Annotated in this window: 53 protein-coding genes (1 of these 53 cut by a window edge); 27 read left to right on the top strand and 26 right to left on the bottom strand. The window is 68.6% G+C overall.

All coding sequences use genetic code 11. The features are described 5' to 3' along the window. Positions 1–529: the end of a tRNA adenosine(34) deaminase TadA gene (gene tadA, locus AC1DMS_RS22555; RefSeq protein WP_012747899.1), read on the top strand. It extends 581 nt beyond the left edge of the window; the window shows 529 of its 1,110 coding nt (coding positions 582–1,110); its start codon lies beyond the left edge, outside the window; it ends in the stop codon at positions 527–529. Continuing rightward, positions 526–1,491, top strand: a complete 966-nt coding sequence (locus tag AC1DMS_RS22550; protein ID WP_012747900.1) for an LD-carboxypeptidase — start codon at positions 526–528, stop codon at positions 1,489–1,491. Before tadA ends, AC1DMS_RS22550 begins: the two co-directional genes overlap by 4 nt. 22 nt (positions 1,492–1,513) lie before the next feature. Here AC1DMS_RS22550 and AC1DMS_RS22545 read toward each other — a convergent pair whose 3' ends face one another. After that, positions 1,514–1,750, bottom strand: coding sequence for a hypothetical protein (locus AC1DMS_RS22545; RefSeq protein WP_012747901.1), 237 nt, complete (start codon positions 1,748–1,750; stop codon positions 1,514–1,516). Between the two features lie 272 nt (positions 1,751–2,022). Here AC1DMS_RS22545 and AC1DMS_RS22540 point away from each other — a divergent pair, with 272 nt between their 5' ends. Further along, positions 2,023–2,970 (top strand): adenylate/guanylate cyclase domain-containing protein, encoded by a 948-nt coding sequence (locus tag AC1DMS_RS22540; protein ID WP_012747902.1) that lies wholly within the window; start codon positions 2,023–2,025, stop codon positions 2,968–2,970. Between the two features lie 120 nt (positions 2,971–3,090). Continuing rightward, entirely contained in the window at positions 3,091–3,450 is a 360-nt protein-coding gene (locus tag AC1DMS_RS22535) for a hypothetical protein (protein WP_012747903.1), read from the top strand. Between the two features lie 19 nt (positions 3,451–3,469). On the opposite strand, the gene AC1DMS_RS22530 is transcribed toward AC1DMS_RS22535, so the two are convergent. From AC1DMS_RS22530 to AC1DMS_RS22510, 5 genes are all read right to left on the bottom strand, one after another. After that, the gene (locus tag AC1DMS_RS22530; protein ID WP_230537826.1) at positions 3,470–3,832 is read right to left on the bottom strand and encodes a response regulator; all 363 of its coding nucleotides are present in this window, start codon (positions 3,830–3,832) and stop codon (positions 3,470–3,472) included. Between the two features lie 74 nt (positions 3,833–3,906). After that, complete coding sequence (locus AC1DMS_RS22525) at positions 3,907–5,127, bottom strand: hybrid sensor histidine kinase/response regulator (protein ID WP_012747905.1); 1,221 nt, start codon at positions 5,125–5,127, stop codon at positions 3,907–3,909. Continuing rightward, positions 5,117–5,722 carry a chemotaxis protein CheB gene (locus AC1DMS_RS22520; RefSeq protein WP_012747906.1) on the bottom strand — a complete coding sequence of 202 codons (606 nt, stop codon included), beginning with the start codon at positions 5,720–5,722 and terminating at the stop codon, positions 5,117–5,119. The genes AC1DMS_RS22525 and AC1DMS_RS22520 overlap by 11 nt, the downstream gene beginning before the upstream one ends. Next, positions 5,719–6,573, bottom strand: coding sequence for a CheR family methyltransferase (locus AC1DMS_RS22515; RefSeq protein WP_478181837.1), 855 nt, complete (start codon positions 6,571–6,573; stop codon positions 5,719–5,721). Before AC1DMS_RS22515 ends, AC1DMS_RS22520 begins: the two co-directional genes overlap by 4 nt. Further along, positions 6,570–10,079, bottom strand: a complete 3,510-nt coding sequence (locus AC1DMS_RS22510) for a response regulator (RefSeq protein ID WP_018904978.1) — start codon at positions 10,077–10,079, stop codon at positions 6,570–6,572. Before AC1DMS_RS22510 ends, AC1DMS_RS22515 begins: the two co-directional genes overlap by 4 nt. Positions 10,080–10,214: 135 nt before the next feature. Between AC1DMS_RS22510 and AC1DMS_RS22505 the strand changes: the two genes are divergently transcribed. Together AC1DMS_RS22505 and AC1DMS_RS22500 are read left to right on the top strand one after the other, a co-directional pair. After that, positions 10,215–12,572 carry a helicase C-terminal domain-containing protein gene (locus tag AC1DMS_RS22505; RefSeq protein WP_012747908.1) on the top strand — a complete coding sequence of 786 codons (2,358 nt, stop codon included), beginning with the start codon at positions 10,215–10,217 and terminating at the stop codon, positions 12,570–12,572. After that, positions 12,541–13,149 (top strand): alpha-ketoglutarate-dependent dioxygenase AlkB, encoded by a 609-nt coding sequence (locus tag AC1DMS_RS22500; RefSeq protein ID WP_012747909.1) that lies wholly within the window; start codon positions 12,541–12,543, stop codon positions 13,147–13,149. The genes AC1DMS_RS22505 and AC1DMS_RS22500 overlap by 32 nt, the downstream gene beginning before the upstream one ends. Here the strand turns inward: AC1DMS_RS22500 and AC1DMS_RS22495 are convergent. Together AC1DMS_RS22495 and AC1DMS_RS22490 are read right to left on the bottom strand one after the other, a co-directional pair. Beyond that, on the bottom strand, positions 13,113–13,826 hold the full coding sequence (locus AC1DMS_RS22495; RefSeq protein ID WP_012747910.1) for a UdgX family uracil-DNA binding protein: 714 nt from the start codon (positions 13,824–13,826) through the stop codon (positions 13,113–13,115). The genes AC1DMS_RS22500 and AC1DMS_RS22495 overlap by 37 nt on opposite strands. A 42-nt stretch (positions 13,827–13,868) precedes the next feature. Then, entirely contained in the window at positions 13,869–14,066 is a 198-nt protein-coding gene (locus AC1DMS_RS22490) for a hypothetical protein (RefSeq protein WP_012747911.1), read from the bottom strand. A 427-nt stretch (positions 14,067–14,493) separates the two neighbouring features. Between AC1DMS_RS22490 and bioA the strand changes: the two genes are divergently transcribed. Genes bioA through bioD form a run of 3 tightly spaced genes read left to right on the top strand, consistent with a single transcriptional unit; the run spans position 14,494 to position 17,904 of the window. Further along, complete coding sequence (gene bioA / locus AC1DMS_RS22485) at positions 14,494–15,891, top strand: adenosylmethionine--8-amino-7-oxononanoate transaminase (protein ID WP_012747912.1); 1,398 nt, start codon at positions 14,494–14,496, stop codon at positions 15,889–15,891. After that, complete coding sequence (gene bioF / locus AC1DMS_RS22480) at positions 15,875–17,107, top strand: 8-amino-7-oxononanoate synthase (protein WP_012747913.1); 1,233 nt, start codon at positions 15,875–15,877, stop codon at positions 17,105–17,107. Before bioA ends, bioF begins: the two co-directional genes overlap by 17 nt. Further along, positions 17,104–17,904 carry a dethiobiotin synthase gene (gene bioD / locus AC1DMS_RS22475; protein WP_012747914.1) on the top strand — a complete coding sequence of 267 codons (801 nt, stop codon included), beginning with the start codon at positions 17,104–17,106 and terminating at the stop codon, positions 17,902–17,904. Before bioF ends, bioD begins: the two co-directional genes overlap by 4 nt. On the opposite strand, the gene AC1DMS_RS22470 is transcribed toward bioD, so the two are convergent. Further along, positions 17,887–18,936 (bottom strand): aldo/keto reductase, encoded by a 1,050-nt coding sequence (locus tag AC1DMS_RS22470; RefSeq protein ID WP_012747915.1) that lies wholly within the window; start codon positions 18,934–18,936, stop codon positions 17,887–17,889. The two genes, bioD and AC1DMS_RS22470, sit on opposite strands and share 18 nt — an antisense overlap. Positions 18,937–19,174: 238 nt before the next feature. Here AC1DMS_RS22470 and AC1DMS_RS22465 point away from each other — a divergent pair, with 238 nt between their 5' ends. Further along, complete coding sequence (locus AC1DMS_RS22465; protein ID WP_012747916.1) at positions 19,175–20,167, top strand: AraC family transcriptional regulator; 993 nt, start codon at positions 19,175–19,177, stop codon at positions 20,165–20,167. Positions 20,168–20,187: 20 nt separating this feature from the next. Here AC1DMS_RS22465 and AC1DMS_RS22460 read toward each other — a convergent pair whose 3' ends face one another. Then, positions 20,188–20,631, bottom strand: a complete 444-nt coding sequence (locus tag AC1DMS_RS22460) for a universal stress protein (protein WP_012747917.1) — start codon at positions 20,629–20,631, stop codon at positions 20,188–20,190. A 105-nt stretch (positions 20,632–20,736) separates the two neighbouring features. Between AC1DMS_RS22460 and AC1DMS_RS22455 the strand changes: the two genes are divergently transcribed. From AC1DMS_RS22455 to AC1DMS_RS22410, 10 genes are all read left to right on the top strand, one after another. Then, positions 20,737–23,070 carry a heavy metal translocating P-type ATPase gene (locus AC1DMS_RS22455; RefSeq protein ID WP_012747918.1) on the top strand — a complete coding sequence of 778 codons (2,334 nt, stop codon included), beginning with the start codon at positions 20,737–20,739 and terminating at the stop codon, positions 23,068–23,070. Beyond that, a complete protein-coding gene (gene ccoS, locus AC1DMS_RS22450; protein ID WP_012747919.1) occupies positions 23,070–23,207 on the top strand; it encodes a cbb3-type cytochrome oxidase assembly protein CcoS in 138 nt (45 codons plus the stop codon). Before AC1DMS_RS22455 ends, ccoS begins: the two co-directional genes overlap by 1 nt. Positions 23,208–23,272: 65 nt before the next feature. Then, positions 23,273–24,712 (top strand): cytochrome-c oxidase, cbb3-type subunit I, encoded by a 1,440-nt coding sequence (gene ccoN / locus AC1DMS_RS22445; RefSeq protein WP_012747920.1) that lies wholly within the window; start codon positions 23,273–23,275, stop codon positions 24,710–24,712. A gap of 9 nt (positions 24,713–24,721) precedes the next feature. Further along, positions 24,722–25,351, top strand: a complete 630-nt coding sequence (gene ccoO / locus AC1DMS_RS22440) for a cytochrome-c oxidase, cbb3-type subunit II (protein WP_012747921.1) — start codon at positions 24,722–24,724, stop codon at positions 25,349–25,351. A gap of 13 nt (positions 25,352–25,364) precedes the next feature. Next, complete coding sequence (locus tag AC1DMS_RS22435; RefSeq protein WP_012747922.1) at positions 25,365–25,505, top strand: CcoQ/FixQ family Cbb3-type cytochrome c oxidase assembly chaperone; 141 nt, start codon at positions 25,365–25,367, stop codon at positions 25,503–25,505. 19 nt (positions 25,506–25,524) lie between these two features. After that, a complete protein-coding gene (gene ccoP / locus AC1DMS_RS22430) occupies positions 25,525–26,436 on the top strand; it encodes a cytochrome-c oxidase, cbb3-type subunit III (RefSeq protein WP_012747923.1) in 912 nt (303 codons plus the stop codon). Positions 26,437–26,454: 18 nt separating this feature from the next. Then, positions 26,455–27,915 (top strand): cytochrome c oxidase accessory protein CcoG, encoded by a 1,461-nt coding sequence (gene ccoG, locus AC1DMS_RS22425; protein WP_012747924.1) that lies wholly within the window; start codon positions 26,455–26,457, stop codon positions 27,913–27,915. Positions 27,916–27,927: 12 nt separating this feature from the next. Further along, the gene (locus AC1DMS_RS22420; protein WP_012747925.1) at positions 27,928–28,224 is read left to right on the top strand and encodes a FixH family protein; all 297 of its coding nucleotides are present in this window, start codon (positions 27,928–27,930) and stop codon (positions 28,222–28,224) included. Next, complete coding sequence (gene hemN, locus AC1DMS_RS22415; protein WP_012747926.1) at positions 28,221–29,633, top strand: oxygen-independent coproporphyrinogen III oxidase; 1,413 nt, start codon at positions 28,221–28,223, stop codon at positions 29,631–29,633. Before AC1DMS_RS22420 ends, hemN begins: the two co-directional genes overlap by 4 nt. 2 nt (positions 29,634–29,635) lie before the next feature. Beyond that, on the top strand, positions 29,636–30,328 hold the full coding sequence (locus tag AC1DMS_RS22410; RefSeq protein ID WP_012747927.1) for a sulfite exporter TauE/SafE family protein: 693 nt from the start codon (positions 29,636–29,638) through the stop codon (positions 30,326–30,328). Between the two features lie 13 nt (positions 30,329–30,341). Here AC1DMS_RS22410 and AC1DMS_RS22405 read toward each other — a convergent pair whose 3' ends face one another. Together AC1DMS_RS22405 and AC1DMS_RS22400 are read right to left on the bottom strand one after the other, a co-directional pair. Then, positions 30,342–32,693, bottom strand: coding sequence for a phosphoketolase family protein (locus AC1DMS_RS22405; RefSeq protein WP_012747928.1), 2,352 nt, complete (start codon positions 32,691–32,693; stop codon positions 30,342–30,344). Beyond that, positions 32,686–32,916: a BON domain-containing protein gene (locus AC1DMS_RS22400; RefSeq protein WP_012747929.1), complete on the bottom strand. Its 231-nt coding sequence runs from the start codon at positions 32,914–32,916 to the stop codon at positions 32,686–32,688. The genes AC1DMS_RS22405 and AC1DMS_RS22400 overlap by 8 nt, the downstream gene beginning before the upstream one ends. A 247-nt stretch (positions 32,917–33,163) precedes the next feature. On the opposite strand from AC1DMS_RS22400, the gene AC1DMS_RS22395 reads away from it, so the two are divergent. After that, complete coding sequence (locus AC1DMS_RS22395) at positions 33,164–33,385, top strand: hypothetical protein (protein WP_012747930.1); 222 nt, start codon at positions 33,164–33,166, stop codon at positions 33,383–33,385. A gap of 17 nt (positions 33,386–33,402) precedes the next feature. Here the strand turns inward: AC1DMS_RS22395 and AC1DMS_RS22390 are convergent, their stop codons facing one another. Then, complete coding sequence (locus AC1DMS_RS22390; protein ID WP_012747931.1) at positions 33,403–33,912, bottom strand: universal stress protein; 510 nt, start codon at positions 33,910–33,912, stop codon at positions 33,403–33,405. 189 nt (positions 33,913–34,101) lie between these two features. Here AC1DMS_RS22390 and AC1DMS_RS22385 point away from each other — a divergent pair, with 189 nt between their 5' ends. Then, positions 34,102–34,686: a hemerythrin domain-containing protein gene (locus AC1DMS_RS22385; RefSeq protein WP_012747932.1), complete on the top strand. Its 585-nt coding sequence runs from the start codon at positions 34,102–34,104 to the stop codon at positions 34,684–34,686. On the opposite strand, the gene AC1DMS_RS22380 is transcribed toward AC1DMS_RS22385, so the two are convergent. From AC1DMS_RS22380 to AC1DMS_RS22340, 9 genes are all read right to left on the bottom strand, one after another. Next, on the bottom strand, positions 34,683–35,552 hold the full coding sequence (locus AC1DMS_RS22380) for a L,D-transpeptidase (RefSeq protein ID WP_012747933.1): 870 nt from the start codon (positions 35,550–35,552) through the stop codon (positions 34,683–34,685). The two genes, AC1DMS_RS22385 and AC1DMS_RS22380, sit on opposite strands and share 4 nt — an antisense overlap. A gap of 90 nt (positions 35,553–35,642) precedes the next feature. Further along, entirely contained in the window at positions 35,643–37,040 is a 1,398-nt protein-coding gene (locus AC1DMS_RS22375) for a DUF5666 domain-containing protein (RefSeq protein ID WP_012747934.1), read from the bottom strand. Next, the gene (locus tag AC1DMS_RS22370) at positions 37,037–37,879 is read right to left on the bottom strand and encodes a DUF6502 family protein (RefSeq protein ID WP_012747935.1); all 843 of its coding nucleotides are present in this window, start codon (positions 37,877–37,879) and stop codon (positions 37,037–37,039) included. Before AC1DMS_RS22370 ends, AC1DMS_RS22375 begins: the two co-directional genes overlap by 4 nt. Positions 37,880–37,998: 119 nt before the next feature. Further along, positions 37,999–38,508, bottom strand: coding sequence for a GspH/FimT family pseudopilin (locus AC1DMS_RS22365; protein ID WP_244883794.1), 510 nt, complete (start codon positions 38,506–38,508; stop codon positions 37,999–38,001). A gap of 19 nt (positions 38,509–38,527) precedes the next feature. After that, positions 38,528–41,653 carry a pilus assembly protein gene (locus AC1DMS_RS22360; RefSeq protein WP_012747937.1) on the bottom strand — a complete coding sequence of 1,042 codons (3,126 nt, stop codon included), beginning with the start codon at positions 41,651–41,653 and terminating at the stop codon, positions 38,528–38,530. Positions 41,654–41,699: 46 nt separating this feature from the next. Next, a complete protein-coding gene (locus AC1DMS_RS22355) occupies positions 41,700–42,239 on the bottom strand; it encodes a membrane protein (RefSeq protein ID WP_012747938.1) in 540 nt (179 codons plus the stop codon). 23 nt (positions 42,240–42,262) lie between these two features. Continuing rightward, complete coding sequence (locus AC1DMS_RS22350; RefSeq protein ID WP_012747939.1) at positions 42,263–43,435, bottom strand: PilW family protein; 1,173 nt, start codon at positions 43,433–43,435, stop codon at positions 42,263–42,265. Continuing rightward, entirely contained in the window at positions 43,432–44,031 is a 600-nt protein-coding gene (locus tag AC1DMS_RS22345) for a prepilin-type N-terminal cleavage/methylation domain-containing protein (RefSeq protein ID WP_012747940.1), read from the bottom strand. The genes AC1DMS_RS22350 and AC1DMS_RS22345 overlap by 4 nt, the downstream gene beginning before the upstream one ends. Then, positions 44,025–44,435, bottom strand: a complete 411-nt coding sequence (locus AC1DMS_RS22340; protein WP_012747941.1) for a type IV pilin protein — start codon at positions 44,433–44,435, stop codon at positions 44,025–44,027. Before AC1DMS_RS22340 ends, AC1DMS_RS22345 begins: the two co-directional genes overlap by 7 nt. Before the next feature lie 303 nt (positions 44,436–44,738). Here AC1DMS_RS22340 and AC1DMS_RS22335 point away from each other — a divergent pair, with 303 nt between their 5' ends. The 5 genes from AC1DMS_RS22335 to AC1DMS_RS22315 all read left to right on the top strand — a co-directional run bounded on the left by AC1DMS_RS22335 (position 44,739) and on the right by AC1DMS_RS22315 (position 50,718). Further along, positions 44,739–44,999 (top strand): hypothetical protein, encoded by a 261-nt coding sequence (locus tag AC1DMS_RS22335; RefSeq protein ID WP_012747942.1) that lies wholly within the window; start codon positions 44,739–44,741, stop codon positions 44,997–44,999. Between the two features lie 27 nt (positions 45,000–45,026). Further along, the gene (locus tag AC1DMS_RS22330; RefSeq protein WP_012747943.1) at positions 45,027–45,269 is read left to right on the top strand and encodes a hypothetical protein; all 243 of its coding nucleotides are present in this window, start codon (positions 45,027–45,029) and stop codon (positions 45,267–45,269) included. A gap of 134 nt (positions 45,270–45,403) precedes the next feature. Further along, positions 45,404–45,712, top strand: coding sequence for a hypothetical protein (locus AC1DMS_RS22325; protein WP_012747944.1), 309 nt, complete (start codon positions 45,404–45,406; stop codon positions 45,710–45,712). A 38-nt stretch (positions 45,713–45,750) separates the two neighbouring features. Further along, positions 45,751–46,392, top strand: coding sequence for a hypothetical protein (locus tag AC1DMS_RS22320; protein WP_012747945.1), 642 nt, complete (start codon positions 45,751–45,753; stop codon positions 46,390–46,392). A 252-nt stretch (positions 46,393–46,644) separates the two neighbouring features. Then, positions 46,645–50,718, top strand: a complete 4,074-nt coding sequence (locus tag AC1DMS_RS22315) for an autotransporter outer membrane beta-barrel domain-containing protein (protein ID WP_012747946.1) — start codon at positions 46,645–46,647, stop codon at positions 50,716–50,718. A gap of 24 nt (positions 50,719–50,742) precedes the next feature. On the opposite strand, the gene AC1DMS_RS22310 is transcribed toward AC1DMS_RS22315, so the two are convergent. From AC1DMS_RS22310 to AC1DMS_RS22295, 4 genes are all read right to left on the bottom strand, one after another. After that, positions 50,743–52,476, bottom strand: a complete 1,734-nt coding sequence (locus AC1DMS_RS22310) for a bifunctional protein-serine/threonine kinase/phosphatase (protein ID WP_012747947.1) — start codon at positions 52,474–52,476, stop codon at positions 50,743–50,745. Positions 52,477–52,500: 24 nt separating this feature from the next. Then, the gene (locus AC1DMS_RS22305) at positions 52,501–53,313 is read right to left on the bottom strand and encodes a formate/nitrite transporter family protein (RefSeq protein ID WP_012747948.1); all 813 of its coding nucleotides are present in this window, start codon (positions 53,311–53,313) and stop codon (positions 52,501–52,503) included. A gap of 62 nt (positions 53,314–53,375) precedes the next feature. Continuing rightward, a complete protein-coding gene (gene cobA, locus AC1DMS_RS22300) occupies positions 53,376–54,200 on the bottom strand; it encodes a uroporphyrinogen-III C-methyltransferase (protein ID WP_012747949.1) in 825 nt (274 codons plus the stop codon). Between the two features lie 14 nt (positions 54,201–54,214). After that, on the bottom strand, positions 54,215–54,568 hold a 354-nt coding region (locus tag AC1DMS_RS22295), incomplete at its 5' end, for a nitrite reductase (NAD(P)H) small subunit (protein WP_478181836.1).

Raw genomic sequence — 54,568 nt, 5'->3', positions numbered from 1 at the left:
CCTTCCCAGCCTGCAGGGCTGGCGCATGCACTACCTCGACGAAGGGCCGCAAGACGGCTCGGCCGCCGCGTGCCTCTGCCTTCATGGTCCGGGCGAATGGGGCTACTTCTTTCGCCGCCTCGTCGGCGCACCCGGGCTGCGCACGCTGGTGCCCGACCTGATCGGCTTCGGCAAGAGCGACAAGCCCAAGCGCGAGGCGGCGCACCGCATCGAATGGCACTGCCAGGTCCTGGACGAATGGCTCGACCGCCTGCAGCCACCGCCGATGGTGCTGGTGCACAGCGCCGCGGCCACCGGCCTGGCCACGCGGCTGCATGCCGAAAAGGGCGGCCTGTTTGCAGCCGTGCTGCTCGCGCCCGAAGGCGGCGAGCCGGTGAGCGATGCATGGCGCGCGCCGTTCCCCGACCGCGGCTACCAGGCCGCGCTGCGTGCGCTCGGCCCCATCGCGTCGTCGTCCGGCCCGAATGCGCAACAGGCTGCGCTGCTCGCCCAGGCGGTGCGCAACGCAATGGGATACTCGACGCCGTGAGCAAACACATCTACATCTATTCCCCCTCCAGCGCGATTCGCGACAAGGCCGCCTTCCGGCGCGGCGTGGCAAGACTCAAGGCCCTGGGCTACGAGGTCGAAATCGACGAAGCCGCGCTGGCCGTGCACCAGCGCTTTGCGGGCGACGACGCGACGCGCCTCGCTGCCATCGGCCGCGCTGCCGCGAGCGGCGCCGACATAGCGCTGATCGCACGCGGCGGCTACGGGCTCACGCGCATCCTCGACGCGATTCCGTACAAGGCCGTGGCCAAGGCGATCGGGCGCGGCACCGAATTCGTCGGCCTCAGCGATTTCACCGCGCTGCAGTGCGCACTCTTCGCCAAGACCGGCGCCGTGACCTGGGCCGGCCCCGCGGTCGGCGAAGACTTCGGTGCCGAAGGCGGCGCGGACGACATCATGGAAGCCTGCTTCGACGACCTGGCGAGCGGGCAGGGCGAAGGCACCGGCTGGCGCATGCCGGTGCGCGATGCCGGCCTCAAGGTGAAGCCCGTGCACGACGCCACCTTGTGGGGCGGCAACCTGTGCGTGCTCGCGAGCCTGCTCGGAACGCCCTATTTCCCGGTAGTGGAGAAGGGCGTGCTGTTCATCGAAGACACCAACGAGCATCCCTACCGCATCGAGCGCATGCTCGACCAGCTGCGCATGGCCGGCGTGCTGGCCAGGCAGCGCGCCATCGTCTTCGGCCAGTTCACGGGCATGCGCAAGGTGCCGGGCTACGACCGCGGCTTCGGCTTCGATGCGGTGGTCGACCGGCTGCGCGCCACGCTCAAGGTGCCCGTGCTCACGGGCTTGCCTTTCGGTCACGTGCCGACCAAGGTGCTGCTGCCTGTGGGCGCGAAGGTCGAACTGGCGGCCGAAGGGCGCGACGTCTTCATGGTGTGGGGCCACCGGCATGGCGGCCACGACCATGACCATGACCACAGCCACGGCCATGCGCATTGAACGCGCGGCGCCGCGCTATCCTTCAGTGGGTGAAGCGCTGATGGGCGCGCGGGCCCATCGAGCCGGGCAGGCCGCCCTTGAACATGCTGTTGATGGCTTTCATCTGGCGGCGGGCAGCGGCTTCGCCGTCGATGGCACTCAGGGCAACCATCACGTCCTGGCGCAGGTACCAGAGCGCTTCCACGTCGGACGCAAAGCGCACGCGCTGCGCCACGCGCTGGACCGAGTGCCCGCCGTGCGCCTGCAGCACCGACAGCATGGCGGCCCGGATGCGTCCCAGCTGGTTCTCTCCTACCCGGGGAGCCCCGATACCGGGAATTCCGAGAAGGCGGAAAAAACGACGAAGAGGCAGCATGTGGACTAAAGGCGTATTGCCGGGAGCCGGGACGGTCGCTACCTTAAGCCTCGGACGGCCGATTCACAAGTTCTGAAACACTGTTTCTTGTTTGTAAACAACACACTTTACGTTGCACTTAAAGCCTCTGTAGTGATTTGAGTACAAAAGCAATATAAGCAGGCCGCTGTCACAGCATGGACGTCAATTCCACAGTCGTATTCGCAGACCTCACCGGAAGCTCCAGGGTTTTCGAAGCCATGGGAAATGCGCGCGCCACCGACACGGTGACGCGGCTGACCCAATGGATCGGCGGCGTCTGCCAGGCACACGGCGGCAGGGTCGTGAAGTCGCTCGGCGATGGCGTGTTCGCCCTTTTTTCGAACGCGGCCACCGCCATGCAGGCCGTGATCGAACTGCAGCGCTATCACCAGAAGCGCCTCATGACCTGGCCCGTGCCGCTGCGCATGGCGCTGCAGATCGGCGTGGCAAGCGGCGAGGTGGTCGAGGTCGAGGGCGACTGCTTCGGCGATGCGGTCAACCTGGCGTCGCGCCTGAGCGACCTGGCGGGGCCGGGCCAGATCTGGGCCACCGATGCAACCATTGCGCAGTTGGGCGAGACGGCTGTGCGGCACCGCGACCTGGGGCTCATCACCATTCGCGGGCGCAGCGAGATGTCGGCCGTCCACCGCATCGACTGGCAGGAGGAGATGACCTCGTTCCTCACGCTGCCGGCCGCGCTGACGCCGCTGCGGCTGCCCGATTCATCGCTGGGGCAGATCGAACTGGCGTGGCTGGACGTGCGGTCCACCTTCCGCACCGAAGAGCTGCCGATCCACCTCGGGCGCGTGAGCGATGCGCAGTTCGTGGTCAACGATCCGCGGGTCTCCCGGCTGCATGCGCGCATCGAGCTGCGGCATGGCAGCTGCGTGCTGACCGACCTGAGCACCTACGGCACCTGGGTCCGGTTTCATGGCAACGGCGGACCGAGCCAGGAAGTGGCGCTCAGGCGCGAGGAATGCGTGCTGCACGGACGCGGCGAAATCGGCCTGGGCGCGCCGCTGAGCGATTTCACCGCGCCGACCATCGCCTTCAACACCACCGGCGCCGAGGTTCAGCTTTCGCGCCGCGAAATCACGGGCTGAGCGCACACGCCGGGCAGTGACGTTTGGCAACGATCCGGCAAGGCGGCAGGTGCACTCGCGCAGGGCCTCGGGCGTTGCAACATCGGTGCTGGCCGTCGGCACCTTCTCAAGGGAGCTGCAGTGAAACTCGAAAACAAGCGTTCTTCCGTCTTCAAATGGATGGCCCTTGGCGCGATGGCGGCCAGTGCGCTGCTCGCCGCGGGCGCGGCCAGCGCGCGCGGAAGCTGGTCGGTACAGATCGGGGCGGGCGGCTATCCGGCGCCGTACTACGCGCCTCCGCCGCCTGCCTACTATCCGGCGCCGATCTACTACGCGCCGGCCCCGCCGGTCTATTACCGTCCGCCGCCGCCCGTGTATTACCGTCCCGCACCCGTCTATGCGCCGCCGCCCGGACGGATCTACTACGGGCCGGGCTACCCGTATCGCCCGCCGAACGGCGACGAATGGGACAACGACCGGGAATACGAAGACCGGGACTGACGGCCCGCCAAGACCCCGCTCAGCGCGGCTTGGACAGGATGGCGGACAGTTCGCCCATGTCGATGGGCTTCTGAAGATGGTGGTCGAACAGGTTCTGCGCTGCGGCGCCGCCGGCCGCTTCTTCCTCCGAAAAGCCCGAAATGGCGACCAGCAGCCGGGGGCCGCGGTCCGCGGCGGCCGAACGCAGCCGCCGCGCCACCTCGGTGCCGGGAAAGTCGGGCAGCGTGAGGTCGATGAGCGCGGCATCGAAGCGCTCATCGGCCGCCGCATCCATGGCCTGTTGCGCCGTGTAGGTGCAGCGGGCGGTATGGTCCTGCAGCGTCAGGAGTTCCTGCAGCAGGTCTGCCGCGGCTTCGTTGTCGTCGACGATCAGCACGTTCACTGGGAGGAGGCTTTCAAGCAAGTTGTATCCACCCAGTATCCCGGCCAATCGCCTCCCGTGCAGTAGGAAGGCGCCTACGCCCGCACTTGCGTCGCAGTTTTGGCGGCAGCCTGCAGCGGCAGCTCGACATGGAACAGCGCGCCTTCGCCGGGCCGGCTCTCCACCTCGATGCGCCCGCCGTGCAGGCCTACGATCTTGCGCGTGATGTAGAGCCCGAGGCCCAGGCCGGGCGCGTGCTTGCGGCTGTCGTCGGTGCGTTCGAACTGCTCGAAGATGCGCTCCTGGTCTTCGGGCGCAATGCCGATGCCCTGGTCGCGCACAGTGATGTGCGCGGTGCCGTCACGCTCCCACAGCATCATCTCCACGGACTTGCCGCCGCCGTAGCGCAGTGCATTGGTCAGCAGGTTGGTCAGCACCTGCTCGATGCGGAACTCGTCCCACACGCCGCGCAGCTCGCCCGGCGCTTCCAATGCAATGACAGAGCCCGCGGCCTCGGCCTGCTGCTTCAGGCCTTCCACCACGGCCCGTGCGAGCGCGGCCAGGTCGACCGGCTTGGGCTGGATCGACAGCGCGTCCCTTCGCATGCGCGTGACGTCGAGCATGTCGTCGATCAGCCGCACCATGTTGCGGATCTGCCGCTGGTCGCGTTCGATCATGGCGGGCAGGCGATCCGCGGCAAAGGACTCCAGCTTGCCCCTGGACACCTGGACCTGGCGCAGTTGCGTTTCGAGGTACAGGGTGTTGAGCGGCGTGCGCAGCTCGTGCGAGACCATCGACATGAAGTCGTCGCGCATGCGCACCGCGCGTTCGAGTTCGCCCTGCGTGTGGCGCAGCTGCTGGACCAGTTCTTCCTGCTTCTGGTTGGCCACCGCGAGCGCGTTCATCTCGTGCCGCAGCGCCTTGCGGTGGCAATGCAGGTCGACGAACACGTTGACCTTGCCAGTGACGGCATGCGGATCGAGCGGCTTGTAGAGGAAGTCGACCGCGCCGCTTTCGTAGCCCTGGAAGGCGTAGTTCGAATCGCGGCCCGCCGCCGTCACGAAGATGATCGGGATGTGCCGCGTGCGCTCCGTGCCGCGCATCAGCTCGGCCAGCTCGAAGCCGTTCATGCCGGGCATCTGCACGTCGAGGATGGCCAGCGCGAATTCGTGGTCCAGGAGCAGCGCAAGCGCCTCCTCGGCCGAGGAGGCGCGGTACACCGCACGGCCCGGGCCGCGGATCAGGGCCTCGAGCGCAAGAAGGTTTTCGGGCAGGTCATCGACGATCAGCAGCTTGCTTTCGACGTCAATGGGCATGGGCGGACTCCAGTTGCAGCAGCAATGTGCGAAGCTCGCGCAGGGCAAGCACGTGATCGGGGGAATGGCGGGCAATGGCTGCCCTGGGCATGGTGGGAATCTGGGCTTCCTCCGGGTCCTGGACGGCAGTGAGGCCGCCGGCCATGTGAATGCGCAACAGGCCTTCGGCGCCGTCGTCGTTCGCGCCCGTGAGCAGGAACCCGGCGAGCGCGGGGCCGTAGGCATCGGCGGCCGAGGCCATCAGCACGTCGATCGACGGCCGCGAAAAGTGCACGGGCGGTTCGCAGCTGAGCGAAAAGCACCGATCGCGCTCGATCGACAGGTGATAGCCGGGCGGCGCGAAGTACAGGCTGTCGGGCGCGACCGGCATCTTGTCGGCGGCCTCGTGCACCGGCATGTGCAGCCGCTCGGCAAAGATCTCGGCCAGGTGGCTCTGGTGGCCTTCGGGCAAGTGCAGGACCACCACCACCGGAAGCCGCCACGGCGGTGGAATGCCGTGCAGGAGCGCCAGCAGCGCCTCGATGCCGCCCGCGGACGCGCCGACCACCACGGCCTCGACGCGCCGCGCAGGGAAGGGGCGGGCATCCGGCTTCATGTGGCCTTCCGGTAGATGCGCTCCGGCTGCGAATGGGCGTCGAAGCGCCCGGCATAGCTCGAGAAGTCGATGCTCTCCTTCGCGCCCAGGCCCAGGAAGCCGCGGTGGCAGAGCGACTCGTGGAACAGGCCGAGCGCGCGGTCCTGCAGCTCGCGGTTGAAATAGATGAGCACGTTGCGGCACGAGACGAGCTGCGTCTCGGCAAAGACGCTGTCGGTGGCCAGGCTGTGGTCGGCAAAGATGACGTCGGCGCACAGCGCCGGGTCGAAGCGCGCGGCGTCGTAGGCCGCGGTGTAGTAGTCGGAGAACGAGCTGCGCCCGCCGGCGCGCTGGTAGTTGGCCGTGTAGCCGCGGATCGATTCGATCGGGAAGATGCCCTGGCGCGCCTTCTCGAGCGAAGCGGGGTTGATGTCGGTGGCATAGATCTGCGTGCGGGAGAGCAGGCCTTCCTCGCGCAGCAGGATGGCCAGCGAAAAGACCTCCTCGCCGGTGCTGCAGCCCGCCACCCACACCTTCAGGGACGCATAGGTGTKCAGGATCGGCACCACGTGCCGGCGCAGCGCGAGAAAGTAGGCCGGGTCGCGGAACATCTCGCTCACGGGAATCGTCAGGTACTCGAGCAGCCGGCCGAACAGCAGCGGATCGCGCAGCACCTTCTCCTGCAATGCCGAGATGCTCGGCAGCTCGAGCTGCGCGAGCGCGTGCAGCACGCGGCGCTTCTGCGAAGCCACGGTGTAGTTGCGGAAGTCGTAGCTGTAGCGCAGGTAGATGGCTTCCATCAGCAGCCGCAGCTCGATCTCCGTGTTGCTCAGCGCGGATGGCAGGGGCAGGGATGCGGCATTGGGGTTCACAGCCGCTCCATTTTGGGCATCCACACGCGCAGAAGCGAGAACAGGCGTTCCAAATCCACAGGCTTGGCCAGGTAGTCGCTGGCGCCCGCGGCCAGGCACTGCTCGCGGTCGTCCTTCATGGCCTTGGCGGTGATGGCGATCACGGGCAGCTTCTCGAAGCGCGGGTCCGCGCGCAGCCGGCGCGTGGCCTCCAGGCCGTCCATCTCCGGCATCATCACGTCCATCAGCACCAGGTCGATCTCGCGCGCCTGGTCGAGCTTCTGGAGCGCCTCGCGGCCGTTGCGGCCGATCTCGACCGCGGCGCCGCGCTGCTCCAGCGCGCTCGTGAGCGCGAAGAGGTTGCGCACGTCGTCGTCCACCAAAAGGATGGTGCGGCCCTCGAAGATGCGGTCGCGCCCGCGCGCCGCCTTCAGCATGCCCTGGCGCTCGCTGGACAGCTCGGCCTCGACCTTGTGCAGGAACAGCGTGACCTCGTCGAGCAGGCGTTCCGGCGAGCGCGCGCCCTTGATGATGATGGAGCGCGAATAGCGCTGCAGCTCGGCTTCCTCGCCCCGCGTGAGGTTGCGCCCGGTGTAGACGATCACCGGCGGGAAGGAAACGATCTCTTCCGACGCCATGCGCTTGAGCAGCTCGCTGCCCTGCATGTCGGGCAGGTGCAGGTCGGTGATCATGCAGTCGAAGACGCGCCTGCGCAGCAGTTCGAGCGCCTCTTCGCCGGAGCCCACGGCGGCGATCTCGATGTCTTCGTCGCCGATCAGCCGGATCACGCTTTCGCGCTGCAGCGCATCGTCCTCGACCAGCAGCACGGCCTTGACCTTCTGCGTGAGCTTTTCCTCGAGCCGGGCGAACACCTGCGTCAGCTCGGCGCGCGTGGCCGGCTTCTGCGCATAGCCGATGGCGCCCATGTGCAGGGCGGCGGCCTGCGCGTCGTCGGCGGCCGAGACCACGTGGATCGGGATGTGGCGCGTCTGCGGCGAATCCTTCAGGCGCTGCAGCAGGCCGAGCCCGGTGCTGTCGGGAAGGCGCATGTCGAGCAGGATGGCATCGGGCAGGAACTGGTGCGCCAGCTCGAAGCCGTCGGCCGCGCCATGGGCCACCAGGCAGCGGTAGCCCAGCTCGTGCGCCAGGTCGTAGAGGATGTGCGCGAACTGCGGCTCGTCCTCGATCACGAGCACCCGGCGCACTTGGTCGGGCGGCAGCGTGCGGTCGTCGGCAAAGGAGGGCGGCGGCACGGCAGCCGGCGGCGAGGGTGCCGCGGGCGTGGCGTGCGCGGTAGGGAAGGGCGCGCGCGCCGCCGTTGCGGGCTTTGCGGGCGCAGCAGCAGGGGGCCGACCTGCTTGCTGCGAAGCCTGTGGCAAGGCCTGCGGCGCCGCGGCCGGCAGCTGCAGCGTGAAGGTGCTGCCCTGTCCGGGCTGGCTTTGCAGCGTGAGCGTGCCGCCCAGGAGGCGCGTGAGGTCGCGCGAAATGGAAAGCCCCAGGCCGGTGCCGCCATAGCGGCGGCTGGTGGTGCCGTCGGCTTGCTGGAAGGCTTCGAAGATCAGCTCCTGCTGCTCGGGGGCAATGCCGATGCCCGAATCGCTCACCGCGAAGACCGCGCCGCCGTTGGCAGCCGCCGACACGGTGAGCGCCACCTCGCCGCTGTTGGTGAACTTGATCGCATTGGAAAGCAGGTTCTTCAGGATCTGCTCGACGCGGTGGCGGTCGGTGGCCAGCGTGGCGGGCGTGCCGGGCTGCATTTCCAGGCGGAAGGCCAGCTGCTTCTCGGCAGCCAGCGGCCTGAAGGCGCTCTCCAGGCTCTGCGCGAGCTTGCCCGGCGCCACCTCCTCGACCACCACTTCGAGCTTGCCGGCCTCGACCTTGGAGATGTCGAGGATGTCGTTGATCAGCACCAGCAGGTCGTTGCCCGACGCGTAGATCGATTCCGCGAACTTCACCTGCTCGGGGCTCAGGTTGCCCTGCGGGTTGTCGGCGAGCAGCTTGGCCAGGATCAGCGCGCTGTTGAGCGGCGTGCGCAGCTCGTGCGACATGTTGGCCAGGAACTCCGACTTGTAGCGGCTGGCGCGCTGCAGCTCGTCGGCGCGGTCTTCCAGGTCGCGCTGCACGCGGCGCAGGGCGGCGTTGCGCTGGTCGAGCGCCTCGGTGCGCTCGGAGAGCTGGCTGTTGGTCTGCTCCAGCTCGGCCTGCTGGTTCTCCAGCATGGCCTGCGAAGCCCGCAGCGCACGCGACTGCTCCTCGAGCTCCTCGTTGGCGGTGCGCAGCTCTTCCTGCTGCACCTGCAGTTCCTCGTTCAATTGCTGCGTTTCGGCCAAGGCGTCCTGCAGCTGCTCGCGGTAGCGCGCCGCCGCGAGCGAGTCGCCGATGTCCTCCGCCACCAGGTCGAGCAGTTCGTTGGTCCGCGCATCGGGCACGGCCGGCAGTCCGAGTTCGACCACGCCGTTCACGATGCCGTCGCTCGACACGGGCACCAGCAGCACCGCCGCGGGCGCCATTTCTCCCATGCCCGAATTGACCTTCAGGTAGTCGGCCTGGATCGGCTCCACGAGCATGCGGCGCCGTTCGGCGGCCGCCTGGCCGACCAGGCTCTGGGTCGGCGAGAACACCTGCGGCGAGGCCTCGGCTTCCATCGAGAAACCGTAGCTCGCGGCGCGGCGCAGCGTGCCTTGCCGCTCTCGCACGTACAGCGCGCCGACCGCGCTGCCCAGGTGCCGCGAGAAGAAGGCCAGGACCTTGCGGCCCAGGTCGTTGGCATTGAGTTCGCCCACCAGTTCGCCCACCAGTTCGGTCTGCGCACTGCGCAGCCAAGCCTGCTGCGCCAGCCGCTCGGCATGCGCGGCCTGGTCCCGCAGCACCGCGTCGTAGCTGTTCGAAAGCCGCACGAGTTGCCGGCGCCCGAAGTAGGCCACCATGCCGGTGAACACCAGCGTGAACAGCAGGAACACGGCCACCACCAGCCAGGCCGTGCGGTTGACCTCTTCGTTGCGCTGGTAGCGCAGGCCCTCCTCGGTGTCCATGAAGGCCGTGAATTCGGCGCGCATGTCCTCGCGCAGCTGCTTGCCCCGGCCCTGGCGCACCGCCTGCGGGTAGTTGCCGCCGGCGCGGCGCAGCGCGATCAGGTCTTCTGCGAACCCGTTCCAGGCCTCCTGCAGCGCCGCGATGCGCTCGACCCGCTGCGCCTGCTGCCGGTTGTCCAGCACCAGCTCGCGAAGCGCGGCGGTGTCGCTCTTGATCCTTGGCAGCGCGCGGTGGTAGGGCTCGAGAGAGCTTTCATCGCCGGTGATCAGGAAGCCGCGCAGGCCGGTTTCCATGTCGATGCTGCGGCCTTGCAGCTCGCTGGCGCTGCGCGTCACGCGGTCGCTCTGCTCGACCCGGCTGATGGTGAACAGCAGGAACACGATCAGGCTGACGAACACCAGCGCGCCGATCACCCCGCCAAGCAGCGGCCACTTGAGATTGCGGCTCAGCTGGCGGTCGAAGTCGTCGGGGTCGATCGCGGTCGGCGTTTTCATTCGAACAAGATTTGTAAGCAAAACTTTTGAAGTTTTGCCGAATTCTGGAGCGCCGGGTGTCGGAGAAAGGCCCGATAGCGCCTTTGCCCCTGGTGCGGTGGTCTCGTTATACTGTTGTTTTATACAGCATCAGCCGTGACCACGGACCTTTCCACCCCGCCGACCGAAGACGCGCCCGATGCCCGCGCTGTCTCCGTCAAGGCCCTGTGCGCCTTCGGTGCCAAGGCCGGCGACCTCGACCTGCGCTTCGTGCCTGCACCCAGCGCGCTCGAAGGCATGGCCGGCCATGCGCTGGTGCAGGGCCGGCGCGGCGACGGCTATGAAAGCGAGGTGCCGCTGGTCTCCCGCTGCGGCGCGCTCCAGGTGCGCGGCCGTGCCGACGGGCACGACCCGCGCGAACCCCGCGTCGAGGAGATCAAGACCTTCCGCGGCGACTTCGACGCCATCCGCGGCAACCACCGGGCGCTGCACTGGGCCCAGGCCCGCTGCTACGGCTGGATGCTTTGCGAAATGCACGGCTACGAGCACATCACCGTGGCGCTGGTCTACCTGGACCTCGGCACCGGCGACGAAACCGTGCTGGAAGAGCCCCACACGCGGGCCGCGCTGCAGGCGCATTTCGAACTGCTGTGCGAGCGCTACAGCGCCTGGGCGCAGAGCGAGGCTGCGCACCATGCGGCGCTCGGCCATGCGCTCGGCCGGCTTGAATTTCCGCACGGCTCGTTCCGGCCCGGCCAGCGCGAACTGGCCGAAGCCGTCTACCGCGCCGCCGTGAACGCGCGCTGCCTGATGGCGCAGGCACCCACCGGCATCGGCAAGACGCTGGCCACCATCTTTCCGCTGCTGAAGGCGCGGGCCGCGCGCAAGATCGACAAGATCTTCTTTCTCACCGCCAAGACCTCGGGCCGGGCCGTGGCGCTGGAGGCCGTCGGCGTGCTGGGCAAGAACTGCGCGCAGCTGCGGGTGCTCGAACTCACCGCGCGCGAAAAGGTCTGCGAATACCCCGACCGCGCCTGCAACGGCGATGCCTGCCCGCTGGCCAAGGGCTTCTACGACCGCCTGCCCGCCGCGCGCGAGGAAGCCGCGCAGGCCGCCCGGCTCGACCGGCCGGCGCTGCGAAGAATTGCGTTGGCGCACAGCGTGTGCCCCTATTTCCTCGCGCAGGAAATGGCGCACTGGTGCGACCTGATCGTGGGCGACTACAACTACTACTTCGACGGCAGCGCCTTTCTCTACGCCACCATGAAGGACGCCGAATGGCGCGCCGCGGTGCTGGTGGACGAGGCGCACAACCTGCTGGAGCGCGCGCGCGGCATGTACACGGCGCGGCTCGACGGCCTCGCGCTCGAAGAGGCCCACCGCGTGGCTCCCGCCTCGGTGCGCGGCGCGCTGGGCCGGCTGTACCGCGAATGGGACACGGTGCAGCAGGCGCAGGCCGAGCCCTACGACACCGCCGACGAGATTCCCGAGCGCTTCGCGCGCACGCTGCAGGCCGCCAACACGGCCATGGGCGAGTACTTTGCGGCCACGCCCGATGCGGCCCAGGGCCCGCTGCAGCGCTTCTTCTTCGATGCGCTGCAGTTCGCCCGGCTGGCCGACGCCTTCGACGACCATTCGGTCTTCGAGCGCACGCTGGGTCCCGCGCACGCCCAGCAGCAGCGCAGCCTCGCGATCCGCAACCTGGTGCCGGCGCCGTTCCTCGAGCCGCGCTTCGCGGACGCCGCATCGGTCACCTGCTTCTCGGGCACCTTGTCGCCGTTCGAGTTCTACCGCGACGCGCTCGGCTTGCCGCCGGAAACGATGCTGCTCGACGTGGCCTCGCCATTCCGCAGCCAGCAGCTGCGCGTGGAGGTGGCCATGAACGTGTCGACCCGCTTTCGCGACCGCGCGGGCTCGCTCGCTCGCGTGGCCGGGATCATCGGCGAGCAGTTCGAGCGCATGCCGGGCAACTACCTCGCGTTCTTCAGCAGCTTCGACTACCTCGAAAAGGCCTGTGCGGCCTTCCTGGCCAGGCACCCCGGCGTGCCCGTGTGGGCCCAGACGCGCGGCATGGCCGAGGCCGATCGCCACGGCTTTCTCGCGCGCTTCGAGGAAGGCGGCCAGGGCATCGGCTTTGCCGTGCTCGGCGGTGCGTTCGGCGAAGGCATCGACCTGCCCGGCAGCCGGCTGATCGGCGCCTTCGTGGCGAGCCTGGGCCTGCCGCAGCACAACGCGCTCAACGAGATCACGCGCGAGCGCATGCAGGCGCGCTTCGGCAAGGGCTACGAATACACCTACCTCTATCCCGGCCTGCAAAAGGTGGTGCAGGCGGCCGGCCGCGTCATCCGCACCGAGCAGGACAGCGGCGTGCTGCACCTGCTGGACGACCGCTTTGCGCGCGCCGAGATCCGGCAGCTGCTGCCGCCCTGGTGGGAGCTGCGGCTGGGCGGGCCGGCACACGCGGGCGAAGGAGAGATCATCGATGCGCTCAGCCAGGCACATCCAGTTCGCTGACCAGCCCGACCTGTTCGGCGAGGCGCCCGCGGCCGCCATCGAGGGCCTGCGCTACGAGCGCGAATTCCTCACGCGCGCCGAGGAAGCCGAGCTGCTGCGGCTCGTGCAGGGCTTCGAGCTGCGCGAGATGCGCTACAAGGAATACACCGCGCGCCGCCGCGGCATCAGCTTTGGCGGCAGCTACGACTTCGACAAGCACCGGCTGCGTCCCGGCGCGGCCATGCCGCCCGCGCTTCACCCGCTGCGTGCGCGGGTGGCCGCGTGGATGGGCATGGCGCCCGAGGATTTCGCCCACATGCTGATCTCCGAATACCGGCCCGGCACGCCGCTCGGCTGGCACCGCGACGTGCCGGACTTCGAGGACATCGTGGGCGTTTCGCTGCAGGGCGACGCGGTGATGCAGCTGCGGCCCTATCCGCCGGCCAGCGCCAGCGCACCTGCGAGCCTGCAGCTGCTGATCGAGCCGCGCTCCATCTACATGCTGCGCGGCGAAGCGCGCTGGGCCTGGCAGCACAGCATCGCGCCGACCGAGGCGCTGCGCTATTCCATCACCATGCGCACGCGGCGGCGCGCGTGACTTGCGGCGGGCCTTGCGGCCGGCTTTTTTGCGGCGGGCTGTTTTTCGGCCGGGCGCCTGGCCCCGGCTTTCTTCATCAGCTCCGAAGCCATCGACAGGTCCTTGAGCCAGGCTTCCCAAGCCGCTTCGCGCTGCAGCGGATCGCCGCGCAGCAGGGCGGAGGGATGCAGCGTGACCAGCACGCGGCGGCCCGTTGCGGCATCCTCGACCCACTGGCCGCGCTCCTTCATCACCGCGACCGGCCGGCCGAGCAGTGAGCGCGCGGCCGTGCCGCCGAGCGCGATGCAGGCGCGCGGCTGCACGAGCTCCATCTCGCTTTCGAGCCAGTGGTGGCAGGCATCCACTTCGCGCTGGCCCGGGGTCTTGTGCATGCGGCGCTTGCCGCGCGGCTCGTACTTGAAATGCTTCACCGCATTGGTCACGTAGAGCTTCTCGCGCGACCAGCCGAGTTCGGCCACTGCGCGGTCGAACAGCTTGCCGGCCGGGCCCACGAAGGGGCGGCCGACCAGGTCTTCCTTGTCGCCGGGCTGCTCGCCCACCACCATCAGCGCCGCACCGACCGGGCCTTCGCCGAACACCGACTGGGTCGCATGCGCGCCCAGCGGGCATTCGCGGCAGGCGTCGGTCGCCACGCTGAGCGCCTTCAGCGCGGCCGTGGCTTCGTTGCGATGGGACATGTTGCCGGCTCCGGCAGTTCGGCGGCCTTCAGGCCGCTCCCGTCAATGCGTGGAACCGCCGGCGCCGCCGCGCCGGGACTGGCTCTGGTTGCTGCCGCCGACGTGGCTTTCGCGGTCGTGGCGGCTCTCGGTGGTGCGGCGCGGCTCGTTGCGCGGTGTCGGGCTCTGGTGGCCGGCCTTGTTGTGCTGGGGAGGCAACGAACCACGCTCGTCGGGCGTGTTGGGGTTCGTCTTGGACATGGGCTGCTCCTTCGAATGAATGATGAATGGATGGACATTCATTTGTCCGCGCGGTGCCTGCTCGGCGGTGTCGGAATTGGCCCACCGCGGGCGTCGTCCAAGCCTCATGCGCAGGCACGGCGGGGCGCGGAATCTGCCGATAGCCGATATCTGCCACCAGGCTGCCCGATCACGCCAACCACCCCCCGATCAAGGTAAGAACTCGATACTCCGCAAAAATCTTTGTCGCCGCCAAGACAACTTGCATTGGCCTTGCGGACCCGCCTCCGTACACGATGCCGTCCTGTTGCGCGGCCTTGGTCCGAACGGGCGTGCTACCCCGGCCAACGTCGTTCAAGTGCCCGCATTCCGATGCCCGCACCGGCGGTTTGCCGCGCCGCATGGGCGCCGATACGATCCCGCGCCTTGCCCCCAAAGGAATGCGCGGATGCCGCCAACGATTGCTTCTTCCTCGATGCCCGCAGCATCGAAAAACGCCGGCTGGCAGCAGCGCAGCCGGCGCCATGTCTGGCATCCGTGCACGCAGAGCATCCGGCTCGAAGCGGTGCCGCCGCTGCCGATCGCGCGGGGCGAGGGCGTCTGGCTGTTCGACCACGACGGCCGCCGCTACCTCGACGCAACGAGCTCGTGGTGGGTCAATCTCTTCGGCCATGCGCACCCGGCCATCAACGCCGCGCTCAAGGACCAGCTCGACACGCTCTCGCACGTGATGCTCGCGGGCTGCACGCACGCGCCGGCCGTCGAGCTGGCCGAGCGGCTCGCCGCGCTGACCGGCGATGCGCTGGGCCACTGCTTCTATGCCTCGGACGGCGCCTCGGCCGTGGAGATCGCGTTGAAGATGAGCTTTCATACGTGGCGCAACGCGGGCCGCAGCGGCAAGCAGGACTTCGTCGCGCTGCGGCAGGGCTACCACGGCGAAACGCTGGGCGCGCTGCATGTGACCGACGTGCCGGTGTTCCGCGACGCGTACGCGCCGCTGCTCGCGAATGCGCACCTCGTGGCATCGCCCGACGCCCGGGCCGCGCGGTCGGGCGAAGACGCCGCTGCCGTGGCGCGCCGTGCCGCGGCCGAGCTCGAAGCGCTGCTGGCCGAACGGCATGCATCGATCGCCGCCGTGATCGTCGAGCCGCTGGTGCAATGCGCCACCGGCATGGCGATGCACGACCCCGACTACCTGCGCCTCGTGCGGGCACTGTGCGACCGCTACGGCGTGCACCTCATCGCCGACGAGATTGCGGTGGGCTGCGGGCGCACCGGCAGCTTCTTCGCCTGCGAGCAGGCCGGCATCTGGCCCGACTTCCTGTGCCTGTCCAAGGGCATCAGCGGCGGCTACCTGCCGCTGGCGCTGGTGATGACGCGCGATGCGATCTACCAGGGCTTCGTGGACGACGACGTGGCGCGCAGCTTCCTGCATTCCCATTCCTACACCGGCAACGCGCTGGCTTGCCGCGCGGCGCTGGCCACGCTCGACCTGTTCGAGCACGAGGACGCGCTGCGCCGCAACCGCGCCCGCGCCGAGCGGCTGATCGGCCGCTTGCGCGAGGGGCTGCACGGCATGCCCGTCGATCACCTGCGCCAGCGCGGAATGATCACGGCCTTCGACGTGCGCGAGCCCGGCGCCCGGTTCGCGGAACGCTTTCACCTGGCCGCACGCGCGAACGGACTGCTGATGCGCCCGATCGGCGCGACCGTCTATCTCATGCCGCCCTATGCGATCGGCGACGACGACATCGACCGGCTGGTCGACGGCACCCTCGCCACGCTGGAAGCGGTGGCCGCTTCCGCCCATGCAGAGGAAGGAGGCCGCGATGCCGCGCTTGCTTGAACGCCTGCAGGACGAGATCACGGCGCTCGACGCGCAATCGCTGCGGCGCCGCCGGCAGATCGCCGAAACCGCCTGCGCACCCGGGCAATCGCTGACGCTGGCCGGCGCGAGCGCGCCGCGCACCATGCTCGGCTTCAGCAGCAACGACTACCTCGGCCTGGCCGCGCATCCGGCGCTGGCCGCCGCACTGGCCGAAGGCGCGGCGCGCTACGGCACGGGCAGCGGCGGGTCGCACCTGATCCTCGGCCACTCGCGCGCGCACGTCGAGCTGGAGGAGCGGCTGGCCGGCTGGATGGCGCCGTTCATCCCGGAGGCGCAAAGCCTGTTCTTCTGCACGGGCTACATGGCCAACCTCGCGGTGCTGTCGGCGCTCGGCGGCGCGGAGGCGGTGATCTTTTCGGAGTCGCTCAACCACGCATCGCTGATCGACGGGGCGCGGCTGGCCAAGGCGCGGGTCGAACGCTATCCGCATTGCGGCGTGGCCGCGCTCGACGCGCAGCTCGGCGCCTGCGATGCGCCGGTCAAGCTGATCGTGAGCGATGCGGTCTTCAGCATGGACGGCAACATCGCGCCCGTGGCCGAGCTGCTCGCGCTGGCCGAACGCCACGACGCCTGGCTGGTGCTGGACGATGCGCACGGCTTTGGCGTGCTCGGCGCCACGGGCCGGGGCGTGCTGCAGGCCATGGGGCTGCGCTCGGAGCGGCTGGTGCTCGTCGGCACGCTGGGCAAGGCGGCCGGGGTGTCGGGCGCGTTCGTGGCGGCGCATCGCACGGTCATCGACTACCTGGTGCAGCGCGCGCGGCCGTACATCTTCACCACGGCCGCGCCGCCGGCCATTGCGCATGCGCTGCTCGCGAGCCTTGCGCTGATCGAAGGCGAAGAAGGCGACCTGCGCCGCGCCCGCTTGCAGGCGCGCATCGCCCAGCTTCGCCGCGGACTCGAGGCGATCCTGCCGGCGGACGGCAGTGCCTGGCTGCCCGATTCACCCACGGCGATCCAACCGCTGGTCGTCGGCGACAACGCACGCGCGATGCAGGCGATGGCGCAGCTCGATGCCCGCGGTTTGCGCGTCGGCGCGATCCGCCCGCCGACCGTGCCCGCCGGCACCGCGCGGCTGCGGATCACGCTGTCGGCCAGCCACAGCGAGGCCGACGTGGCGCGGCTGCTCGATGCCTTGGGCGATGCGTTGGCGCGGCCGTGGAAAGAGGCGGCATGAGCGCCGCGCCGGGTGCGCCGATGACCCGCCGCCGCTGGTTCGTCACCGGCACCGACACGGGCGTCGGCAAGACGCTGGCCAGCAGCGCGATGCTGGGCCTGCTGGCCGCATCGGGCCTGCGGGCAGTCGGCATGAAGCCGGTGGCCGCGGGCCTGGAACGGATCGATGGCGCCTGGCGCAACGATGACGTCGAGCAGCTGCGCGCGGCCGGCAATGTCGATGCGCCGCTGGCCCTGCGCTGCCCGTACTTGCTGCGCGCGCCGATGTCGCCGCACCTGGCGGCACGGGAGGAGGGCGTGCGCATCGAATTGCCGCCGCTGCTGTCGGCCTTCGCGGCGTTGTCGCAGCAGGCCGACGCGGTGGTGGTCGAAGGCGTGGGCGGCTTCTGCGTGCCGTTCGGCGACGACCTCGACAGCGCCGAGCTGGCCGTGGCGCTGGGACTGCCGGTGATCCTGGTGGTCGGGCTGCGCCTCGGTTGCCTGAACCACGCGCTGCTCACGGCGGAAGCGATCCGCGCGCGCGGGCTCATGCTGGCAGGATGGATCGCGAGCACCATCGAGCCGGAGATGCTGGCGCCCGAAGCCAATCTCCAGACGCTGCGCGGCCGGCTCGGTGCGCCGCTGCTCGGTGTGGTGCCGCACCTGGCGGAACCCTCGGCGGCCAGCGCCGCGCGGCACCTCGACCTGCGCGCATTGCGCGCCACCGCGGCCTACGCCGCGCACCGGTCGGCGACGCCGGCCGAGCTCAGCCCCTCAGCGGCGCTGGCCGGCTTCAGCCACTCAGCCGCGCTGGCCTGATTCGGCCAGTCGCTTCGCCCGCGCGCCGCCCTGGCGCTCCAGCATCCAGCCCGGGTACTCGGAGGGCAGGGCGCTCACCTTGCCGAGTGCAGCCAGCTCGTCGGCGGAGAGCCGGATCGCGGTGGCGGCAATGTTGTCGTCGAGTTGCGCGACGCGCTTGGCGCCGACGATCACGCTGGTCACCACCGGCTGGTGCAGCAGCCACGCGAGCGCGATCTGCGCCACCGACACCTTGCGCGCTTCGGCCAGCTGGCGCATCACGTCGATGCAGTCGTAGGCGCGCTCGACGTTCACGGGCGGAAAGTCGAAGCTGGTGCGGCGGCTGCCTTTCTCGGCTTCGGTGTCGCGGCCGTACTTGCCGCTCAGGAGGCCACCCGCCAGCGGGCTCCAGACCATCAGGCCGAGGTTTTCGCTCTGCAGCATCGGCGCCAGTTCGCGCTCGAGGTCGCGGCCCGCGATGGTGTAGTAGGCCTGCAGCGATTCGAAGCGCGCAAGCCCCTGGCGCTCGGCGATGCCCAGCGCCTTCATGATCTGCCAGGCCGCCCAGTTGGAGACGCCCACGTAGCGCACGTGGCCCTGCTGCACCAGGTTGTCCAGCGCGCGCACGGTTTCCTCGATGGGCGTGACCGGGTCGAAGCCGTGGATCTGGTAGAGGTCGATGTGGTCCAGCTGCAGGCGCTTGAGGCTGGCCTTCACGCCGTCCATGATGTGGTAGCGCGAGGCGCCGGCCGCATTGGCGGTCTTGCCGGTCTCGCCGAACACCTTGGTGGCGACCACCACGTTCTCGCGCGGCACCTTGAGGTTCTTCAGCGCCTGGCCGGTGATGGTTTCCGACAACCCTTCGGAATACACGTCCGCGGTGTCGATGAAGTTGATGCCGGCGTCGAGCGCGCGGCCGACCAGGCTTTCCGCCTCGGACTGCTGGAGGTTGCCGATCTGGCCCCAGATGCCACTCGCGCCGCCGAAGGTCATGGTGCCGAGGCAGAGTTCGGAAACGAACAGGCCGGTGCGGCCGAATTTGCGGTACTGCATGAGAGATGTCCTTTGGGTGGGTGGCACGAGAAAGGGAGCCGCAAAGCCCCCATCGACCGCAAAAGTATCCGGCCGCGGCGCCGCGCATGGCGAGCGCGTTCCTGCAAAGTCCTTGCCTATTTCTCCAGACCTCCTGCACGGGCCGTGCAGATTCGTTGGCGTGGCGCTAAGCTTTGAACCACCCGATCCTCCACGCCGGCCGCCACCGCGGCCCCATCCGTGACAAGGCCCCCCGAACATGCCCCAAGACACACCCGAAATCGCTGCCGCCATTGCCCAGCCGATGCCGCTGGAGCCCGAACTCGACGAAGCCAGGAAGGAACTGGTCGCGCTGATCAACCGCATCACGCGCGGCCAGGACGGCACCGTGGAAACGCCGGTGGCCGGCCTGCAGGTGTTCTGCATCAGCAAGCCCGACGGCCCCAAGCATGCCTTCGCAACGCCGGCGCTCGGGCTCATCGCACAAGGCTCCAAGCGGATCATCGTGGGCGACGACATCTATGTGTACGACCCGATGCACTACCTGGTGACCTCGGTCGACCTGCCGGTGTGCGGCCAGGTGCGCCTGACGAGCGACAACGAGCCGTACCTGGGCGTGCGGCTGGAGCTGGCAATCGACGAGATCGGCAAGCTCATCGGCGACGAGAAGCTGCCCGCGAAGGCCAATGCGCCTGCTTCCCGCGGCATGTACGTCAACCGCATCGGCATGCCGGTGCTGGAGCCGGTGCTGCGGCTGCTGCGGCTGGTCGAGTCGCCCGAGGACGTGCCGATCATGGCGCCGCTCATCAAGCGCGAGATCATGTACCGCCTGCTGGTGAACGGGGAGGGCGCGCGGCTGCGGCAGATCGCGCTGCAGGACAGCCACACCCAGCGCATTGCCAAGGCGATCAGCGCGCTGCGCATCAACTATTCGCAGTCGCTGCGGATCGAGGACATGGCGCGCGCGGTGCACATGAGCGTGTCGTCGTTCCACCATCACTTCAAGGCCGTGACGGCCATGAGCCCGCTGCAGTACCAGAAGCAGCTGCGGCTGCAGGAAGCGCGCCGCCAGATGCTGATGGCCGGCGCCGACGTGTCGAGTGCGGCGCACAGCGTGGGCTACGAGAGCCCGTCGCAGTTCGCGCGCGAGTACAGCCGCATGTTCGGCGCGCCGCCGCTGCGCGACAAGCGCCGCTGGCTCAGCGACGCCGAGAACGACGCGCTCGGTGCGGGCTCGATGCAGGCCGCCTGAAGCTGAGGCCCGCCGCGCGGTCAGCGCAGCACCAGCACGGGCAGCGTGGAGTGCGTCAGCACGTGCTGCGTCTCGCTGCCCAGCAGCAGCCGCTTGATGCCCTTGCGGCCGTGCGAGGCCATGACGATCAGGTCGCACTTGTGCTTCTTTGCGGCGGCGACGATCGATTCGGCCACCAGGTCCGAGTTGGCGATGGCGGTCTTCAGCTGCACGCCGCTCGCCACCGCGCGCGCGGCCACGGCGTCGAGCATGTCCTGCGCCTTGTCGGCCCACTGCTTCTCGACCCGGGCGATGTCGTCGGGCGAGAAGGACATGGCGCCGTCGAAGTAGCTCTTGGGGTAACGCGGCACCACGGTGAGCGCGACGAGGTCGGCATCGTGCCGGCTCGCGAGGGCGATCGCGCTTGTGACCGCCTTCTTCGAGAGCGTGGAGCCGTCGGTGGCCACGAGAATGCGCTTGTACATGGTTTTTCTTTCCGGGAACGTGTGCCGCGAGCTTAGGCAGGCAGCCACCCGCGCCGCTTGATGCAGATCAAATGCGCGCGACCGGCCGGCGCTTAGCCTTGCCCGATGCAAGCCGCGCTCGCCTCCTTTTCCCCGGCCGCCGCGCTCCCACGGGCACCCCGTGAAGCCTGGCAGGTGCTCGACGATCCCGCCGAATGGCCCGCCTTCGGCCATGCGCTCGATGGCGGCGATGCGGGCACGGGGCGCTGGGAATCGCAGGTGGCGGTGGAAGGCATGCATTGCGCGGGCTGCGGCCTCGCCGTGGAGGCCGCGCTGCTGCGCGTCGCGGGCGTGCTCGAGGTGCAGGTGAATGCCGCGAGCCAGCGTGCCCGCGTGCTGTGGTCCGCCGCGCAGACGCGGCCCTCGCGCTGGTTCGAGGCTTCAGAGGCCGCCGGCTACCGGCTGGTGCCCGCCGCCGACGGCTCCGCACGCGAGCGCCGTTCGCGCGAGTTGCGGCTCGCGCTCTGGCGCTGGCTGGTGTCGGGCTTTTGCATGATGCAGGTGATGATGTACGCCTACCCGGCCTACATCGCGCAGCCCGGGGAAATGACGCCGGACGCCGCGCAGCTGCTTCGCTGGGCCTCCTGGGTGCTGACGCTGCCGGTGCTGTTCTTCTCCTGCGGGCCGTTCTTTCGCAGCGCGTGGCGCGACTTTCGCCATGCGCGCATCGGCATGGACGTGCCGGTCGCCTTCGGCATCGCCATTGCGTTCGCGGTCAGCACCGCGGCCACCTTCGACGGCGCGGGCGCATTGGGACACGAGGTCTATTTCGACTCGCTGACCATGTTCGTGTTCTTCCTGCTCACGGGCCGCTGGCTCGAGGCGCGGCTGCGCGACCGCACGGCCGGCTCGCTCGAGGCCGTGATGAACCGCCTGCCCGACGGCGTCGAGCGGCTCGGGGCCGATGGCGGCTGGCAGCGCGTGGCAGTGCGGCGCCTGGCCGTGGGCGACGTGGTGCGGGTGCGCCCGGGCGAGGCCTTTCCGGCCGACGGCGTGCTGATCGACGGCGGCACCAGCACCGACGAAGCGCTGCTGACCGGCGAATCCCGCCCGGTGGCGCGGGCGCGCGGCGAGCGCGTGCTGGCGGGCAGCCACAACCTGTCGGCGACCGTGCAGCTGCGCATCGAATCGGTGGGCGAGGGCACGCGCTTCGCGCAGATCGTGCGGCTGATGGAAAGCGCCGCGCTCGGCAAGCCGCGCCTGGCCCAACTGGCCGACCGCCTCGCGCGGCCGTTTCTCGTGCTGGTGCTGGTGTCGGCTGCCGGCGCCGCGGCCTTCTGGTGGCATGCCGACCCGGGCCGCGCGCTGATGGTGGCGGTGGCGGTGCTGATCGTGACCTGCCCGTGCGCGCTCTCGCTCGCCACGCCGGCCGCCATGCTTGCGAGCGCGGGCGCGCTGGCGCGCGGCGGCGTGCTGACCTCCAACCTGCAGGCGCTGGAGGCGCTGGCCTCGGTCGATACGGTGATCTTCGACAAGACGGGCACGCTGACCGGCGACACGCCGCGGCTCGAACGGGTCTACTGCCGCCAGGGTTTGCGCCCGGGCGATGCGCTGGAGATCGGCGCCGCGCTCGGAGCGCACTCGCTGCATCCGGGCGCGCGTGCGCTCGTGAATGCATGGAATGCGCAGTTCCGCGCGCCGCCCGGCTGGGAGGTGACGCAACCGACTGAACTGGCCGGCCTCGGGCTCGAGGGCCTGCTGCGCCGAAGCGGCGATGCCGGCGGCCCGGCGCGGCGCGTGCGGCTGGGCTCGGCGAGCCATTGCAGCGTGGCGCCGCTGCAGGTCGAGGCGCCGCAGGTGCACCTGAGCGACGAGCAGGGCTGGATCGCGAGCTTCGTGCTGGCCGAGGAGCTGCGCCCGGACGCCGCCGCCGCGGTGGCGGCGCTGCAGGCCGAAGGCGTCACGGTGCGCCTGCTGTCGGGCGACCGCGACAGCGCCGCGCGGGAGATCGCCGCGCGCGCCGGCATCGAATTCGCGCAGGGCGGCTGCACGCCCGAGGACAAGCTCGCGGTCCTGTGGCGGCTGCAGGCCGAAGGCCGGCAGGTGGCGATGGTGGGCGACGGCCTGAACGACGGTCCTTCGCTGGCGCGCGCGAATGCCTCCTTCGCCTTCGGGCGCGCCGTGCCGCTCGCGCGCGCACGGGCCGACTTCGTGGTGCCGGGCGATGCGCTCGCGGCCATTCCGCGCACCATTGCGCAGGCGCGGCGAACGCTGCGCGTGGTGCGGCAGAACCTGGCATGGGCGGCCGGCTACAACGCGCTGTGCGTGCCGCTGGCCGTCATGGGCTGGCTGCCCGCGTGGCTGGCCGGGCTGGGCATGGCGGCGAGTTCGCTGGTGGTGGTGCTCAATGCGGCGCGGCTCGCGGCCCCCGCAGCTTCCGAGGCCAGGGCGGTGCGCTGATGGACATCCTCTTCCTGCTGATCCCGCTGTCGGTCGTGCTGGTGCTCGCCATCCTTGGCGGCCTCTGGTGGGCCATCGAGCGCGGGCAGTTCGAAGACATCGAAATCGAAGGCGACCGCATCCTGCGCGGCGATTGATCTGCATCAAACCCTCGGGAGGGGGGCGCGGGGACACTGCCCGCAGTCCATCAAGAGGCACCACGATGCAAGAACCCCATCCTCCCGCAGCGGTCTACGACGACACCGCCGTACGGCAGCTCGCCCTCATGTCCGTGGTCTGGGGCGTGGTCGGCATGCTGGTCGGCGTGATCATCGCCACCGAGCTCGCCTGGCCCGAATTCAGCCTCGGCATCCCGTGGCTCAGCTACGGCCGGCTACGGCCGCTGCACACCAACGCGGTCATCTTCGCGTTCGGCGGCTGCGCGCTCATGGCCACCAGCTTCCACGTGGTGCAGCGCACCTGCCAGGTCCGGCTGTTCGCGCCGGCGCTCGCGTCGTTCGTGGTCTGGGGCTGGCAGGCGGTGATCGTGGCCGCCGCCATCAGCCTGCCGCTGGGCTACACCACGGGCAAGGAATACGCCGAGCTGGAATGGCCGATCGACATCCTGATCGCGGTGGTGTGGGTGGCCTATGCGGTGGTGTTCTTCGGCACCATCGGCATGCGCCGCGTGCGCCACATCTACGTGGCCAACTGGTTCTACGGCGCCTTCATCATCGCGGTGGCGCTGCTGCACATCGTCAACAGCGCCGAGATTCCGGCGGGCTGGATGAAGAGCTACTCGGCCTATGCCGGCGTGCAGGACGCGATGGTGCAGTGGTGGTACGGCCACAACGCGGTGGGCTTCTTCCTCACCGCGGGCTTCCTCGGGATGATGTACTACTACATTCCCAAGCAGGCCGGCCGGCCGGTGTATTCGTACCGGCTCTCCATCGTCCACTTCTGGGCGCTGATCTTCACCTACATGTGGGCCGGCCCGCACCACCTGCACTACACGGCGCTGCCGGACTGGACGCAGTCGCTGGGCATGGTGTTCTCGCTGATCCTGCTCGCGCCGAGCTGGGGCGGCATGATCAACGGCGTGATGACGCTCTCGGGCGCCTGGCACAAGCTGCGCACCGACCCGATCCTGCGCTTCCTGATCGTGGCGCTGTCGTTCTACGGCATGTCGACCTTCGAGGGTCCGATGATGTCGATCAAGACCGTCAACGCCCTGAGCCACTACACCGACTGGACCATCGGCCACGTGCACTCCGGCGCGCTGGGCTGGGTGGGCTTCATCACGATGGGCTCGCTGTACTACCTGATCCCGCGCATGTACGGCCGCACCGCCATGTTCAGCGTGAAGGCCATCGAGGCGCATTTCTGGATGGCCACCATCGGCATCGTGCTGTACATCGCCGCCATGTGGATCGCCGGCGTGATGCAGGGCCTGATGTGGCGCGCCATCAATCCCGACGGCACGCTCACCTACACCTTCGTGGAGAGCGTGAAGGCCACCTTCCCGTTCTACGTGGTGCGGCTGGCCGGCGGCCTGCTGTATCTGGCCGGAATGCTGGTGATGGCATGGAACGTGTGGATGACCGTCATCTCCGGGCGCTCCATGCAGGCCGCCATTCCGCCCGTTGCCATTGCCCATGCCTGAGGAAGCGCCATGACGCAGAAGACCCCCTCCCCAAGCGGCTTCACCCACGAGAAGGTGGAGACCAACAACCTGCTGATGATCGTGCTGATCCTCGTGGTCGTCGCCATCGGCGGCCTGGTCGAGATCGTGCCGCTGTTCTTCCAGAAGTCGACCACCGAGCCGATCCAGGGCCTGAAGCCGAACACCGCGCTGCAGTTGGCCGGCCGCGACGTCTATCTGCGCGAGGGCTGCTACAACTGCCACTCGCAGATGATCCGGCCGTTCCGCTCGGAAACGCTGCGCTACGGCCACTACTCGGTGGCCGGCGAGTTCGTCTACGACCATCCGTTCCAGTGGGGCAGCAAGCGCACCGGCCCCGACCTGCACCGCGTGGGCGGCAAGTACAGCGACGAATGGCACCGCATCCACCTGAACAACCCGCGCGACCTGGTGCCCGAATCGAACATGCCGGCCTATGCCTGGCTGGACAAGACCCAGGTCGATGCCGATGCCGTTCCGCGCCACATGCGTGCGCTGCGCCAGGTCGGCGTGCCCTACACGGACGAGGAGATCGCCCGTGCCGCCGACGACGTGCGCGGCAAGACCGAGATGGACGCCACCGTGGCGTACCTGCAATCGCTGGGCCTCGCGCTCAAGTAGGGAGCACTGAACCATGATCGACATCACCACCTTGCGCGTTGCCGCCACCGTTTCGTGCTTCGTGCTTTTCCTCGGCATCGTGGCCTGGGCCTATGCCCGCCGCAACGCGCCGCGCTTCGAGGAAGCCGCGCAGCTGCCGTTCGAGCAGGACTGAAGAACAAAAGGGGCCCACGATGAGCGATTTCGTCAACAACTTCTGGTCCAACTACGTTGCCGCGGGCGCGGTGCTGAGCATCCTTGGATGCATGCTGCTGCTGTGGCTCACGGCCCGCAAGCGCGTGCCTTCCGATGCGGACAACACCACCGGCCACGTGTGGGACGAGGACCTGCGCGAGTCCAACAATCCGCTGCCCATGTGGTGGATCGGCCTTTTCGTGCTGACCATCTTCTTCGCGGTGGGCTACCTGGTGGTCTTTCCGGGGCTGGGCAGCTTCAGCGGCCAGGCGAACTGGAGCACCCGGAGCGAGTACGAAGAGGACGTGGCCAAGGCCAACGCGGCGCTGGCGCCCGTCTACGCGAGCTACGCCGGCATGACCATGGAAGACATCGCCCGCGAACCCAAGGCCATGGCCATCGGCGAGCGCCTGTTCATGAACAACTGCTCCCAGTGCCACGGCTCCGATGCGCGCGGCAGCAAGGGCTTTCCCAACCTGACCGACAAGGACTGGCTGCACGGCGGCACGCCCGAGAAGATCGCCGAGACCATCACCAAGGGCCGCATCGGCACGATGCCGCCAATGGCCGCGGCGGTGGGCACGCAGGACGATGTGAAGAACGTGGCGAACTACGTGCTGAGCCTGTCGGGCGCGCCGCACGACTCGGTGCGCGCCGGCCTCGGCAAGTCAAAGTTCACGGTGTGCGCCGCCTGCCACGGGATCGGCGGCGTGGGCAACCAGGCCGTGGGCGCGCCCAACCTGAGCGACAAGACCTGGCTGCATGGCTACGGCGAGGCGGCCATCGTGCAGATGGTCAATGCCGGCAAGCACAGCGAGATGCCCGCGCAGGAAGGCCGGCTCACCGAGGCGCAGATCAAGCTGCTCGCGTCCTATGTGTGGGGACTTTCCAACCCTGCCACGGGGCCCTGACGCCGCCAGGCCATCACCATGGATCCATCCGCTCCCGTTTCCGCCGCATCGGCCCAAGCCGGCCCCGGCACGCGCAAGATCATTCCGATCGCGCCGGCCGAGAGCGAGTCGGTGGGCCTGTACGAGGCCTCCAAGAAGATCTATCCGCGCACCGTGCGCGGCATGTTCGCGCGCTGGCGCTGGGCCATGGTCTTCCTGACCCAGCTGCTGTTCTACGGCCTGCCGTGGGCCCAGTGGGGCGAGCGGCAGCTGCTGCTGTTCGACCTGGCCGCGCGGCGCTTCTACGTCTTCGGCCTGGTGCTGTATCCGCAGGACCTGATCTACCTCTCGGGGCTGCTGGTGGTGAGCGCGCTGGCGCTCTTTCTCTTCACCGCCGTGGCCGGGCGGCTGTGGTGCGGCTATGCCTGCCCGCAGACCGTCTACACCGAGATCTTCATGTGGGTGGAGCACCGGATCGAGGGCAACCGCACCGCGCGCATGCGGCTGGACGGGGAATCGATGTCGCTCGAGAAGCTGGTGAAGAAGTGGTTCAAGCACCTGGTGTGGATCGGCATCGCCATGTGGACGGGCTTCAGCTTCGTGGGCTACTTCACGCCGATCCGCGAGCTGGGCATGGCCTTCCTGCAGACCCGGATGGGCTCGTGGGAAGTGTTCTGGGTGTTCTTCTACGGCTTTGCGACCTATGGCAACGCGGGCTTCATGCGCGAGCAGGTGTGCAAGTACATGTGCCCGTATGCGCGCTTCCAGAGCGCCATGTTCGACCGCGACACGCTCATCGTCAGCTACGACCCCAAGCGCGGCGAGCCGCGCGCGCCCCGGCGCAAGGGCATCGACCCGCGCAGCATGGCGCTGGGCGACTGCATCGACTGCGGGCTGTGCGTGCAGGTGTGCCCGACCGGCATCGACATCCGCCAGGGGCTGCAGCACGAATGCATCGGCTGCGGCCTGTGCGTGGATGCCTGCGACACGGTGATGCAGAAGATGGCCTATGCGCCGCGGCTGATCCGCTACGACACGCAGAACGGCATGGAGGCCGGATGGTCGCGCCGCCAGCTGCTGCGCCGGGTGCTGCGTCCGCGCGTGCTGGTCTACAGCGCCATCCTGTCGCTGCTGGTCCTCGGGCTGCTCGCGAGCCTCGTGGCGCGCACGCCGCTGAAGGTGGACGTGGTGCGCGACCGCGCCTCGCTGGCCCGCATCGTCGAGGACGGCCGGCTCGAGAACGTCTACCGGCTGCAGATCATGAACGCCACCGAGGAGCCGCGCGACTACCGCATTGCCGCCCACGGCATCGAGGGCCTGACCGTCTCGCCCGGCGCGGCGGTCGCGGTGGGTGCGGCGCAGTCGCGCTGGGTCGCGGTGCGGCTGCAGGTGCCCTATGGCGCGGTGCCCGCCGGTTCGCACACGGTGCACTTCGACATCCGGGACGAACGCGGCGGTTTTCAGGTGTCGGAGAAAGCGGTCTTCCTGGTGCCGCGCTGAAGGAGACGAAAGATGAATGCAACGACGAACGATCCGCCGGCTGCCGGCGATGCATGGTGGCGCCACCCGCTGCTGTGGATGGTGATTGCCGGCCCGGCGCTGGTGGTGGTCGCAAGCTTCGTGACCTTCTGGGTTGCCTGGGGCAGCGCCGACCCGCTGGTGTCGGAAGACTATTACCGCCGCGGCGTCGAAATCAACAAGGCCCTGGCGGACAAGACACTGATGCCCGCCGTCAACGGCAGGAACCACGCGGCGACACCGGCCGAGGCCGTGCCGCTGCCCCGCAATCTTCCCGAGCGTTCGCAATGACACAGCCTTGCACCGCCTCCACGGGGCTTCCAGATGCCGCCCCCTTGTCGGCTGCCGTGCTGCGGCAGTTCGACGTTGCGGGCCCGCGCTACACCTCGTATCCGACGGCCGACCGGTTCATCGAAGCCTTCGGTGCGGACGAGTACGCGGCGGCGCTGCGCGAGCGGCGCGATGCGGGCGCTTCGGCGGCGCCGCTGTCGCTCTACGTGCACATTCCGTTCTGCGAATCGCTGTGCTACTACTGCGCATGCAACAAGGTGGTGACGCGGCACCACGAGCGGGCCACCCAGTACCTGGCCTACCTGGCGCGCGAGACCCGGCTGCAGGCCGCGCAGCTGGGCCGCCGCGCCGCCGTGAGCCAGTTGCACCTGGGCGGCGGCACGCCCACCTTCCTGAGCGACGCGGAGCTGGGCGAACTGCTGGCCATGCTGCGCGAATCCTTCGACTTCGTCCCCGGCGGCGAATGGTCCATCGAGATCGATCCGCGCACCGTCGATGCCGCGCGGCTCGCCAGCCTGGCGACGCTGGGTTTCAACCGGCTGAGCTTCGGCGTGCAGGACTTCGACCCCGAGGTGCAGAAGGCCGTGCACCGCATCCAGCCCGCGCACCAGGTGTTCGGCTTGATGGCCGATGCGCGCGCGCTGGGATTCAAGTCGATCAACGCCGACCTGATCTACGGGCTGCCGCGCCAGAACGACAGGTCCTTCGAGCGCACCATGGCCCAGGTCTGCGAGCTTCGGCCCGACCGCATCGCGCTCTACGCCTATGCGCACCTGCCCGAACGCTTCAAGCCGCAGCGGCGCATTGCCGCGGACGAACTGCCCGACGCCGCCGCGCGGGTGCGAATGCTCTCGCGCGCCATTGCCACGCTCAGCGATGCCGGCTACGTCTACATCGGCATGGACCACTTCGCGCTGCCGGACGATCCGCTGGCGGTGGCCAAGCGGCAGGGGCGGCTGCAGCGCGATTTCCAGGGCTACAGCACGCAGCCGGAGGGCGACCTGGTGGCGCTCGGCGTTTCCGCCATCGGCCGCATCGGCGCCAGCTACAGCCAGAACGCCAAGACGCTGGACACCTACTACGACCTGCTCGGCCAGGGCCGCCTGCCCGTGGTCCGCGGCCTTGCGCTGTCGCGCGACGACGTGCTGCGGCGCGCGGTCATCATGGCGGTGATGTGCAGGGGGCGGGTGGTGTTCGACGCCATCGGCGAGGCGCACCGCATCGACTTCCGGCACTACTTCGCGGCCGAGTTCGCGGCGCTCGGGCCGCTTGTGGCCCAGGGACTGGTGCGGGTCAGCGACCACGACATCGAGGTCACGGCCGAGGGCTGGTTCGTGGTGCGCGCCATCGCCATGGTGTTCGACCGCTATTGCCGCGAGAACCGCACGCGCTTTTCGCGCGTGGTCTGAGCATGCAGACCGCGTGGGCCGCCTTGCTGATGGGCCTGGCAGGCGGCCCGCACTGCGTGGCCATGTGCGGCGCGGCCTCGGCCGCGGTGATCCGCATCGTGCCGGCGGCGGCGGGCGGCCATGCCAACACTGCCCTCGCGGCGCCGGCGGCCTTTCATGTGGGCCGCATCGCAAGCTACGCCGCCGCGGGCGCCATTGCGGCCGCAAGCGTGGACAGCCTGGCCCAGGCCAGCGCGCAGGTCGCCGCGCTCAGGCCGCTGTGGATGCTGCTGCATGTGTTCGTGTTCGCATGGGGCGCCGTGCTGGCCGTCGCAGGCCGGCAGCCGGTATGGGCGCAGCGCGTCGGCCGAACGCTCGAAGCGCGCCTTCGCCCATTGGCCGGGGGCACGCCGCTGGGGCTGCTGGCCGTGGGCGCACTCTGGGTGGCCATGCCTTGCGGGCTGCTCTACTCGGCGCTGCTGCTGGCCAGCCTGGGCAACGGGCCGCTGCAGGGCGGCCTCGCGATGACGTCGTTCGCCATCGGCAGCGGACTGTCGCTGGTGCTGGCGCCATGGCTCTGGCAGCGGCTGCGCTGGGGCGGCACCGGCCGGCTCCAGGCCTGGGGCGCGCGCCTGGCGGGCGTGCTGCTGGCGGCGGTGGCGCTGCAGGCGCTCTGGGCGGACCTCGGCCACCGGATCGCCGACTGGTGCCGCTGAGCGGCGCGCCGGCTCAGCCCGCCCAGCGCCAGTCCTCGATCTCCGGCATGTCCTTGCCGTGCACGGTGACGTAGGCGCGGTGCTCCAGCAACTTGTCGCGCAGATGCTGCTGTACATGGCCCGCGCTGTCGCGAAAGCGCTCCACGCGCGCAATGGCGTCGGCCGCCAGGTGGAAGCGGTCGAGCCGGTTGAGCACGGTCATGTCGAACGGCGTGGTGGTGGTGCCTTCCTCGCAGTAGCCGTGCACATGGAAGTTGTCGTGGTTGGTGCGCTTGTAGGTGAGCCGGTGGACCAGCGAGGGATAGCCGTGGAACGCGAAGACCACCGGGCGGTCGGTGGTGAAGATGGCGTCGAACTCCGCATGCGGCAGGCCGTGCGGATGCGCATCGGGCGACTGCAGCGCCATCAGGTCGACCACGTTCACCACGCGCACCTTCAGTTCCGGCAGCATCCTGCGCAGCAGGTCGACGGCCGCCAGCGTCTCGAGCGTGGGCACGTCGCCGGCGCAGGCCATCACCACGTCGGGGGCGGCATCCTGGTCGTTGCTGGCCCAGGTCCAGATGCCCAGGCCCACGGTGCAGTGGCGCACCGCCGATTCGATGTCCAGCCACTGCGGCCCCGGCTGCTTGCCCGCGACGATCACGTTCACGTAATTGCGGCTCTTCAGGCAATGGTCGGCCACCGACAGCAGCGTGTTGGCATCGGGCGGCAGGTACACGCGCACCACCTCGGCCTTCTTGTTCACCACGTGGTCGAGAAAGCCCGGGTCCTGGTGGCTGAAGCCGTTGTGGTCCTGCCGCCAGACATGGCTGGTGAGCAGGTAGTTGAGCGAGGCGATCGGACGGCGCCAGCCGATGCCGCGCGTCACCTTGAGCCACTTGGCATGCTGGTTGAACATCGAGTCGACGATGTGGATGAAGGCCTCGTAGCACGAGAAGAAGCCATGGCGCCCGGTGAGCAGGTAGCCTTCGAGCCAGCCCTGGCACAGGTGCTCGCTCAGCACCTCCATCACGCGGCCTTCGGGCGACACATGGTCGTCGCCGGGGAGGATCTCGGCGGTGGAAGTCCGCGCCGTGACCTCGAACAGCGCGCCCAGCCGGTTCGACGTGGTTTCGTCCGGCCCCATGACGCGGAAGTTGCGCGCCGCCTCGTTGCGGCGCATCACCTCGCGCAGGAACTGGCCCGCCACGCGCGTGGCCTCCGCATCCGCGGCGCCGGGCGTGGCCACCGCCACCGCATGCTCGCGGAAGGGCGGCATGGCCAGGTCCCGGAGCAGCAGGCCGCCGTTGGTGTGCGGATTGGCGCTCATGCGCCTCGCTCCCTTGGGCGCCAGCGCCGCGATCTCGGGGCGCAACGCGCCGCCTTCGTCGAACAATTCCTCAGGCCGGTAGCTGCGCATCCAGTCTTCGAGCAGGCCCACATGCGCCGGCTTGGCGGCAAAGCCGGTGAGCGGCACCTGGTGCGCGCGGAAGGTGCCCTCGACCGGCACGCCGTCCACCTGCCGCGGCCCGGTCCAGCCCTTGGGCGAACGCAGCACGATCATCGGCCAGCGCGGCCGCTCGCGGAAGCCGTTCTTCCGGGCATTGGCCTGGATGGCGTCGATGCCGTCGAGCGCCTTGTCGAGCGCGGCCGCCATCAGCCGGTGCATCTGCGCAGGCTCGTGGCCGGCAACGAAGTAGGGCTCGTGCCCGTAGCCCCGCAGCAGTTGCGCCAGCTCTTCGTCCGGAATGCGCGCGAGCACCGTGGGGCCGGCGATCTTGTAGCCGTTCAGGTGCAGGATCGGCAGCACGGCGCCGTCGCTCTCGGGGTTCAGGAACTTGTTGGAATGCCAGCTTGCCGCGAGCGCACCGGTCTCGGCCTCGCCATCGCCGATCACGCAGCAGGCGAGCAGGCCGGGGTTGTCGAACACCGCGCCGTAGGCATGCAGCAGCGAATAGCCGAGCTCGCCGCCTTCGTGGATCGAGCCCGGCGTTTCGGGCGCCACGTGGCTCGGAATGCCGCCCGGGAACGAGAACTGCGTGAAGAGCCGCTTCATGCCGTCGGCATCCTGGCCGATGGCGGGGTAGACCTCGCTGTAGGTGCCCTCGAGATAGGTGTTGGCGACCACGCCCGGGCCGCCGTGGCCGGGGCCGGCGACGAAGATGGCGTCGAGCTCGCGCGCCGCGATGGCGCGGTTCATGTGCGCATAGACGAAATTGAGGCCCGGCGTCGTGCCCCAGTGGCCCAAGAGCCGCGGCTTGATGTGCGAAAGGCTCAGCTTCTCGCGCAGCAGCGGGTTGTCCATCAGGTAGATCTGGCCCACGGACAGGTAGTTGGCCGCGCGCCACCAGGCGTCCAGCAGCGCGAAGTCGTCGTGCTCAGTCATTGTTCGCGCATTCCGCGGTGGTCAGCCGGTTGACGATCAGCGTGACGCCTTCGGCCCGGCGCACGGCGCGCTCGACGGCGCTCTTCAGGTCCTCGCTGGCCAGCTGGCCATGCAAGGTGACCACGCCGTCGGCCACGCGCACGTCGACATCGCAGCTGCACACCGCCGGGTCCCAGTTCAGCTGGGCGAAGACCTCGTGCCTGAGTTGAATATCGGGGTTCATCTCAAACCTTTCGAAGAAGAAAAGACAGAGAAAAACAAAGAGGAGCGGCTTCCACTATCGGTGCACACGCTTCGCACCTTGCCGTCGCGGCGCAATTCCGATGTGGCCTGCGGGTCTTTTTTGAGTTCGCGCCGGCTTTTGCGCGGACCGCGCCCGCTCGATAGGATGTGCTCGACGCGGCTGCATCGCGGCGCCCGACCCGGCTCGCCCCACATGATTCCATTTCCGGACAACCCAGGAGAACAGCATGGACAGCAACGTTCCCGCAACACCCGCATCGGCATGGACCGATGCCTACTTTCGCTCCCTGCTCGACTGGCAGGCGGCCTGCGGCGCGAGCGTGCTGCGGGCGCAGCAGATCCAGTGGGGAATGCTGGCTGCCTGGCAGCAGTCGGCCAAGGCCGTCCAGCAGGAACTGCTGGACCAGTGGACCAGCCGTTTCGGCGGCGGCGTGCCGCTGGACGGGTAGACACGCGGCCGGCCCACCTACTGGCTTGCCACCGCGCCGCCCGGCATGGTGAAGCGCGCCGCTTCCGCCTTGGCATGCGATTCGGGCGCGCGCACCAGCAGCACCGGAACACTCGCGCTGCGCAGGATCTGTTCCGCACTGCTGCCCATCACCATGCGGCCGAGGCCGCGCCGGCCGTGCGTTCCCAGCACGATCAGGTCCGCGGGCCAGGAAGCCGCCTCGGCCGTGACCCGGTCGGGAACGGCCCCCCTGAAGTTGTCGCACAGCACCGAGTCGGCCTCGACGCCTTCGGCGGCGGCCCTTGCCTTGCCTTCCTCGAGCAGCCTGGCGGCGGCGGCGCGCAGTTCATCGAGCCAGTCGCCCGTGCGGCCCGAGTAGGCGTCCATTGCCAGGGCGAAGGAGAGCTCGTCGATGACGTGGATCAGGCGCAGGCGCCCTGCGGTGACCTTGGCAAGGCGAATCGCTTCGCCCAGGCCATGGCTGGATGTCGAACTTCCATCGACAGGAACAAGAATTCGCTGGTACATGGTGTCCTCGCTTTGCTTTGAGGTGGGTATGCGGCCAGTGTCCGGGCCGGTGCGAGGCGCGGCTTGATGCGGATCAAGCGAAGGCGTTCTCGCGGGCGAAAAGGTCCGCACGGGATGCATCGCGTTTGATCTGCAGCAAGCCTGTGCAGGCCCGGACCCGCGATCCTCGGGTACGCACAGGAGCCATCCATGACCCACGCCACCGTTCGCATCATTCGCCAGGAGCATGCGGCGCTTGCCGCCATGCTGCGCTCCATCATCATGCTGCTCGAACAGCACCGCCGCAAGGGAACCCCGCCCGACTTCGCGGCCTTGCGCGCCATGCTGTTCTACGTCGACGAATTCCCGGAAAAGCGCCACCACCGCAAGGAGAGCGAGCTGCTGTTTCCCAAGCTGCGCGCCCGCACGCCGATCTCGCGCGAGCTGATGGACCGGCTCGACAACGACCATGCCTGGGGCGAGCGGAAGATCCGCAACGTGGAGCACGCGATGCTGGCCTTCGAGATGCTGGGCGACTCGCGGCGGGCCGCCTTCGAAAGCGCGATGGGGCAGTACGTCGACTTCTACCTGGACCACATGGCGATCGAGGAGCGCGAGATCCTGCCGCTCGCCGAAAAGGTGCTGACTGCCGAGGACTGGCGCGACCTGGACGAGGCGTTCGGACGCAACCGCGATCCGCTCACCGGCTACCGGCCAGAGCGGGAATACGAGGCGCTCTTCACCCGCATCGTGAACATCGTGCCCGCGCCGATCGGGCTGGGCCCTGCGGCTTAGGGCGCGGAGTCGGCGCCCGTGGGCAACGGGCCGGACTTCGGCGGCGGCGACCAGGCGGGCCGTTCGGAGCGGCCGGTGTCGACGACGATGAGATAGCGCCCCGCGCCTTCGACCGGCGCCTGGTCCGGCGGCAGCACCCACGGCGCGCTGCCCTCGGCCTTGGCCCTGAGGTAGTCGGCATCGAGCACGCCCAGGCGGTCGAGGAAGCGGTTCAGGCTGGCCGCAATGCGGATGCAGCCCTTCGATTGCACGCTGCCCAGCCGCGCCTCGAGCCGGTCGGGATCGGTGGCGTGCATCTGCAGCCGCATCGTGCTCGTGCCGCCCCGGCCCCACAAGCGCCGCGCCTGCTGCCAGCCGAAATCGAACACGCGCATTCCCTTTTCGCCATAGCCCCGAATGCCGAACTCGTTGCGCGTGCCCTCCGCGCGGAAATCGGGGTTTGCCACCGAGTGGTCGAACACGCCCAGCGGCGTCTCGAAGTACTCGAACCCGCCGCGGCGCCCGGTCGATACCGGCGCTGCCCCGATCAGCACGGGCGCGGCGCCGGCCGGCAGCCAGAAGGCGAAGAGGGCCTGGACCGAGGCGCTGCGGTCCACCAGCAGCGCGTACTGGGGCGGCTCCTCGGCGATGCCCGCGCGCCTGAGTTCATCGCGCGCGAGGTTGCCGTAGCGCTGCACTTCGTCGGGTGGCGGATCGAGCCGGCGATCGACCTGTTCCATGAAAGCCTGGCGCAGGCCCATTGGGTCGGCCCAGCAGGTGGCCAGCGCGCCTGCAAGCGCCGCAAAGACGAGCGCCCGGGCGGCGCGGCGCAGCCTGCCGGGAACGGCCGCGCCCGTGTTCTTCTCTTGTGCTCCCGTTTCCTTCATGCCTGCCAGGGCAGGCGAGTTGCGCCGGCCCTGGAAGGTTGGTACCCCGGAGGCCTGCGCGAGTTCCCGGGTGCGGCCCGGCCGGCCTGTTCAGGGCGTCAGGAATGTGACGCGGTTCGCGATGAGCACGCCGTCGACCACCGTGTCGCCCACCACAGAGACTTGGCGATTGGGGGGCAGATTGGCGAGATCGGCGACCGTGCCGTTTTCGAATACCGTTGCGGAGCCGCCGGCATTCACACGCTGTCCTTTCACCTTGAAGTCGGAAGCGGATTGATAGTTGGTAACAGGGCCGATGACGGTGAACGCGACCGGCCCGCCCGTTCCTGGGACATAGCGAATTCGCAGCTTCTTCACCACCAGCACGCCGTTGCTCATGAAGCCGTCGAGTTCCACCTTGACGCCGTTGCCAATCGAACCCACCGGGCCACCCGTGACGATGGCATGGGAGGCATCGACGGCCGTGCCCAGCACCTTGAAGGCATTGAGCCCGCCGTAGTTCGTGATGACACCCGCCAGCTGCACCGCGGCGGCGTTCTGCGTTGGCACCGCGTACCAGCCCTGCACCTTGCTTGCAGCGAAAGTGCCCAGCACCGGCGCAGCGCTGCCGCGCACGCGGACGATGGCGCCCTCGGCCAGCGTGGAGGCGTCGATGCCGCCCGAGAATGTGGCGCTGCCGTAGCGCACCGTGAGCTGGCCCAGCGTGAATTGCTGGGCAAGCCGGTCCAGGTTTTGCACCGCGCCGGTCACCAGCGGCTCAGCCGAAGCCGGCTTGAGTTCAACCCGCGTGGCACGCAAGCTGCCCGGCGCCGAGGGCAGGCCCCAGACCTGCACCACGCCGCCGATCGTGAGCCCAGCCAGGCTGTTCGCGCCGCTCCAGACCGTGGCGTTGTCGATGGTGACCGTGGTGCCCATCACGGCGAAGCTGCCGCCGACGGCATCGATGGCCGAGACGGCACCGCGCAGCTCGGCAGCCGAATCGACCTGCTGCGCCGTGGCCGCGGTGAAGTCGCTGTCGATCTTGCCGGCAATGCGCACGCTCATGCCGATCTGCAGTTCGGTGGCGTCCTCCAGGTTGGTGCTGGCGGTATCCGTGTTGTAGCGCACGCCGTTCAGGATGATGCTGCCCAGCCCGCCGACGGAGCCGATGCCGGTGGCGTCGGCGGTGCTCACGCCGGTGCCGCCCGAGCCCACGCCCGAACCGTCGCCGCTGCCGTTGCCGGCGGTGCTCGTGCCGTCGGAGCCGCCTGCGGTGCCTGTGCCGCCCGTGTCGCCCGTGCCACCTGTACCGCTGGTGCCATCGGTCCCGCCACCTCCCGTGCCCGCGCCATCGCTTCCAGAACCCGTCGCGCCGCTCCCGGCAATGCCGGCCAGGCTGCCTGCCGAACCTCCGCCGCCGCCGCCACCGCCGCACGAGAGCAGCAAGGCCATGGCTCCGGCAAAGAGGATGCCGCGCATCCATCGGAAGTGGTGGTTCTTCATCATCATCGTGTTCCTTTGTCCCGCGGGGCGGGGACGGGAGGCGCGCCGGGCGCCGCCTCGTCTTCATAGTAGGTGTAGATCCCGACGCGCATGCGCCCCTTGGCGCCCTCTGGCGCCCGGTCGACCGCGCGGTTCATCTCGCCCGCCAGTTCCAGGTGCAGGGCCGCCCAGCGCTCGCGCACCATCTGGTGGATATTTTCACAATCCTGAAGGGAAAGGCCGCGCGCATACACCGAGCGTTCGAGCATGCGGGGCTCTTCGCCGAGCGTGTTGGACACCGCCGCCAGCAGGTGGTCGCGGCCGTTGTCGCCAAGGAATGCCAGCATCGACTGCAGGTCGTCCACCGGCACGAAGCCGTTGGCCTTGAGCTCGGCATAGCCGTCCTGCTCGGTCACCATGTTCAGGCGCACCAGCTCGTCGAGGATGGTTCGATGGTGCACGTTGCCGCGGCTGCCGAGCCTGGCCACGGTCTCGAAGGAGGGCGCATCGTCGCCCTCGGAGGTGATCGGCAAGCGCTGGAAGGAATGGTTCTGCGACACCATCTGCAGCCACAGCGTGAAAGTCTTGGCCGCGGCCGAGATTTCGGTGTGGGGCAGGGCGTCCACGGTGTCGCGCACCTTGGCCGTCACGGCCTTGCGGTTGAGCCCGGTGGTGACGGACAGCTGGCTGATATTGGGCTTTGCCACCCCCTGCTGGCGCCAGGAGCGCTTGGCCTCCTCGAGCAGCAGGTCGCGCAGCAGGACTTCCAGGTGCGGGTGCTTGACCCCCATCGCCAGGGCGAGCCTGACCACCGGCCGCAGGATGCGGGCGCAGGCGGCCAGTGCCCAGTCGAGCTGGTGTTCCATGAAATGAGGCGTTTCTTCTGATGCGATTGCGGTGCGGCCGCCGGGACTGAAGGGCCCCCGGGCCGTCGATCAGTGCACTATTGTCCGCGTCGCCGAGGATCGCACAAAAAAGGCCTCATTCATGCGGCGCAGCTTCCTGCATCGGTCCGCGTGACAGAGGAACGGCCAGTGGCGCTGATCTTGACCAGCCGCTTCGGGGTACCCAGCGGGGTAGCCCGGCAGATCGTGAAGTTGGCCGCGGTGGCGCCGACGCCGGTCCCTTCGAAGGCGAGCGCGCTGAGGCCGCCGCTGTCGCGGATGCGGTAGCCGCTGGCGGCCGCGGGCTGCTTCTGGATGACCGTGGGTGTCGCACCGCTGCTGATGATGATCCAGCCGGCCTCCCATTGACCGTCGGTGGCGCAACTGGTGCCGTTGGACGAGGCGCACAGCGTGACGGGCGCGTTGCGCTTGATGGCCTCGCTGCGCGCGAGCTGGCTGCCGGCAACGAGATCGGTCGCGTAGGAATTCAGCCGGGTCGAAAGCCTTATGTAGTCGAAGGAGGGAACCGCCACCGACACCAGCACGATCAGCACCACGAGGGTGACCATCAGTTCGATGAGCGTGAAACCGCGAGCGCGCGTGCCGGCCATGGCCATCCCTTTTTTCCTTTTACTTCTGGATGAACCAGTAGACGCGGCCCTTGGGCTGCTTGAAGGCGGCCTTGACCGTGGCGCCCTTCGGGCTCAGGAACGAGTCGGGATTGGCGCCGATCACCACGTCGCGCAAGGTGTCGCCCACCATGACCCGGCCGACCACGGGCGATGGCGCGAGACCGCCGCCAATCACGTTCTGGAAGCGCGCGCCGTTCTGCCCCGTGGCGTCCAGGTACGACAGGTTGTAGACGTTGGCGGTGCCCAGGTTGGAGCGGCACGACTGGCTCACGGCCGGGTCGGTGGGCGTGTGGGTGTTGAAGGTCGTGTTGCCATAGGCCGTGACCGACGAGGTCACCACCTGCTCGCCGGCCGCAAGCGCGAGGTACCAGCCCTTCTTGGCCGCGAGCTCGGTCGCGGACGGCGCCGTGGTGCCCGTGATGGCAAAGAGCGAGTTATGGCACAGCAGCGAGTTGCCGTCGCAGTGGCTGGCCTCCGCGGTGAGCCAAGCGGTGTCGGAGGGCTTGTCGACCAGCATGTAGAAGCGGTTGGAAACGCTGAGCGCGGCGGAGTAGGAGCGCAGCGGCTTCTCGCGGTCGCCCGAGCCCAGCAGCAGCACGTACATGCCGTTGTCCTCGACCACGTCGGGACCGAACATGAACTTGCGGTTGGGCGTGCAGGCGGTCACGGTGTCGCTGCAGCCGAGCGAGGCGATCTTGACCATGCTCCAGCTGGCGGGCGCGCCGCTTCCGATGGTGATGCGGTACACGTTGCCGCCCAGGTCGGCCGCGTAGGCGAACTTGGCGAGGCCGGTGCTGTCGTTCACGATGGTGACCTCCCCGCTGACCGCGCGGACGGTGTCGAAGGTCTTGAGGACGTCGCCCGTGCTGGCGTCGAGCACATAGATCTTCTTGCCCTTGGTGGCCGAGCCGCAGGCGCTGGCGGGCGTGGTGGTGTCGACGTCCTCGCACTTGTCGTAGCCGCCGCCGAACATCACCATGGGCGTGTTGCCGGCGCCATAGCCGCTGGCCTTCACGATCTTCGGTGCCGACCAGGTCTGGCCGATGCCGCTCATGTCGTTGGCACCGCTGTCGCAGCCCGTGTCGTTGTCCTGGTTGGGGCAGCCGCGGCGCCATTTGAGAACGGGCGTCGCGGGGTTGGACACGTCGAACGCATAGATCAGCCGGCCGCCGCGGCGCATGCTCGCATAGAGCCATGCCGACGTGCCCTGGCGGTAGGCCGCCATCGGGCCGTCCATGCCATAAGGCTTGGGCGCGGTGGCGCCCACGCTCACCGGAATGCCCGGAAAGTTGATGCGCGTGGTGTTGTCGTACAGCCGCTTGATGCTGCCGTAGAACTCCGGCGGCACGAAGGACCACAGCTCGCTGCCGGGCGCTGCCGACCCGATCGAGGTGGCCTGGTTGCCGTTGACGGCGCGCAGCACGCCATCGTTGGCGCCGTAGAACACCACCACCTGCGCGTTCGCCAGGTCATCGCTGCCGTAGTTGATGGCCACCGGCCTCGAATGCACCACGTCGCCGTGCACCGAGGGGCGCATGGCGGTGGTGGAGGTCAGGGGATTTCCGGTGGTGTCCTTGCGCTCGTCGCCCTTGTTGTCCAGGCCCCGGAGCCAGTTGATCAACGCGGTCCGTTCGGTGGTGGTTTGCGCCCCAAGGGCCGTCGACGTGATGCCCGCATTGCCATCGGCGAAGGTGGTCAAGGCCGAGCAGGCGCCCGGCGCGCAGGTCATGACGTTGCGGTCGGCCGTGAGCACTTGGCGCAGCATGTAGGCTTGCGCGCCTTTTTCGACCACGTTGCCGTCCGGGCTGTCCGAAGCGCGAAGGTCGATGGTCGTGTCGCTGCTGATGCAGTCGCCAGAGGGGTTGAAGCTCCAGTAGGTGTTGCGACTGGTCGGCGTCCAGAAACTCCGCGCGCAAGGTGCGATGAAGCCGGTCTGGTTGTTGATGGCGTTGGCGCCCGAGGCGTCCTGCAGGATCAGCTGGTTGCTGCCATCCACGCCCAGCTTGTATTGCTTGAGATTGCCGTTCCAGCGCGGATAGGCGGAATCGTCGGGGCGGAACATGCCCACGAACACCTGGTTCAGGTAGGTGCCCTGCGTGTTCACGCTCACGGGCAGGCTCACCGACGAGAACACGCTGTTGACCGACTGGATCTTGCTGAAGATATCGTCGAGCGCATCGCTCAGCGCCTTGCCCAGGTTGGGATTGGTGGAAATGTCGTAGTACTCGCCCTTGCTTTGCTCCGACATGCTCTTGAGCAATGCAGTCCAGCCCGGCCCCTGGCCGCCGCTGGCCGTCGCGGCTTCGACGGTGTAGACCTTCACGCCCATGCTGCTTTGCAGGAACCTGGCCCATTCGTCGGCCACGTTGTCCTGGGAACCGCTCGGGTTCAGCGTAATGGCGGTGGTCGTGCCGCCCGCGGCGCGCAGGGCATCGGTGGAAGTCGTGGTGTCGCTGTTGTTGTCCTGTGCGGCACCATTGCTGATGTAGATGACGTAGGTGCCGATGCAGTTCGCGGTGTTCGGGGCGTTGTAGGTGGTGCTGCCGATTGCATTCAGCGGATTGCCAGGGAGCGCCCAGATTGCCCTGGATGCGACAGATCCAGCGGATTCGTTTTTGCCCTGGCCGTAAGTGGAGACATTGCCCCTGTAATCGGCCTTGAGCTTGTTGTTGCCGGCCAATGGAGCCTGGCCCGCCAGATAGCGGTAGACCTCGGCCATCATCTTGCCGGCCTTGCCGCCGTTGGACTTGTCGGCACCCACGTCGAGGTTTCGAATCAGCGCGCCGTACTTGGGCTTGCTGGCATCGTCCATCAGGCGGATGCCAGCACGCAGATAGGCGCCGTCGACATTCGAATTGCCTCCTCCTGTTTCGGTGAACATCATCACCCCGACCTTGAACTTGCCCGAGGACAGGCTTTCGAAGGCGCTCGCCAGCGCGTTCATTTCAGCGGTGAAGAGCGGGGTCCAGTTGGCCGTGTTGTCCACCACGAACAGCACATTCGGCGCCTCCGTGGTGGTCTGGTTGTAGCCGACGAAAAGATCGATGTCTTCCGCCTGGGCCGAGCCCAGGCCGAGCATCAGCATCGCAGCGGCGCAGAGCGACCGGAAGAAGTTCTTTTTCATGATTGCGATCCGTTCGTCGTCGTGATCATCGGGAGGAGGGGAATGGCTATGAACACAGCGCCAGGAACTGCTCTTTGCTCAGGAGCGCGCGCACGCCCTGGCGAACCGAGGTGACCGTGCCGCTCACGGCATCGGTCACGCTGGTGCTGATGTCCCACACCGAGTTGTATTGGTCGGGCAGCGCATTGAGGCCCGAGCCGGCGGTGGATGCCCCGCCGCCGATGCCGCCGGGTCCCACCGCGCCGCCGCCGCCGGTATCCGTCGACTTGGTCGCCCGCACGCAGGTCGGCGGTGCAATCTGGACTTCGTAATCGATCGTGCCGTCGTTGTTGATGTCCACCATGCTCACGGTGCGCTGCGGCGCCGCAAGCGAAGGCGAGCCGTCCACGCCCGGCAGCAGCAGCGAGGCCGCCACTTCCTCGATGGCGCGGTTGGAAGCGGCCACGGCTTCGTTCCGGCTCTGCATGTTGCCGACCGACTTGAGGTTGGTGTTGCTGAGCGTGAACCCCGCCGTCACGGCCAGCGTGATGAGCACCAGCATGATCAGCCCGACGATCAGCGCCGCGCCGTCCTGTCGCCGGCGCATGGTGGAGTGCGTTGTCGATGGCTTCACGGCGTTTCCCTGCGTCCGGTCACGTTGGTCATGCGGATCGCGGTGGTGAACGCATGCCGCTTGTAGTGGTCGTTGAAGGGGCCGAGCGATCCGCTTCCCATGTTGTAGGTGCGCGTATCCGTGTGGCCGGGAGAAATCTCCAGGCTGCGGGCGACCACATAGAGCTTGACCGCCGCCACGTTCATCAGCTGGTCGGCCGTGCAGGGCAGCGCGGTGCTGCAGTGCACGAAATCGCCATCGGGGCTTCCGTCGCCGCGATTGGTGGGCGTGGACCTGTTGGCCACGTCGGCCCAGTTGATGGCTTGGGCGTAGTTCACGAGCGCGCCGGTTTTACTGAGGGTGTCCAGGCCCAACTCCACGCGGAAGCCTTCGATGCCCTCGATGAGGGGAACCGGCGGCTGCTGCGCCAGGCCGGTGGCCGACAGGTCGAAGCGCGAGCGGGCCAAGGTCGGAATGCCATCGCCCACGGTCTCGGCGTAGGTGCGCACGTAGTAGATGTCGGAGATGAACTTGCGCTTGGGCGCCGGCGCCGTGCAGTTCTTGGCCAGCATGGTGGCAAAGCCCGCCGTGCTGAGATCGAAGTCCGAGGGCTTCTGCGTACCGCAGAACGACGACTGGAAGTAGAGCTTGCCCAGCGTGTCGGCTTCGCAGTTGGGCGCGCCTGGCACGCAGGTCTCGGCATGGCGCACCACCAGCACGTCGGTGCCGGCTTTCTGATTCGGCAGCAGATCGGTGCAACTGGCGGGCACCGCGGCGTAGGCCTGCACGGGCATATCGAGCAGGCTGCGCTTGTAGTCGTCGGTCCAGTTGGCCGCCGAGTAGGCCAGGCAGGGATCGGGCGCCGTGCCGGTGGGCACCTTCTGGGGCACGCCACTGACGGTGAGGTCGTCGAACTCGGGCATGTAGTTTTCCCAGAAGCCCGCGTGCGAGACCTCGTTCTCCAGCACGAAGATGCTGAGGCGGCCGCTCTCGATCTGGCGATTGACCCTGACCATCTCGCGCTGGGTGTTGTTCACGTTGAGGAACAGCGCCAGCAGCGCGGCCACGACGATCAGCATGATGGTGATCGCCACCATCAGCTCGATCAGCGTGAGGCCGTGCTGGCGCAGCGAGGCGCGTGTCCGCCGGGCAGGGCGCTGAACCGCGATCGCGAAGCTGGCTTGGCTCATGAGAGATTCCCGATGCGCACCAGCGTCGTCACGGTCCTTCGGCACCTGTCGCTGGAACAGGCCGGCGCCGGTTCGCTGGCCGAGGCCGGGGCGGCCGCATCGTACAGGTCCTTGCCGCAGGGCACGCCCTCCGGCGGCGCGGCGGTGGGCACCAGGCCCTGCCAGGCGACCGTGATCAGGTATTCGTTGGTGCTCAGAGCCTGCACGCAGCCGCGGCCGCCGATCATCGCGCCAAGCTTGGTGCCGCTGGAGGTTTCGGCGGCGCCCTGCAGCGCGTTGCACCACTCCTTGACGTCGACCTGCAAGCGCGTGGCGGTGGCCGTCGGGCACGTGGCTCCGGCGCCCAATGGCGCAGTGGTGACGTAGCTGGAGGCCATGCGGCGGTTGATCTCGATCCGGCTGGCCATGTCGTTGAGCAGGATCAGCGCCTGCGAGCGCTGGTAGGACTCCATCTCCGACGACTGGAGGCGTGCTTGCAGGCCCACGAGCCCGAAAAGCCCGAACGAGACGATCAGCAGCGTGACCAGCACCTCGAGCAGCGTGGCGCCGCGCTGCCCTCGGCCGTTCGGTGCGGCAGACAAATGGCGCCTCACCATTTGCCCGCCGGCGTCTTGACGCCCTGGTTGTTGAGGGTGAGGTCGCCATCTCTCTGCTGGCTTCCCGTGGGGCTGAAGGTCAGGAGAAAACTGGGCACCTGTGTGCCGGCGTCCTGCAGCGTGATGGTGTAGCCGTAGTTGGCCGCAACCTCCGCGGGCAGCGTGTAGCCGCTGGCCGCGAGGGCGTCCTTGGTGGCGTAGCTGCGGTTGGCCAGCAGGAACTGCTGCTGGCGGTTGGCGATGTCCATCATCTGCGCCTGGGCCGCCGAGCGCTTGGACCGGATGATGTACTGCTGGTAGCTGGGATACGCGATGGACGCCAGGATCGCAATGATCGCCACCGTGATCATCAGCTCGATCAATGTGAAGCCATTGCGCTTGCGCGGGAACGAGTGCTTTTTCATTCAGCTGGCCATCAATGTTTCACAATGTTATTTATGTGAATTTATCACATACAAATGTGAATAGGGGGCATTCCATGCTGATCCATTCGAGCGCCGCCGGCAAGGTGTTGCACCTTTGGAGAAACACTTCAGCAACATTCAACAACCGAACGGCGGCCCTGGGGCGAGGAAGCTTCCGACTGACGGACGCTGGCCTCGTCCTACGTGCGGGACCGGGGTACCTCCCAGAATGGGTTCGTTCCAACTGGTGTTCTGGTGTTCTTCAGGCACCCCAAGCGAACAGAGAGAGAGGAGTCGATCGACATGAATAGAGCACCCGGAAGCCTCGGTTCAGGCGACGGATCGCGGCCCACCACCGACGGCGGCGTGGACAACATCGGCGCGGGCGAAAAGTTCGCGGCCGGTTCCTCGGCCGCCGGCGAACAGGACTCGGCACCGGCGCCGGCCGAGCGCATGGCGCGCAAGCGCAAGAACGCGGAGGCCTCGCGCCACGACGATTCCGCGCCCTTCGGGCTGCGGGAAGACCTCCGGCCCAAGACCAACCAGGAGCCGTCCAAGCCCTGAGCGCTTGGATGGCCTGAGGAGCCCAAGATGACTTCTTCGGAAAAAGCCTTTCCCTTTCCCACCTCCAAGAACCACGGCAAGCCGCCGGTCGAGCCCGCCAAGCCGACCGAACAGGCGCCGAGCGAGGAAGCCCTGGACAGCGGGGTCGAGGAATCCTTTCCCGCGAGCGACCCGGTGTCGGTCACGGTGACCAAGGTCAAGCTGCCCAAGGCGCCGCAGGACAAGGACAAGGCGGAGCAGCAGGGCCGCGACGCAGACGCCAAGAGGTAGCCCTCCTACAGCGTGCCGCGCTGCGAGCCGACCCGGCGCAGCCGGCAAGAACCTAGCTTTTTCAAGGTCGGGCATCCGGTCCGGCACGGCCCTTATCTGCCGAGACAGCCGGCTCTTTTTCAGGAGAAATGACCATGAACAGCACTTCCAGACTCATTGCCGCACTTGCCCTGGGTGCCGCAGGCGCAGCCTTTGCACAAGGCAATCCGCCCACCACGGCACCCCCCAATCCGGCCACCGCGGCAGGCCAGCAGAATCCGTCGGGCGGTCCCATGGGCAGCACGGGCGTGACGCCGCAGAACACGCAGGGCGGCAGCACCTCGGGAAGCTCCTCCGCGCCCACGGCCCAAAGCTCGCCTGACACCAGCAGCAGTTCCAGCAGCACCATGGCCGCGTCGGGCGACACGCCTGCCATGCGGCGTGCACGCGCCGACCGCAACTGAGCGCGGTCCGTTCCGGTCCCACGCGGCACGGTCGATCCATGAATGCCGTGACAGCTGCACCGGGCGCGGCGAGCCGCGCGCTTGCCGTGCTCGTTTCGCTTTCGCTTCTATCGCTGTCGGCGTCGGCCCCGCCGCCGCCCGCGGTGGAAGATGCGCAGTGGCTCGCGCGGGCCGTCGTGGCCACGGCGGACAATCGGGCGGCCCCGTTCGCGGTGGTCGACAAGAAGAACGCCCGCGTCTTCGTCTTCGACACGGCAGGCCGGCTCCAGGGTTCGTCGCCCGTGCTGCTGGGCCTGGCGCACGGGGACGACTCCGTGCCGGGCATCGGCGAGCGCGAGATGTCCAGGATTCGGCCTGAGGAGCGCACGACGCCGGCGGGGCGCTTCAGGACGGAGCCGGGCCGCAACGCCCAAGGCGAAGACATCGTCTGGATCGACTACGACGCCGCCGTCTCGATGCACCGGGTGCGCGCCACCGTCAAGTCGGAGCGCCGCCTGGAGCGGCTGGCATCGCCGAGCGTGGCAGACAACCGCATTTCGTACGGCTGCATCAATGTGCCGGCCGCGTTCTACGACGCCTACATCAAGCCCGCGCTCGGCAGCCGCCGCGGCGTGGTGTACGTGCTGCCCGAAACCGTGGCGCCGCACGAGCGCTTCGAATTCCTGAGCCGGCCTGCATAGACGCCCCCTCGAAGCCTCCTGCCTCCGGAAAGGCCGGTGCGCAGGCGAGGCTCTCGTCCTCACACAAGCAGTTGAAAGAAGACACGCGCTCTGGCATAAATCCGGAGTTGTGAAGAAATGTCTTCACATGTTAACTATCGTTTCAAAATAATCCTGGCAGCCTCCATCGCGATGCTCGTCCAGGGCGCTTGGCATGCGGCGACCTGCACCACAGGTTCCGCATAGCCAACAGTCAATACGAGGATCGAGGGCATGAACAACATTCATTGCAGCGTCTGGAACGCTGCGCTGGGCGCGTGGGTGGCCGTTTCGGAGCTTTCGCGGCGGCGCGCGCGGGGGGCTTCTGTTTCTTCTTCGGCCGCGGCGGCCGTGTGCCTGCTGGCGCTTGCGAGCCTGCCGGGAACGGCCTCCGCGCAGGCCGCCGGCGGCGGCGCAGCCATGGTGGCCGGAGGCACCGGCGGCCGCGGCGGCGCGGGAAATGGCGCCGGCGCCGGGGGCGGCAGCGTCGGCGAGTACCCCACCAGCAACGGACAGCCGCCGACAGCCGGAGCCGGGGGTGCTGGCGGCAACGGTGCGGCGGGGGCTGGCGGTACGGGCGGCGCGGTAGGCGCCACCAGTGCCGCGGGCTCCGCCACTGGGGCGTCGGGAACCAACGGCGTTGCCGACCCCGACCCTGTCTATGGCGCCGGCGGTGGCGGCGGTGGGGGTGCGGCCGTGTACACCACCGACACATCCATCACCGTGGTAGGTGGGACCACTCTCCTGGGTGGCAACGGCGGCAACGGTGGCATTGGGCGCTTGTCCGGCGGCGGCGGCGGTGGCGGCGCGGGCCTTCAGGCCGTCGCCGCGAATGCAGTGGTCAACAATGCGAGCCTGACGGTCACGGGCGGCAATGGGGGCAACGGAGGCGTCGGCCAATGGGCCGGCGGCGGTGGCGGCGGCGGCGATGGCATCGTGTTGCAAGGCGGAGGCGCCATTGTCAACAACACCGGCACGGCCACGGGCGGAAATGGCGGAAGTGGCGGCACCGTCACCACCGGCGGCCTGGTGGGCGGCGGCGGCGAAGGCGGTGCCGGCATGGCGCTGGAGTCCAGCGGCAACTCGGTGCTCAATACCGGCGCGCTGGTGGGAGGTGCGGGCGGTGCCGGCGGAAGCAGCGCTGCCAACGGCATCGGCGGTGCGGGCCTGCGCATCCGCGGCAACACGAACACCATCGTCAACACCGGCATCTTGACCGGGGGTCTCGCCGGCGACGGCGCTACGCGTGGCGATGCGGTGCGCATCACCGGCAACGACAACTCGCTCGAACTGCAGGGCGGCTCGGTGATCACCGGGACACTGACTGCGAACGGCATCGGCAATGTGCTGCGCCTGGCCGGCGCGCTGACCGATGGAACCACCTCGCTTGACGCCGCCACCTACCGCGGCTTCGACCGCTACGAGAAGACGGGCGCCAGCACCTGGACGCTGACCGGCACCACCACCGAACTGACGCCCTGGCACGTGCTGGGCGGCACGCTCGCCATTGCCGACGACGCCGCCCTCGGCAGCTCGGCCGGCACGCTCACGCTCGACGGCGGCACCTTGCGCGCCACCGGCACGACCGCCGGCACGCGCAATGTCACGGTGGGCGCGGGCGGTGCGGCTTTCGAGATTGATCCTGCGCAGGCGCTGACGCTCAACGGCGTGCTTTCCGGCAGCGGCAGCCTGCAAAAGACCGGCGCCGGCACGCTGGTGCTCGGCGCGGCCAACAACTACAGCGGCGGCACCCTTGTCAACGACGGGTCGTTGATCGCGACAGCCAGCGGAGCCCTGGGCAGCGGACCCGTCATCGTCAACGCGTCGCTCACGTTCGAGACCGGCGTGAATGCGGGATCGCTGTCCATCACCAACCAGAACGGCTACACCCGATTCAACGGCACCAGCACCGCAGGCACGGCCAGCATCGTCAACAACAACGGCAGCGGCACCGACTTCTATGGCGACAGCCGCGCAGGCACGGCAAGCATCACCAACAATGACTACGCTTTCACGTACTTCCGCGAGACTGCATCGGCGGAGCAGGCGACGATCCTGAACCCCTCGGGCACCACCTTCTTCATCCAGAACGCCACGGCCGGCAACGCCAACATCGACAACAGCGGCGGGCAGGCGCGTTTCTACGACAGCAGCAGCGCGGGCTCCGCGAACATCATCAATCGCAGCGGCGGCATCACCTATTTCGTGAACACCAGCAGCGCCGAAAGCGCCACCATCGACAACCGCGCCGGAGGCAGTGTCGATGCGTCGTACCACACAGGCGGGCTCTCGATCGGTGCGCTGTCAGGCGCCGGGCGCCTGCTTCTGGGCGCCGAGGCCGTCAGCGTGGGGGCGCTGGGCACGAACACGACGATCAGCGGCGTGATCGCCGATGGCGGCGAGAACGGCGGCACCGGCGGCTCGCTCGTGAAGGTCGGCACCGGCACCTTGACGCTCTCCAGCGCCAACACCTACACCGGCGGCACCGCGCTGAAGCAGGGCCGCCTCGACCTCGGCCACAGCCAGGCGCTGGGCACCGGCACGCTGGCCATGGACGACGGCACTACGCTGGGCTTCAGCGCCAACGGACTGACCATCGCCAACGCCATCGAGCTGACCGGCAGCAACGATCCCGTCATCGACACGGGCGCCTTCAGCGAAACGCTCAGCGGCGCGATCAGTGGAGGCGGCTTCATCACCAAGCAGGGCAGCGGCACGCTCACGCTGGCGGGCGCCAACACCTACACCGGTGCCACCAACGTGGCCCAGGGCACCTTGCGCGCCGGCGCGGCCAACACCTTCAGCGCGAGCTCCGCGCACAGCGTGGCGGCCGGCGCCACGCTGGACCTCGCGGGCTTCAGCCAGACGGTGGCCTCGCTCGCCAACAGCGGCACCGTGTCGCTGGTCGGCAGCGCGCCGGGCACCACCTTGACCGTCAGCGGGCCCTACATCGGCAACAACGGCGTGCTGCGCCTGGGCACCGCGTTGGGCGCCGATGGCAGCGCCAGCGACCGGCTGGTGCTCGACGGACCCACTGCCGCTGCCAGCGGCAGCACCACGGTGCAGGTCACCAACCTGAGCGGCCTGGGCGCACTCACCAGCGGCAACGGCATCGAGGTGATCAGTGCACGCAACGGCGCCACCACCACCGCGCAGACCACGAAGAACGCCTTCTCGCTCGCGGGTGGCCATGTGGATGCGGGCGCCTACGAGTACCGCCTGCATGCCGCCGATGCGGGTGGGGCAGGGGAGAACTGGTACCTGCGCTCCACCACGAACGTGGCCCCGCCGGCCGATCCCGTGGCGCCTCCGGCCGCACCGCCTGTGGTGGTGCCCACCTACCGCGCCGAGGCCTCGCTCTACGCGGCGCTGCCGAGCCAACTGCGCCAGGGCAGCCTCGCGATGCTGGGCGACCTGCGCAAGCGCGTGGGCGACGACGATGTGAAGGGCACGGCCGCGGCGCCGGCGGGTTCGCAGCGCCGCGCCTGGGCACGCGTGCTCTCCACCGACATCGACATCCGGCAGGGCGGCACGGTCTCGCCCACCAGCAAGGGGCGCCTGACCGGCGTCCAGGCCGGCACCGACCTGCTGGCCGCACCCAACTGGCGCGCCGGCCTCTACGTGGGCCAGCTCGACGGCGATGCGCGCGTCAACGGCTTTGCCAGCGGCTTGCAGAACCTGCGCGTGGGCCGCAACGACCTGCGCAGCCAGTACGTGGGCATCTACGGCACCTACAGCGGCGACAGCGGCCTGTATGCCGACGCCGTGGTGCAGTCGGGCCGGCACCGCTACACGGTGCAGCCGAACCTCGGCGGCGGCGTGGAAGGCAAGGGCCACAGCCTGCTGGGCTCGATCGAAGTGGGCCAGGCCTTCGCGCTGGGCGCGAGCGGCTGGAGCGTGGAGCCGCAGCTGCAATTGATCCACCAGCACCTGGACCTGAACAACTCGGCCATCGTCGGCGCGGTGGTCCAGTCCGAGGCCGACAGCGGCTGGATCGCACGCGCGGGCATCCGCGTGAAGGGCGAGCTCGCCACCGGCCTGGGCACGCTGCAGCCGTACGGCCGCTTCAACGTCTACAAGAGCTCGAGCGGCGCGGACGTGGCGAGCTTCGTGAACGGCGCCACACGCACCGACATCGCGGCGCCGACCGGCGGCACCAGCACCGAGCTGGCGGGCGGCTTCACGCTGGCGCTGGGCAACACCACCAGCCTGTACGGCGAAGTGGGCAAGCTCTGGTCCTCGGGGGGCGGCGACGCCAAGGTGAAGAGCTCGGTCAACGCGTCGCTCGGCGTGCGGGTCAAGTGGTGAGCGGCCGAGGGGGGCTTCGCTCCCTCAGCTGCGCAGGCTGATCACCCCAAGCAGCACCACCACCGCCATGCCCAGCAGCAAGGCGGTGCATTTCCAGAAGACCACCGGGTTCTTGTCGACGAGCGGCGTGCCGCGCCGGTTCAGGAAATCGGGATGCGGCTGGCGCAGGTCCTCGACGAATTCCGACAGCGCTTCATGGCGCTTGAGCGGGTTGGGATGCAGCGCCTTGCGCAGCACTTCGTCGATCCATGCGGGGATGGCGCGCTGCGCGTCGAGTGCCGGGCGGTACTGCAGGTTGCGCTGGTCCGCGCGCGTGCGGATGCGCGCCACCTGCGCGCCGTAGGGCAGGCGGCCAGTCAGCATCTGGTAGACGATCACGGCCAGCGAGAACAGGTCGGACTGCGCCGAGCCGCCGTCGCCGACGAAGTACTCGGGCGCCGTGTACTGCACCGTGCCCAGCACCTGGGCCGGGTCGGCCAGCTTGCTGTCGCCCAGGCCCGCCACCCAAGCCGAGCCGAAGTCGATGATCCGCACCGTGCCCGTGCGGTCGATCATGATGTTCTCGGGCCGCAGGTCCTGGTGCAGCATCTCCATGCGATGGAAGGCCTGCAGCCCCTTGGCCAACTGCTCCACGATGCCGCGCACCGACTCCAGGCTCGGCCGCGGGTTGTCGACCATCCACTGCGCGAGCGTCTGCCCGTCGACGAACTCCATGGCCACATAAAGATAGCTGCGCTTGCGTTGCGGCACATGCGGCTTGAGCACATGCGCGCTGTCGATGCGCCGCGCCACCCATTCCTCGAGCAGGAAGCGGTCGAGATGGGCCTCGTCGTTCTGCAGGTCGACGGACGGCGTCTTGAGCACGACGCGCTCGCCCGTGTCGTCGTCGACCGCCAGGTAGATGTGGCTGCGGCTGCTGCGGTGCAGGTCGCGCACGATGGTGTAGCCGTCGAACTGCATGCGCGCTTCGAGCACTGGCGGCAGGCGCAGTGCCGCGCGCTGCGCCTGCAGTTCGTTGACCTCGCCGTCGGGCAGGGCGTCGACGCGCACGATCTGCACCGTCAGGTTGTCGGGGCTGCCGCGCCGGTACGCTTCCTCGGCGATGCTTCTTGCCGCAGCGTCCAGGTCGCCGGGGTGGGCATCGAGCGCGGCGTTGACGGCGGCCGCATCCACGTGTTCATGGACACCGTCGGAGGTCAGCAGGAAGACATCGCCTTTCTCGATGGCGATGGCCTGGTAGTCGATCTCCACATGCGGCCCCACGCCCAGCGCGCGGCTCAAGTAGCTGTGCCCGCCGGCCACCGAGACGCGGTGGTCTTCGGTCAGCTGCTCGAGCGCCCCGGCATGCCAGCGGTAGACGCGCGTGTCGCCCACATGGAAGACGTGCGCCGTGGTCGACTTGATCACCAGCGCGCTGAAGGTGCAGACGTAGCCGCGGTCCTTGTCGAAGCGTCCGCTGCTGTTCTGGGTCTGCGCGTGCAGCCAGGCATTGGCGGCCGTGAGCACGCGCTGTGCCGAGCGGCTCACGCTCCATGCATCGGAGGTGCAGTAGTAGTCGGTCAGGAAGCTCCTGACCGCCGACTCGCTGGCCACGTGGCTCACGTCGCTGCTGCTGATGCCGTCGGCAATCGCAACGGCCACGCCCTTGGCGCTGCGGCCCGGCGCCTGCGGCAGGGCGGCGCCGTGGAAGTCCTGGTTGGCCTCCTTGCGTCCCTTGTCGGAGTACTGGCCGATGGAGACCGCGAGGCCGGAGCGCATCGTCACGCGGCGGCGGTGCGCAGGTCAGCGCGGAACGCGCTTGGGCGCCGTGCGCACGTGCGTCGCGTACAGCGTCAGGCCGGTGAACGACAGGCCGCCGACGAGGTTGCCCAGCACGGTGGGGATCTCGTTCCAGATGATGTAGTCCATGATCGAAAAATTGCCGCCCATCAGCAGCGCCGAGGGGAACAGGAACATGTTGACCACCGAGTGCTCGAACACCATGAAGAAGAACACCATGATCGGCATCCACATGGCCAGCACCTTGCCAGTCACCGAAGTGGAGATCATCGCACCCACCACGCCGGTGGACACCATCCAGTTGCACAGCATGCCGCGCACGAAGAGCGTCAGCATGCCCGCCGCGCCGTGGGCGGAGTAGCCGAGCGTGCGAGCTTCGCCGATCGTGGCGATCACCTGGCCGACCTTGTCGGGCGGGCTGGTGAAGCCGAAGGTGAAGACGATGGCCATCAGCACGGCCACGGTGAAGGCGCCGAGGAAATTGCCGACGAACACCAGGCCCCAGTTGCGCAGCACGCCGCCGATGGTCACGCCCGGCCGCTTGTCGATCAGCGCGAGCGGCGTCAGCACGAACACGCCGGTCAGGAGGTCGAAGCCGAGCAGGTAAAGGATGCAGAAGCCGACGGGAAACAGGATCGCGCCGATGATCGAATAGCCGGTCTGCACATTGATGGTGACGGAGAACACCGCCGCCAGCGCGAGGATCGCGCCCGCCATGAAGGCGCGGATGAGCGTGTCGCGCGTGGACATGAAGATCTTGGATTCACCGGCGTCCACCATCTTGGTGACGAATTCGGAAGGCTGCAGGTAGGCCATGGATTTTTTCTTTGGAATTGAAGGGTGAGAAGCTGAACGGGAAAAGGGGGAGGGGCCGCGCCTCAGGCGGCCTTCTCCAGCGCGGGCTGCGCGGAGGAAGCTGCGGCCGCGAGCCCTTGCAGGACATCGCCGACCACGATGATCGAGGGGCTGCCAAGGCTGTTGTCGGCAATCGTGCGCTGCAGCGTCGCGAGCGTGCCGACGGCGTGCCGCTGCAAGGGCAGGCTGGCGCTCTGCACCACCACGACAGGCGTGGCCGGCGGCAGTCCGCTCAGCAGTTCGTCCTGGATCGAGCCCGCGCTCGATACGCCCATGTAGATGACCAGCGTGAGGCGCGCCGAATGGGCCGTGGCCGCCAGCGTGCGCCAGTCCGGCCCCGGCGATCCGGGCTTCGCGTGGCCGGTGATGAACACCACGCCCTGCGCATGCGCACGGTGCGTGAGCGGCACGCCGAGCGAGGTCAGCCCGGCCAGCCCGGCGGTGATGCCGTTCACCACCTCCACATGGATGCCGGCCTGCGCGAGGTGCTCGACCTCTTCGCCGCCGCGGCCGAAGATGAAGGGGTCGCCGCCCTTGAGCCGGACCACGTGCTCGCCTTCGCGCACCGCCATGATCATCAGCCGCTCGATGAAGCTTTGCGGCGTGCTCTTGCAGCCGCCGCGCTTGCCGACGTGGATCACGCGCGCGCCCGGCGCTGCCATGGCGACGATGTCTTCGCTGACCAGGTCGTCGACGAGCAGCACGGTGGCCGACTGGATGGCCCTGAGCGCCTTCAGCGTGAGCAGTTCGGGATCGCCGGGGCCGGCACCGACGAGGGTGCAGCGGCCGAGCGCCATGGGCGCCCGCACATGCGTCGCAGGCGTCGAAGAAGTCAGAGTGAGGCTCATGGTGGCTCCGCGGTTCAGGCGGCCGTGTCTTCGGACAGGCGGGAGCGGTTCGCGGGCCCTGCAACGGGGCGTTCCAGTTCGACGGCATGCGTCGCGAGTTCTTTCGAATCCAGATGCACCACGCCTTCGGCGACCTTCACCGCAAACCTCGGCGTACACCCCTCATCCGGCGACTTGGCGCACCCATCGTCCAGCCCGATGGCCCAGTTGTGCAGCGGACACGCCACGCTGGTGCCGAACACGATGCCCTGGCTCAAGGGCCCGCCCTTGTGCGGACAGCGGTCCAGCAGCGCGAACACCTGGTCCTCGGCATTGCGGAACACCGCCACGTCCACGCCCACCGGCCGTGCCACGCGGCGCGCCCCCAG

The organism is Variovorax sp. 05T418 (assembly GCF_056396385.1).
This window is presented reverse-complemented; position numbering and strand designations above follow the sequence as displayed.

Bases quoted from the DNA above. Each gene is read 5' to 3' on its own strand.
- AC1DMS_RS22470 (WP_012747915.1), bottom strand. From the start codon at position 18,936: ATGCAGTACCGCAAATTCGGCCGCACCGGCCTGTTCGTTTCCGAACTC.
- ccoG (WP_012747924.1), top strand. From the start codon at position 26,455: ATGGATCCATCCGCTCCCGTTTCCGCCGCATCGGCCCAAGCCGGCCCC.
- AC1DMS_RS22365 (WP_244883794.1), bottom strand. From the start codon at position 38,508: ATGGCCGGCACGCGCGCTCGCGGTTTCACGCTCATCGAACTGATGGTC.
- AC1DMS_RS22390 (WP_012747931.1), bottom strand. From the start codon at position 33,912: ATGTACCAGCGAATTCTTGTTCCTGTCGATGGAAGTTCGACATCCAGC.
- AC1DMS_RS22350 (WP_012747939.1), bottom strand. From the start codon at position 43,435: ATGAGCCAAGCCAGCTTCGCGATCGCGGTTCAGCGCCCTGCCCGGCGG.
- AC1DMS_RS22355 (WP_012747938.1), bottom strand. From the start codon at position 42,239: ATGCGCCGGCGACAGGACGGCGCGGCGCTGATCGTCGGGCTGATCATG.
- bioD (WP_012747914.1), top strand. From the start codon at position 17,104: ATGAGCGCCGCGCCGGGTGCGCCGATGACCCGCCGCCGCTGGTTCGTC.
- AC1DMS_RS22395 (WP_012747930.1), top strand. From the start codon at position 33,164: ATGGACAGCAACGTTCCCGCAACACCCGCATCGGCATGGACCGATGCC.
- AC1DMS_RS22330 (WP_012747943.1), top strand. From the start codon at position 45,027: ATGACTTCTTCGGAAAAAGCCTTTCCCTTTCCCACCTCCAAGAACCAC.
- AC1DMS_RS22435 (WP_012747922.1), top strand. From the start codon at position 25,365: ATGATCGACATCACCACCTTGCGCGTTGCCGCCACCGTTTCGTGCTTC.
- AC1DMS_RS22540 (WP_012747902.1), top strand. From the start codon at position 2,023: ATGGACGTCAATTCCACAGTCGTATTCGCAGACCTCACCGGAAGCTCC.
- cobA (WP_012747949.1), bottom strand. From the start codon at position 54,200: ATGAGCCTCACTCTGACTTCTTCGACGCCTGCGACGCATGTGCGGGCG.
- AC1DMS_RS22405 (WP_012747928.1), bottom strand. From the start codon at position 32,693: ATGACTGAGCACGACGACTTCGCGCTGCTGGACGCCTGGTGGCGCGCG.
- AC1DMS_RS22455 (WP_012747918.1), top strand. From the start codon at position 20,737: ATGCAAGCCGCGCTCGCCTCCTTTTCCCCGGCCGCCGCGCTCCCACGG.
- ccoS (WP_012747919.1), top strand. From the start codon at position 23,070: ATGGACATCCTCTTCCTGCTGATCCCGCTGTCGGTCGTGCTGGTGCTC.
- AC1DMS_RS22310 (WP_012747947.1), bottom strand. From the start codon at position 52,476: ATGCGCTCCGGCCTCGCGGTCTCCATCGGCCAGTACTCCGACAAGGGA.
- AC1DMS_RS22520 (WP_012747906.1), bottom strand. From the start codon at position 5,722: ATGAAGCCGGATGCCCGCCCCTTCCCTGCGCGGCGCGTCGAGGCCGTG.
- AC1DMS_RS22335 (WP_012747942.1), top strand. From the start codon at position 44,739: ATGAATAGAGCACCCGGAAGCCTCGGTTCAGGCGACGGATCGCGGCCC.
- AC1DMS_RS22410 (WP_012747927.1), top strand. From the start codon at position 29,636: ATGCAGACCGCGTGGGCCGCCTTGCTGATGGGCCTGGCAGGCGGCCCG.
- AC1DMS_RS22345 (WP_012747940.1), bottom strand. From the start codon at position 44,031: ATGGTGAGGCGCCATTTGTCTGCCGCACCGAACGGCCGAGGGCAGCGC.
- AC1DMS_RS22525 (WP_012747905.1), bottom strand. From the start codon at position 5,127: ATGCCCATTGACGTCGAAAGCAAGCTGCTGATCGTCGATGACCTGCCC.
- bioF (WP_012747913.1), top strand. From the start codon at position 15,875: ATGCCGCGCTTGCTTGAACGCCTGCAGGACGAGATCACGGCGCTCGAC.
- ccoO (WP_012747921.1), top strand. From the start codon at position 24,722: ATGACGCAGAAGACCCCCTCCCCAAGCGGCTTCACCCACGAGAAGGTG.
- AC1DMS_RS22495 (WP_012747910.1), bottom strand. From the start codon at position 13,826: ATGTCCCATCGCAACGAAGCCACGGCCGCGCTGAAGGCGCTCAGCGTG.
- AC1DMS_RS22510 (WP_018904978.1), bottom strand. From the start codon at position 10,079: ATGAAAACGCCGACCGCGATCGACCCCGACGACTTCGACCGCCAGCTG.
- AC1DMS_RS22545 (WP_012747901.1), bottom strand. From the start codon at position 1,750: ATGCTGTCGGTGCTGCAGGCGCACGGCGGGCACTCGGTCCAGCGCGTG.
- AC1DMS_RS22325 (WP_012747944.1), top strand. From the start codon at position 45,404: ATGAACAGCACTTCCAGACTCATTGCCGCACTTGCCCTGGGTGCCGCA.
- AC1DMS_RS22360 (WP_012747937.1), bottom strand. From the start codon at position 41,653: ATGAAAAAGAACTTCTTCCGGTCGCTCTGCGCCGCTGCGATGCTGATG.
- hemN (WP_012747926.1), top strand. From the start codon at position 28,221: ATGACACAGCCTTGCACCGCCTCCACGGGGCTTCCAGATGCCGCCCCC.
- AC1DMS_RS22400 (WP_012747929.1), bottom strand. From the start codon at position 32,916: ATGAACCCCGATATTCAACTCAGGCACGAGGTCTTCGCCCAGCTGAAC.
- ccoN (WP_012747920.1), top strand. From the start codon at position 23,273: ATGCAAGAACCCCATCCTCCCGCAGCGGTCTACGACGACACCGCCGTA.
- AC1DMS_RS22420 (WP_012747925.1), top strand. From the start codon at position 27,928: ATGAATGCAACGACGAACGATCCGCCGGCTGCCGGCGATGCATGGTGG.
- AC1DMS_RS22465 (WP_012747916.1), top strand. From the start codon at position 19,175: ATGCCCCAAGACACACCCGAAATCGCTGCCGCCATTGCCCAGCCGATG.
- AC1DMS_RS22460 (WP_012747917.1), bottom strand. From the start codon at position 20,631: ATGTACAAGCGCATTCTCGTGGCCACCGACGGCTCCACGCTCTCGAAG.
- AC1DMS_RS22370 (WP_012747935.1), bottom strand. From the start codon at position 37,879: ATGGAACACCAGCTCGACTGGGCACTGGCCGCCTGCGCCCGCATCCTG.
- AC1DMS_RS22490 (WP_012747911.1), bottom strand. From the start codon at position 14,066: ATGTCCAAGACGAACCCCAACACGCCCGACGAGCGTGGTTCGTTGCCT.
- AC1DMS_RS22500 (WP_012747909.1), top strand. From the start codon at position 12,541: ATGCGCTCAGCCAGGCACATCCAGTTCGCTGACCAGCCCGACCTGTTC.
- AC1DMS_RS22320 (WP_012747945.1), top strand. From the start codon at position 45,751: ATGAATGCCGTGACAGCTGCACCGGGCGCGGCGAGCCGCGCGCTTGCC.
- AC1DMS_RS22385 (WP_012747932.1), top strand. From the start codon at position 34,102: ATGACCCACGCCACCGTTCGCATCATTCGCCAGGAGCATGCGGCGCTT.
- ccoP (WP_012747923.1), top strand. From the start codon at position 25,525: ATGAGCGATTTCGTCAACAACTTCTGGTCCAACTACGTTGCCGCGGGC.
- bioA (WP_012747912.1), top strand. From the start codon at position 14,494: ATGCCGCCAACGATTGCTTCTTCCTCGATGCCCGCAGCATCGAAAAAC.
- AC1DMS_RS22380 (WP_012747933.1), bottom strand. From the start codon at position 35,552: ATGAAGGAAACGGGAGCACAAGAGAAGAACACGGGCGCGGCCGTTCCC.
- AC1DMS_RS22315 (WP_012747946.1), top strand. From the start codon at position 46,645: ATGAACAACATTCATTGCAGCGTCTGGAACGCTGCGCTGGGCGCGTGG.
- AC1DMS_RS22375 (WP_012747934.1), bottom strand. From the start codon at position 37,040: ATGATGATGAAGAACCACCACTTCCGATGGATGCGCGGCATCCTCTTT.
- AC1DMS_RS22305 (WP_012747948.1), bottom strand. From the start codon at position 53,313: ATGGCCTACCTGCAGCCTTCCGAATTCGTCACCAAGATGGTGGACGCC.
- AC1DMS_RS22340 (WP_012747941.1), bottom strand. From the start codon at position 44,435: ATGAAAAAGCACTCGTTCCCGCGCAAGCGCAATGGCTTCACATTGATC.